The sequence below is a fragment of the Micromonospora sp. NPDC005305 genome (assembly GCF_040607315.1).
GTDB lineage: Bacteria > Actinomycetota > Actinomycetes > Mycobacteriales > Micromonosporaceae > Micromonospora.
The window spans coordinates 55,220-102,939 of record NZ_JBEXGL010000022.1 but is presented as its reverse complement, the minus strand read 5'-3'; the positions used below and the strand labels follow the sequence as shown (position 1 = coordinate 102,939).

Sequence of the window (47,720 nt, the reverse complement as noted above, 5' to 3'; positions counted from 1 at the left end):
AATCAGACCAAAGCCTGACCAGTCCGGGGTATAAATCAATTTGGCACTGGCTTTTCAAGCACCCTGTTGAGTTCTCAAAGAACAACCACACACCATCCGGAACCCCGCACCAGCAGGACCCCGTCCGGGGCAACCTCTCTAACTTACCCGGCCCGACTCTCGCTGTCAACCTCATGCTCGAGGTGATCAACTTGGTTCGGTCCGACCCACGCTGACGCACGCCATATCCGGCGGTCGTTGCTGTCGTGGGTTCCGGCGGACCGGCCGATCGCCGCTTTCGCGGCCACCCGCCCGGCTCCCTGCCGGCTTCCGCACTCTACCCGGTCGGCTTCGCGATCGCAACCCCGTGTTTCTCGGAGTGTCTCGCACCGCCCGGATCCTCAGTCTGGCTCGGCGTCGCCGCCACCAGCCTGGCGCCCGTTCTCGGCCAGTTTGTCCGGCCTCCCGCGTGCAGAGAGAAAGTTACGCGGGAGGCTCCGAGAAGGCAAATCAGTGATCGTCACTGTCCTTGGTGCGGCCGCGGGCGCCCGAGCCGGCAGACGCCCCGCTTCGGGCGGGACCACCGCGGGCTCATCCGTGCCAGAGTGGTCGACATGGATGACGTGTCGCGGTTTCCGGCGGAGACGCTCGCCGAGGAAGCCCTGCTCGGGCTCCTGCTGCCGTTCTGGCAGGTGGTCATCGGCGCCTTCGTGCTCGCCGTCGTCCTGGCGTCGGTGGGACGTCTCGTCCGGCGTGGTCCCTCGCGGATGACCACGGCGCTGCTCGTCACCGCGCTGGCCATCGCCGGCTTCACGGTCGTCGGGGTGCTCCTGGAGGGCTGACGCCGGAGTGCGGGGAGAGGTCAGAGCCGCCGGTTGGCGAGGCTCGGCAGCTCGACACGGATCGCCCGCAGCCGGTCCCGGTCCAGGTCCGTGACGGCCACGCCCGGCCCGTCGGCGACCTGGGTGAGCACGGTCCCCCACGGGTCCACCACCATGCTGCGCCCGAAGCAGGTCCGCCCCGGCTCGTGGTCGCCGGTCTGGCCGGCGGCCGCCACGAAGCACTGGTTCTCGATGGCCCGGGCCCGGAGCAGCACCTCCCAGTGGTCGCGCCCGGTGTGCATCATGAACGCGGCCGGCACCACGAGCAGCTCCGCGCCGCCGTCGACGGCCAGTTGCCGGTAGAGCTCGGGGAACCGGAGGTCGTAGCAGATCGACAGGCCGACCCGGAGGCCCTCGACGTCGACCACGACGGGCTTCTCGCCCGGCGCCACGGTGGCGGACTCGTGATAGGACACGCGGCCGGGAATCTGCACGTCGTACAGGTGGATCTTCCGGTAGCTGGCGGCGAGCGCGCCGTCGCGGTCGAACACCAGCGAGCTGTTCCAGGTGTGCTCGGGGTCCGGCCCGGCCTCGTGGAACGAGCCGGCGATCACCCACATGCCGAGCCGGCGGGCGGCATCGGCGAAGAACCGGCCCACCACCCCGTCGACCGGTTCGGCCGGCGGCATGCCGGCCGCGAGGCCGAGGTAGTCGACGTACTCCGGGAGGACGGCGAGATCCGCGCCGGCCGCCGCGGCCCTGCCCAGCAGGGCCTCCGCGGCGGCGAGGTTCGCGGTCCGGTCCGCACGGCTGTTGAGCTGACAGACGGCGACGCGCATGAGGCTCAGCGTACGGTCGGACGGCGGGCGGCGACAGGGCTCAGATGCTCGCCAGGACGAGCGCGCCGGCGGCGAAGCCGAGCCCGGCCAGTTGCACCGGGCGGAGCCGTTCCCGGTCGACCGCGAGCGCGAGCAGCACGGTGCTCGCCGGATAGAGCGCGGCGATGGCGGCCACCACGCTGAGGTGCCCCCGGCCGGCGGCGGCGAGGAACAGCGCGTTGGCCGCCGAGTCCAGCAGGCCGGCCGCCGCGGCCCAGCGGAGCACCCGCGGTTCGAGCCTCAGGCGTACGCCGGTGCGCAGGGCGAGCGCCAGCCCGAAGGCGATCGAGCTGACCCGTACCGCGGCCACCGGCCACATGCCGGCGCCCTCGTCGGCCTGACCGAGCAGCGCGAAGAAGATCCCGAAGAGCAGCCCGGCGGCGAGCGCCATGCCGATCAGCCGGCCGGACACCCGGCCGGTGGCACCACCCTCCCCGAAGCTGACCAGCGCGATGGCCACGACGGCGAGCCCGGCGCCGCCCAGCGCGAGAGCGCCCGGCGAATGGGCGGTGACCAGCCCGGCGACGATCGGCACGACCGCGGCGGTGATTGCGGTGACCGGGGCCACGACCGCCATCACGCCGCCGGCCAGGGCCTTGTAGAGCAGCATGACGCCGGCCGCCCCGGCCACGCCGGCGAGCAGCCCCCACGCCAGGTCGAGCGGGCCGGGCGTGCCCGGCACGATCAGCACGAGAGCGAGCAGCAGCGGGACGCTGAGCAGTTGCGACACCACGGTCACCGCGATCGGGTCGGCGTGCCGGGACGCCTTGCCGCCGGAGAAGTCGGCCGTGCCGAACGCGACCGCGGAGACCGCCGCGAGCACAATGGGGAACATCAGGCAGTCGTACCACAATATTGACCGTGAAGGATAGTGTGATGACCGACGCCGGAGGGCGGGTGGGCGCGGTGACCTCCGCGGTGGCCCGACAGGTACGCGAGCTGCGGGCCGCCCGCGGCTGGTCCTTCGAGGAGCTGGCCGGCCGCTCCGGGGTGAGCAAGGGCATGCTCGTGCAGATCGAGGGGGCGCGGACCAACCCGAGCGTCGGCACCCTCTGCCGGGTGGCCGACGCGTTCGGCGTCAACATCGCCCGGCTGCTGGAGCCGGCCGAGGAGAGCACCGTACGGGTCTCCCGGGCCGGCGACGCGCCGGTGCTGTGGCGGGGCGAGCACGGTGGCACGGCGCGGCTCCTCAGCGGTCTCGGCGAGCCGGACCTGGTCGAGCTCTGGGACTGGCGGTTGGAGCCCGGTGAGGCGCACCACTCCCCCGACCATCCGCGCGGCACGCGGGAGGTGCTGCACGTGCTGGACGGGACCGTCACGGTCACCGTCGAGGGCGTCGACCACGAGGTACGCGCCGGCGAGACGGTCGAGTTCCACGCCGACCGCGAGCACGGCTACCGCGCCGCGGGCGACGAGCCGGCGCGGCTGGTGATGGTGGCGGTCACCCCGTCGGGCGAGTGGGACCGGCGGACCCGGTCACGCGGACCGCGCCCGAGCTGACCCGGGCGCGGTCGAAGTGGCGGTCAGGCCGACTTCTCCTCGCGGTCCCGGCGGGCACGCCGGCCGTTGAACTCGCGGGGCACGATCGTCGGGTTGACGTTCTCCAGGACGACCTCGCGGGTGATCAGCACCCGGGCGGCGTCGGGGTTGCTCGGCACCTCGTACATCACGGAGAGCAGGACCTCTTCCATGATCGCCCGCAGGCCGCGGGCGCCGGTGCCGCGGAGCATGGCCTGGTCGGCGATGGCCTCCAGCGCGGGCGGCTCGAACTCCAGCTCGACGCCGTCGAGCTCGAAGAGGCGCTGGTATTGGCGGACCAGGGCGTTGCGCGGCTCGGTGAGGATGCGAACCAGCGCGGAGCGGTCGAGACTGCGCACGTTGGTGATCACCGGGAGCCGGCCGATGAACTCGGGGATCAGCCCGAACTTGAGCATGTCCTCCGGCATGACCTGGCTGAAGATGTCGTCGGTCGACCGCTCCGAGACCGACCGGAGCCGGGCGCCGAAGCCGGTGCCGCCGGAGCCCGTGCGGGCCTCGATGATCTGGTCGAGGCCGGCGAAGGCGCCACCGCAGATGAACAGCACGTTGGTGGTGTCGATCTGAATGAACTCCTGGTGCGGGTGCTTGCGCCCGCCCTGCGGCGGCACGTTGGCCACCGCGCCTTCCAGCATCTTCAACAGCGCCTGCTGCACGCCCTCACCGGAGACGTCCCGGGTGATCGACGGGTTCTCCGACTTCCGGGCGATCTTGTCGACCTCGTCGATGTAGATGATCCCGGTCTCGGCGCGCTTGATGTCGTAGTCGGCGGCCTGGATCAGCTTGAGGAGGATGTTCTCCACGTCCTCCCCGACGTAGCCCGCCTCGGTGAGCGCCGTCGCGTCGGCGATCGCGAACGGGACGTTCAGCATCCGGGCCAGCGTCTGCGCCAGGTGGGTCTTGCCACACCCGGTCGGGCCGAGCAGCAGGATGTTGGACTTGGCCAGCTCGACGCCGTCGCTGCCCGAACCCGGGGCGCCGGCCGCCTCGGCCTGGATCCGCTTGTAGTGGTTGTAGACCGCGACGGCAAGCGCCTTCTTGGCCTGCTCCTGGCCGACGACGTAGTTGTCGAGGAACTGGCAGATCTCCATCGGCTTGGGAAGCTCTTCCCACTTCACCTCGCCGGACTCGGCCAGCTCCTCCTCGATGATCTCGTTGCAGAGATCGATGCACTCGTCGCAGATGTAGACCCCGGGGCCTGCAATGAGCTTCTTGACCTGCTTCTGCGACTTGCCACAGAAGGAGCACTTCAGTAGGTCGCCGCCGTCACCGATCCGTGCCACCTACGTTCTCCCTGCACTCGTCGGCCGGTGCGCCGGCCCCTGACCTGCGGGCGCCGCGCGCCCGTCCGTCCCCTCGTCCCACCTCGCCGGTCCGACCCAACGAAGCGGCACAGACCCGACGTTACCCGCTGTCGGAGGTTTCTCCGACCCCCAAATCGGGTGTGTCAGAGGTCGGCCAGGAACGATATCCCGACCGACCTCCGACCGCACACTGCTCAGCTGGCGGCGTGGGACGCCAGCAGACCCTTCTTGCGGCTGGTCAGGATGGTGTCGACCAGCCCGTACTCCTTGGACTCCTCGGCCGTCATGATCTTGTCACGGTCGATGTCCTTGCGGACCTGCTCGATGGGGCGGTTGCAGTGCCGGGACAGCATGTCCTCCAGCTGCGTCCGCATCCGCAGGATCTCCCGGGCCTGGATCTCGATGTCGGACCCCTGCCCGTAGCCGCCCTCGGTGGCCGGCTGGTGGATGATGATCCGGGAGTTGGGCAGCGCCATCCGCTTGCCCGGGGTGCCCGCCGAGAGCAGCACCGCCGCCGCGCTGGCCGCCTGGCCCAGGCAGACGGTCTGGATGTCCGGGCGGACGTACTGCATGGTGTCGTAGATCGCCGTCATGGCGGTGAACGAGCCACCCGGCGAGTTGATGTACATGATGATGTCGCGGTCCGGGTCGGTGCCCTCCAGCGTCAGCAGCTGGGCCATCACGTCGTTGGCCGACGCGTCGTCCACCTGGACGCCGAGGAAGATGATCCGGTCCTCAAAGAGCTTGTTGTACGGGTTGGACTCCTTCATCCCGTACGACGTGCGCTCGACGAACGACGGCAGCACGTAGCGGTTGTGCACGGCCGCGAACTGGGGCGGCAGGCTCAGGTCGGTCATCGTCAGCTCCTCAGCTCAGGGTCCCGGCGCCATCCGGAACCTGGGCGGCCCCGATGATCACCTTGTCGATGAAGCCGTAGTCCATGGCCTCCTGGGCGGTGAACCAGCGGTCGCGGTCCGAGTCCGCCTCGATCTGCGCCTGGCTCTGGCCCGTGTGGTGGGCGACCCGCTCCTGGAACATCCGCTTCGTGTAGAGCATCTGCTCGGCCTGGATCGCGATGTCCGACGCGGTGCCACCGAGGCCACCGGAGGGCTGGTGCATCATGATCCGCGCGTGCGGCAGGGCGTAGCGCTTGCCCTTGGTGCCCGCGCAGAGCAGGAGCTGGCCCATCGACGCGGCCATGCCCATGGCCACGGTCGACACGTCGTTGTCGATGAACTGCATGGTGTCGTAGATCGCCATGCCGGAGTAGACCGAGCCACCCGGCGAGTTGATCCAGAGGTTGATGTCGCGGTCCGGGTCCTCCGCCGCGAGCAGCAGGAGCTGCGCGCAGATGCGGTTGGCGACCTGGTCGGTCACCTCGCTGCCCAGGAAGATGATCCGCTCCTTGAGCAACCGGTTGTAGACCGAGTCGTCGAGGTTGCCAATGGAGTCGCCACCACGGGCCTCGATCGCCCGGAGCGACTTCTTGGGGATGTGCATGTCGGTCATGGCAGCCCTTCGCTCTCCGTACCGTCCTACCCGACACTAACCGCTCAGCCGGGAGGCGTACTCCCGGTCGGGGCACTGTTCGCTCTCAGCGCAGTCACCCTCTGGGCGTACCCAATAAAGGGTTTCGGCCGCCGCCCGGCGCACAGCGCGGGACGGCGGCCGACACCGGATGATCAGTGCTGGTGGTCGTGCTCGGCCTCGTTCTGGGCCCGCAGCGCCTCGAGGGTGACCTCGTTGCCCGCCGAGTCCTTGATCTTGATCTTCTCCATCACGGCGGCGAGCGCCTTGCCCCGGCGGACGTCGCCGAAGACGGCCTGCGCGGCGCCGGAGCGGACCAGCTGGTCGTAGTACTGCTGCGGGGCCATCCCGGCACGCTGGGCGCGGTGGACGATCTCGTGACCGAACTCGTCGTCGGAGACCTGGACGTCCTCGGCGTCGGCCAGCGTGTCCAGCAGAAGCTGGATCTTGACGCCCTCGGTCGCGGCCTCGGTCAGCTCGGTGTCGATCTGCTCCTCGGTCTTCTCCTCCGCGGCGAGGTACTCCTCCAGGGAGGCGCCGATGCGCTCGAGCTGGTCGACCATCGCGGCCTTGCGGCTCTCGACCTCCTCCTTGACGACACCCTCGGGCGCCGGCACCTCGGCGGTGGCGACCATCTGCTCCAGGGCCTTGTCCCGGGCGGCGTAGATCTGCTCGACCTGCTTGCCGCGGCTGACCCGCTCCCGCAGGTCGTTCCGCAGCTCCTCGATCGTGTCGAACTCGCTGGCCAGCTGGGCGAAGTCGTCGTCGAGCTCGGGCAGCTCCTTCTCCTTGACCGTGCGCACGGTCACCGCCACGTCGGCGTCCCGGCCGGCGTAGTCGCCCCCGACCAACTGGGTGGAGAAGGTGGTGCTGTCGCCGGCGGCCAGGCCGACCAGCGCCTCGTCCAGGCCCGGCAGGAGCTGCTTGCTGCCGACCTCGTGCGAGATGTTGCTCGCCTGCCCGCCCGGCACGTCCTCGCCGTCGACGGTCGCGTTCAGGTCGATCTGGACGTAGTCGCCCTCCTGGGCGGCCCGCTCGACGGTCTTCAGCGTGGCGAACCGCTCGCGCAGGCTGTTGACCTGCTCGTCGATCTCGCTGTCGGCGATCTGGACCTCGTCGACGGTGACCTCGATGGTGGCCGGGTCCGGCAGGATGATCTCCGGGCGGACGTCGACCTCGGCGGTGAAGTTCAGCGAGTCACCGTCGTTGAACTCGGTGATCTCGACCTCGGGACGGCCGAGGGTCTTCAGGTCGTGCTCCCGGACGGCGGCCAGGATGTTCTGCGGGATGGCCTCCTGCACCGCCTCGTTGAGGACGGTGCCCCGGCCCACCCGCTGGTCGATCACGGCGGAGGGAACCTTGCCCCGGCGGAAGCCGGGAACCTGGACCTGCTGGCCGATCTCCCGGTACGCCTTCCTGAGGCTCGGCTCGAGCTCGACGAACGGCACCTCGATGGCGAGCCGCACGCGCGTCGGGCTCAGAGTCTCGACGGTGCTCTTCACAGGCGTACTCCTTGAACGGATCTCAGTTGAGTCTGGGCGTGTTTGCGCGCATCGAGTGTAGGCGAGCCGGCCTGCGGCATCGGCAGCGCCTGGGTACCGCCCGGAAAAAGTCGGCGGTTCCCGGACGACCCGGTCGCGAACGACAGTCGGGGTGGCGGGATTTGAACCCACGGCCCCTCGCTCCCAAAGCGAGTGCGCTACCAAGCTGCGCCACACCCCGTGGCGACGACGAGTCTATGCCGTCCGGGCCCACCGGACGGTCACCGGGGCGTGCCACACGCCGACATCGGCGAGGTGGCGCGGTCCCGGGCGGGCCACACGCCCAGAACGGCGAGGTGGCGGGGTCCCGGGCGGTGGGAAGCCGCCACCTCGCCGAACTGGTGGGGAGCTGCGGGGTCTGGGGCGTGCGACGCACCCGGGTACGCACTGCGCGTCCGGTTCCGGGATTCGGTAGGCTGTCGGGCGCGTCCCGCGAGAGCGGGGCGGTCGCGGGCGTAGCTCAATGGCAGAGCTTCAGTCTTCCAAACTGACGGTGCGGGTTCGATTCCCGTCGCCCGCTCCACAGCCCTTCGGCCCAGGTCAGAGGCGGTAACCCCCGATCCTGGGCCGGCCGGCCACTCCCCCGCTTCGATCTTGCGGGCCATCCGTGGGCCACTAGCTGCCCTTGCCGGTCTTCCGTCGAGCCTGCCGGGCGATCCGCCGGTCCATGGCCGAGGCGATCTCGCGGTCCCGCTCGCTGGTCGCGTGCTGGTAGATCAACGCGGCCCGCATGCTCGCGTGACCCATCCGTTGCATCAGCTCCCGAGTGCTCGCCCCGGAGGCAGCGGCGAGCGTGTTTCCGGTGTGCCGCAGATCGTGGAAGTGGAAGCCCGGCAGCCCGACGGCCGCGACCGTCCGCGTCCACTTGACCGCCCGGCCGAAGTTGCCGGAGCGCAACAGCGCGCCCTTGTCGCCGGTGAAGACCAGGGCGTCAGCGTCGGCGGCAGTGAACTCGGTCAGATGCGCCCGCAGGGCATCGACGGCGGCGGCCGGCAGGGCGACGACCCGGACCCCGGCGAGCGACTTGGGCGGCCCGAACTCCAGGTGACTCCGCAACGCGGCCAGCTTGCGGGTGACCCGGACCGTGCCGGTGTCGAGGTCGATGTCCCGGCGGCGCAGCGCAACCAGCTCGCCCCACCGCAGACCGGAGAGCGCCGCGACCACGACGAGCGCCGAGAACCGTGCAGGCATCGCGTTGGCCAGGGCGTAGACCTGGGCGATCGTGGCCGTAGGTCGCTCAGGGGTGTGGTACTGGTCGTAGCCCTTGATCCGGCAGGGGTTCTGCCGAATGATTTCGTCCTCGCGCACCGCCGTGTTGAGGATGGCCCGCAGCAGCGCGTACGCCTTGACCGCCTGGGGCTCCGGCACGCCGGCATCCAAGAGCTTCTTGCGCCAGGCCCGGATCGTCGCCGGCTTGATCCCGCCAAGCATCAGGTGCCCGAGGTACGGCACGACTTGTCGCGCGAACAGGAACTCGTAACCCTGCCGCGTCCTTGGGGCGAGCTTGCGTTCAGCGATCCACCGGTGCCCGTAGGCCGAGAGTTCGATCTCGCCCGCTTCTGGGGCTACCCACTCCCCCCGGATGATCTCCGACTCGACCAGGGTGAGCCACTTCTCCGCGTGCTTTTCAGTGGCGAAGGTGTGCGGCGCAGTCCGGGTCAATCCATCCGGGCCGACGTACCGGGCCTGCCAGCGACCCGACGCCCGCTGACGCACGTTGCCGAAACGACGGCGGCCACCGCGGGCCGGCATCAGGCCACCTCCGCGAACTGTCGCCGCATCTGCGCCCGGCTCATCGGCCCCACGCGGTTGGCCTCGATGTAGGCCGCTACGGCAGCCGGCTCGAACCGAACGAAGCGCCCGACCTTGACGTAGGCGATTCGCCGCTCAGCCACCAGCCGGCGCACAAAGCGAGGTGTCGCGCGGAGGCGAGCAGCCACCTCACCAGCGGTCAGCAGGTCATCCGTCACTGTCGAGGCTCCTTCCACTCGTCCGACTCTGGTCAATTGCCGAAACATCGGGCGGCTCGGCGGCCCGTCTCGCGGCGTCGAGCTGTGCGCGCCATTGGATGCGTTCGGATATTGCGCGCAGGACCCGGTGGCCGAGGGGCGCAACGTCGGGGTCGGTGGGTCGGGCGAGTTCCCACGCGTGGCGCTGCTCCCCACCGGCCGGCGCGGTGTCGGCGTCGATGGTGACGCCGAGCAGGGCCTTGACCCAGTCGCGGCGGTCGGCGCGGTGGTCGGTCAGCCCTGGCCCAAGCGCAGATCCAACGGCGGCAAGACCTCAGGGCGGCAAGGAGGAAGACCATGACCTCACAACTGGACGCCCAAGATGAGCGGTTCCTCGCGAGGGCCATCGAAATTTCACGGCACGCGCTGGAGGACGAGGGAAAGACCCCATTCGGTGCCATCGTCGTCATCTCAGGAGAGATCGTCGGTGAAGGCACCAGCAGCGTTGTCGAGCTGCGGGACCCGACCGCACACGCCGAGGTCATGGCCCTGCGCCACGCTGGCAGGAACCTAGGGCGGCACCTGTTCGAAGACGGAATCATGTACGCCAGCAGCGAGCCCTGCCCCATGTGCCTCATGGCCTGCTACTGGGCACGCATCCCCCGCCTCATCTTCGGAGCCAGCAGCCACGACGTAGCCACCTACGGCTTCGAAGACCTTCAGTTCTACCGCGAGGTCGCCCTGCCAGCCGACCGCCGGTCGCTGCGCGAAGAGGTTGCCGACGGAGCCCTCCGGGACCAGGCCGTCGACGTACTACGCAAGTGGGCCGACATGCTGCCCTCATCGGTCGAGCCCAAGTTCTGACCAGGCGCGCGCTGCCGAGGCGCGCTGCAGACCTCCGCTACCGCCACTGGCGCGGACCGCCGACGGCATCCGGATCTGCCGAAATCAGTGCATCGATTCAAGCCGGCGGCATGGCGACAGGCCGGCGGATGTCGTCACGGTTAGGCTGGTCCCCGGGCCGAGTCTCGGCCGACGGCGGAGGCGAGAGTGCCGCGCTGAAACGGGCTGCGACCGCCGCCACGGCGGCATGTAGTTCGGGGCTTTCTTCCACGGAGAAGTCGAACGGGACGGGGGCCAGCCACTCCTGCGCGTACATCGTGGGGTTTCTGGTGCTGCCGACCAGTACGCATCGGTCGCCGTCTGGCTGGAGGCGGCCCATCGGTGGCCGGATCCAGGGTGCCACCTTCTCCCACGGTGCGTGGAACACCACACGGGTGGGGTACTTCCAGCCGGCGCCCAGGTTTTCCTCGAGCGCGGCAACAGGATCCAGGTCGTCGGGCGGTGTGAAGCCGTGCGGGGTCTGCCGTACGGCCCGGACTCGGTCGATGCGGTACGTGCGGATGGCGTCCGCGCGGTGCGAGTGGCACAGCAGGTACCAGCGGCCGTACCGCACCACGACTGCCCACGGGTCGACCTCGGCGGCCCACTCCTCGCCGCTCTCGCCTCGGTAGGTGACGATGACGCGGCGTCGGTCGGCGACGGCGGCGATCAGGGCGCTTGTCGTGGCGGGGTCGGGGCGGGCCGAATGCCGGTCGGGGGTGGCCGCAGCGTACGCCCGTAGCGCCGCTGCCTGCCGTCCAACGCTTTCAGGGAGTGCCCGGATGACCTTGCTGAGCGCTGAGCCGACCAGGTCGTCGTCGTCTATGGCGTTCGGCTGCCCGTCGAGCACGGCCATGACCAGACCGAGGGCCTGTTCCTGAGTGAAGACGACCGGCGGCAGCCGGGTGCCGCGGCCCAGCCGGTAGCCCCCGTACGGCCCGCGGGACGACTCGACTGGGATGCCGGCCTCGCGAAGGATGCCGACGTAGCGCCGGGCGGCCCGTTCCGTCACGCCGAGGAGCGAGGCGAGTTGGTCGGCAGTTGTGCCGGGACGTGCATGCAGGATGTCGAGCGCGCGTAGGGCCCGGGCGGTGGGGCTCGGACCGGTTGGCACGATGGCCAGAGTACCGGAAGCATATCGTCCGGAATTGCCTCTAGGTTGATCCGATGACTGCAGAACAGATCGTGCTCTTGGGTGGCCTGTGGCTCGATGGGTCGGCGTGGACCGACGTCGCGTCAGAGCTGGAGAAGAGGGGCCGCCACGCGGTGCCGGTGATCCTGCCGGGTCAGGGCGACGGGAACATGTCGGCGACGCTGGCCGACCAGGTGACCGCGGTGCTTGCCGCCGTGGACGCGGGGCTTGGCAGGTCGGTGGTGGTGGGGCACTCCGCAGCCTGCACCCTGGCCTGGATGGCGGCCGACGCGAGGCCCGGGCGGGTCGCGAAGGTGGTGCTGATCGGCGGGTTCCCATCGAGCGACGGGCAGCCGTACGCGGACTTCTTCGAGATCACCGACGGCGTCATGCCGTTCCCGGGTTGGGGCCCGTTTGAAGGCGCGGACGCGGCCGACCTGGACGAGCAGGCGCGGCGGGCGTTCGAGGCGGCCGCGATCCCGGTTCCAGAGGGCGTGGCCAGGGGCGTCGTACAGCTGACGGATGAGCGGCGATTCGACATACCTGTCGTGATGGTGTGCCCCGAGTTCACGCCAGCCCAGGCGCGGGAGTGGATCGCCGCGGGCGAGTTGCCCGAGCTCGCCAGGGCCAAGCACGTCGACTTGGTCGACATCGATTCCGGGCACTGGCCGATGGTGACGCGGCCGACAGAGCTGGCGCGGATCCTGGCTGCGGTCTAGCCGGGCAAGGAGCGCCGCACATGCGGCGCGTCGTGGTCTCCTGCCAGCTCCATGGCGTGGATTCTGCTGGAACGCAGCATCCGGATCTGCCGCGATCCGCGCGCCTGTTGCAGTTGACAGACGTGTGTCGCACATCAGCCGGCGGAGGACAACCGCTGAGGCCCGCGCACTGCCGAATTCCCCTCTTTAGGATCAAGGCGGCCCGCAAGCGGGCCGCGCCGGCTCGGCCCCGGCCTGCTGGCGACCTCCGGCCGGCATCGGCCGGGCCGGCCGGCCACGCTGACGGAGCACAAAGAGCATGAGCGGCTGAGGCCGTGACGATCGCCGTCGAGGTTCCTCACCATCGAGGTGGGGGCGATCGCTGCCGCGCAGCAGAGCTGCTTGCCTCCGAGTCGCGTGGCCGCTGTCCGCGGTTCGATGACGACGAGCGCCAGGGCGTGACCCATCCCCCAGGTGCCCGATCCTCTACGCCACCCCGTCGGCGTCAAGGGCGCTGCGCGTCGGCACGCCGATGGCCTACGGCCACCCTTGACCCCGACGGGGCGCCGCAGTCCTTGGCACCTATCCGGGGGATGGGGGCAGACTGGCGGCTCTCCGCTCGATCTCCCTCACGAAGTCCCGCTTGTCCCTCGTGTAGCGACCAGGGTCAGCGGCATGGCGCGCAGCAAGTTCGCGTTTCAGCCTGACGTATGAGGCCGCGTCTTCCGGGTGCGCGCGGAGGTAATCGCGGAAGGCCATCAGGCGACGCCAGTAGTCGCTGCCCTGCTCAGTGACATGCAGGTGATGCGTGCGGAGACGGGTGAGGTCATCTGGACCTTTGCGGAAGACACGGCGGCTTGGGTCGTCTGCCTCGGACTCAGGCGTGTAGGTGTAGCCGATCTCCTGTAGGCGCTCCACCAGCGCCGGGAAGCCGTTGAAGTCCCGGACAGTGGCGAGGATGTCAATAACCGGCTTTGCCGCCAGGCCAGGCACCGCCGTACTCCCGACGTGCTCTACCGCAAGCAACGAGTCTGCAAGCGTGCGCGTCAGCAGCTCGGCTTCCTCGGCATAGCGCTCGGGCCAGCACGGGTCGTACAGCTGGACCTGAACCCGTGCCGCCCGATACCAGAGTGCGTTGCCCGGCTGCCCGTTCATGTGCGCCTTCCTACCGACCGGGTGCGACATGCGCTGCCCCAGCAGCTTCGGCTGTACAGCCAGCCGTACAGCCAAGACCGCCGGCTGACGCCGACGCTGCCCGACAACGGCAGACGGGCTGACCAGGGGCGCGGCGACCTGACCAGCCATCCGCGATCTTCTTCTAATCCGAAGGCCAGCATGGGCCATCCGTGGGCCAGTAACCGTGGCGCGCAGCGGGCACGAGCGGGCACGAGACGCAACCGGGCCCACCGCCGCCCGCAGGCGTTTCGGACATCGCGACCGCTTGAGCACGCTCTTCCAAACTGACGGTGCGGGTTCGATTCCCGTCGCCCGCTCCACCCACGAAGGCCCAGGCGGACCGCATGATCGCGGCACCTGGGCCGTTCGCTTCTCCCCCATTGTTGGATCTTGCGTGCCATCCGCGTGCCGTTCACCGGCGGCTCTGGACCCCCACCAGAGCTGTTGGGCGGGCTCTGCGGCCCACAGAAGGCCGGTGACGGCAAACCCGGGCAACGTCTTCGTCGGTCAGGACGGCTGGGGGAACCCGGGGGCATCCGGCCGCGTCAGTGCTGGCATGAAGCTGCGTGCCGCGAGTCTCTTCGCTCTGGCCATCCTCGGCGTCGGCCTCGTCGTGGCCGTCGCACCGGCGCAGCCCGCCTGGGCCTGCTCGTGCGCCCTGCGCGCCGACCAGGAGGACGACCGCGCCGAGCTCATCGTCGTCGGCACCGTCACGGAGGTGACGGACAACGGGGTCGAACTCGCGGTCGAGTCCGTCGAGAAGGGCGGCTTCGGGACAGGCGACACGCTCGGGCTGGGCGTGCGCCGCGACGAAGCCAGCTGCGGCTACGACTTCCGCGTCGGCACCCGGTACCGGGTGAATTCGATCGGCAGCACTACCGGACTGTGTACCGGGATCCGCCCGTTGCCGGACACCTCATCCGCGGCCGCAGCGGCCCCGATGTCTGCCGCGGCCCCGCTCGCTCCCGCCGGAACGCCGAGCCGTTGGTGGCCCGCGGCCGGTGCGACGCTCGCCGTCCTGGCCGCCGGAGTGGTGGCAGCGGCCCGGCGGCGTCGTCGTCGACCTGATCATGAAACCGGCTGAGTGGCAGGGCCTCAGCTGTGGTGCAGCCACTCGGTGAGCCGCTCGATGGCCCGGGCGGCGAGGTCCGGCTCGGCCGCCTCCGTCAGCCGGAGCAGTTCGTTCCGCAACTGCGCGGTCAGCTCCAGCTCCAGGGGCGGCGCCTCCCAGCGGTAGTTCCGCACGCTGGCCCGGGCCAGCCCGGTCACGTCGGCGCGGGCACGCTCCGCCAGCCGGGGATCCGGGTCCTTGACGAGCAGCAGCCCGGCCCGCAGCCGCAGCGCCGGCGGGCGGGTGCCGAGCAGCCGGTAGCCGGCACGGCGGAGTTCCAGCCGCTCGTCAACCAGCAACTCCCAGGGCAGCTCGGGCGGGAGCGCGCCGCCGATCGGGCGCAGCGCGGTGGCCGCCTCCCGGACGACTCCGGCGGCGGGGTCGCGCAGCAGGGGCACCACCAGCGCCACCGGCACGGCGCCCAACCGGGCCAGGGCGCGTACGGCGGCGGCACGCAGCCGGGGGTCCGGGTGGGCGAGCAGCGGGTGCAGCAGTGGGGCGTCGCTGTCGGCGCCCACCTCGGCCAGCCCGGCGACCGCGCCGACCCGCGGTGCCCCACCGCTGACCGCCGCCCGGTACGCGGCCGAGGCGTCGACCCCCTCCCGGCGGGCCGCCTCGCGGGCGATGGCGCGGACCAGCTGGTGCCGGTCGTCGAGGAAGGCGGCCACCTCGGCGTGCCGGCCGAGGCGGAGCAGGCCGGTCAGGCCCAACGCCCGTACCTCGGGGTGCCGGTTACCGGCGAGCCGCTGCAGCACGGGCCGGCGGCCGGTCCAGACCGCCTCACGGGCGGCGGCCTCGGCGGCCCGGGCGCGTACGCGGACATCCCGGTCGGCGACGGCGGCGAGCAGGTCGTCCACCCGCAAGCGGCCGTGCGCCAGGTCCAGGTCGAACAGGGCGCGCCGCTGCGCGGCCGGCGCGGGTGCGGGCCACCTCGGCGCGGAGCCGGGCGGGTGCGGCCTGCAACGCGGCGGTGACCTGCTGGGCCGCGAAGCCGCCACGGCTCCGGACGGAGACCAGCGCGGTGGCCGCGACGGCGGCCGGCAGGTGTGCGGCCGGCTCGTCGGCGAGCAGCAGCGCCAGGCCGGCGCGGGCCGTGTCGCGCACCGGCCGCGCCCAGTCGGCGGTGCGCAGCACCAGGAACGGGGTCAGCTCCGGCACGGGCCGGGACAGCAGCACGCGCACCGCCCGCTCCCGGACCCGGCCGTCGGGGTGGCTGGCCGCGACCGCGACGGCCACCGGACCGACCGTGGGGCGGGTGAGCGCCGCAGCCAGCCGGTCGACCTCCGGCGATCGGTACGGTGCCCGCCACGGGTTCCGCCGGACGTGCTCGTCGAGCCGGGTCAGCAGCCGGGGCCGCCCGGCCAGGAGGCGCAGGGCCGCTCGCGCGGCGTCCGCATCGCCACCGGCGTCCACCATGGACAGGGCGGCCAGGAGGCGCCGCAGGTCGTCGTCGTCCCCGCCGACGGCTGCGGTGACCGCCGGCGGCACCGCCCCGGCCTCGCTGCGTGCTTCGATCATCGAGTCATGGTGGTCGGTCCGGGCCGGGCGCCGCACCTGGGTTTCCGCGCTGCCCACCGCGGAACGAGGCGGCGCGGGCTGCGTACGATGCGGGGCCGGACATCCCCTCGTCGGGTGGAGGTAGCGACGGATGTCAGGCCAGCAGGACGGTTTCGCCCTCGGCGTGGACCTCGGCACCTCGAACACCGTGGCCGTGTTGCGCTGGCCGGACGGGCGTACCCGCCCGTTGCTGGTGGAGGGTCAGCCGATCCTGCCGTCCGGTGTGTACGCCGACACCGACGGGCGCCTGCACGTCGGGCGGGACGCGCTGCGGCTGGCCCACGCCGACCCCGACCGGTACGAGCCGAACCCGAAGCGCCGCGTCGACGAGCCGGAGGTGCTGCTCGGCGACCGCCGGCACACGCCGGCCGAGCTGCTCGGCGCGGTGCTGCGCGCGGTGGGTGAGGCGGCCGTCGGCGCGCTCGGTTTCCTGCCGCCCGCCGTGGTCACCTGCCCGGCCACCTGGGACGCGGACCGGCGGCAGGTGCTGGCCGAGGCGCTCGCGCTGGCCGGCTGGCCGTCGGCGGCCGAGCACACCCTGTCCGGCCCCATCCCGCCCGGGACCCGGCTGCTGCGCGAGCCGGTCGCGGCGGCGCGCTACTACACCGAGGTGCTGCGCCGGCCGGTGCCGGTCGGCGAGTCGGTGGCCGTCTTCGACTTCGGCGGCGGGACGCTGGACGTCGCCGTGGTCCGCAACGAGGGCGCGGACCCGTGGGGTGACTCCGGCTTCACGGTGATCTCCTGCGGGGGTCTGGACGACCTGGGCGGGCTGGACCTGGACGCCGCCCTGCTCGCGCTGGTCGGTGAGCGGGTCGCCGCCACGCATCCCGGGCAGTGGGCGCGGCTGCGCGAGCCGGCCGACACCACGCAGTGGCGGGAGCGGCTGCAGTTCGTCGAGCACGTCCGGGGCGCCAAGGAGATGCTGTCCCGCACCACGGCGGCGCCGGTGGCGGTGCCGGGGGTCCCGGCCGCCGTGTCGTTGACCCGCGCCGAACTGGAGGGTGTGGCCACCCCGCTGCTGCGGCGGGCGGTCGCCGAGACCCGGCGGGTGATCGGCGCGGCCGGGCTGACCCCGGAGCGGCTCGCCGGGCTGTTCCTGGTGGGCGGCTCGTCCCGGATCCCGCTGGTGGCACGGCTGCTCCACGCCGAGCTGGGCATCGCACCGACCGTGCTGGAGCAGCCCGAGCTGCCCGTCGCCGAGGGCGCGCTGACCGACCTGCCGCTGCGGCGCGACCGCTCGGCCGCCCCGCCGCTGCCGCTGGCCCCGGTCGGTGCGGCCCCCGCCGGTCGGCCGGCCGCGGCCACCCCGGACGCCGGCCCGGCCGGCACCCTCCTCGACGCCGGCACGCCGCCGCTGCCCGCCGCGGACCGACCGACCGCGGCCGACATGTCGCTCACCGTGGCGGACCAGCCGGACGGCACCACCGTCGCCGCCGGACCGCACGGCACGGCCGTCGCCCCGCACTCACCCGCCCCGGGTACGCCGGCCCCTGCCCTGCCGCCGTACGGGTCGCCTGCGGGCGTACCCCGGCAGGGGCCCGGGATCCCGCACCAGCCGGGCGGGTGGCCGGGCTGGCCCGGCGTACCCGGGAACGGGACGCCCGGGTCGGTGGCCGCGTCGGCCGGCGGGGGCCGGCGGCGACGGGCCCTGTGGATCTCGGTCGGGGCGGTGGCCGCCCTGGCCGGGGTGGTCACGGCGACCGTCCTCTACCTCACCCGGGACCGCCACCCGGAGCTGGACTTCCAGGCGTTCGGCAAGGGCATCCGGGTCGCGGGTGCCAGCGAGCGGCCGGCGGAGATGTTCACGGCGGTCGCGGGCGACCGGGCCTACCTGGCCTATCCGCGCGAGGACGACCGGCTGGCGGTGGTGGCCGTCGAGGCGGGCACCGGCAAGAAGCTCTGGACCGGGGAGAGCGCCACCACGTCCGATCAGTGGGCCGGAGTGGTCGCGCTGCCCGGCGCGGTGGCGCTGCTCGCGGACGCCGCCGGCAGCAGCACCCCGCGCCAGCTCGAGGTGCTCGACGGCGGGTCCGGCAAGCCGCGCTGGCAGCACACCGTGCACGGGGACGACCAGATGTTCGTCGGCAGGGACGTGGTGGCGCTCACCGACCGCGAACGGAAGCGGCTCGTCGGGCTCAAACTGAGCAGCGGCGACGAGAAGTGGTCGCTGAACGACCTCACCGACGAGTACGGCAACAGCCGCACCAGCGTGCACCCGGTGACCAGCGACGAGGCGGTGTCCGGCCCCGGGTACGGCGACGGTTCGCCCCGCGACCCGGAGCAGAGCCCGGTCGAGCAACTCGTGCAGGTGAGCGCGGACAGGTCGGTCCGGCTCATCGACCTCGGCTCCGGCGGTGAGGTCCGCCGCTGGAAGGCCGTGGCCGAGCCGGACGACCTGGTCGCCGCCCACGAGGACCGGCTCTACGTGGCGGGCGACGACGGGCGGCTGCTCGCCTACGACCTGGGGAAGCAGGCGCAGCCGAGCGTGCTCTACCGGGCCGAGGACGACGACCGGCGGGCCAAGGCGCTGGCACCGTGCGGGGAGCACCGGGCCTGCCTGCTGGAGGTGACCGGTTCCGACGACGAGACCGCCGTGGTGGTCGCCGCGCAGGAGGGGCAGGGCGTCAAGCGGTGGGCGGCGCCGGGGATGACCCAGCTCGTGCCAGTGGGCGAGCGGGTGCTGGCCCGGCGGATCTACCCGGAGCCGGCGGCGACGCTCTTCGCGGCGGACGGGACGCGGGTGCTCGACGCCGAGGACGGGGTGGCCGTCCGGGTGGACGCCGGCAACCTGCTGCTCTTCGCCGACCCGCTGGGCAGCTCGGTGGACGACCGCAGCGTGGCCGGGGTGGGCGCCGGGTCGGGCAGGGTGGTCCAGCTCGGCGAGCTGAAGGACGTCCGGGGCGACTCCTGCTCGTGGAACACCGAGGTCGTCGCCTGCGGCTCCGAGCAGGACTTCGTGCTCCACCGCTTCGTCACGGAGTAGCGCCCAGGTCGCGGAAGACCGCCAGCGCCGCCGGGTCCTCGATGGTCGGCGGCACCGGCTCGTCCCGCCCCTCGACCAGCCCGCGCATGGTCCGGCGGAGGATCTTGCCGGAGCGGGTCTTGGGCAGCGCCGGCACCACGGTCACCCGGCGGAACGCGGCCACCGGCCCGATCCGCTGCCGGACCAGGGCCACCAGCTCACCGGCGAGCGCGTCCGGGTCCGCACCGGCGCCGGCCTTGAGCACCACGTACCCGCTGGGCACCTGCCCCTTGAGCGGGTCGGCCACGCCGATCACCGCGCACTCGGCGACCGCCGGGTGCGCCGCCAGCACCTCCTCCATGGCCCCGGTGGAGAGCCGGTGCCCGGCCACGTTGATCACGTCGTCGGTGCGGCCCATCACGTAGAGGTAGCCGTCCTCGTCGAACCGGCCACCGTCGCCCGTCAGGTAGTAGCCGGGGAAGGCGGTCAGGTAGGAGCGGACGTAGCGCTCGTCGTCGCCCCACAGGGTGGGCAGGCAGCCGGGCGGCAGGGGCAGCCGGATGACGATCGAGCCGTCGGTGCCCGCCGGGACCTCCCGGCCGCCGCCGTCGACCACCCGGACGTCGTACCCGGGAACGGGTACCGAGGGGGAGCCGGGCTTGATCGGCAGCGGCTCCAGGCCGCGCGGGTTGGCCGCGATCGGCCAGCCGGTCTCGGTCTGCCACCAGTTGTCCACCACGGGCACGCCGAGCCGCTCCCCCGCCCACGCCCAGGTGTCCGGGTCGAGCCGCTCACCGGCCAGGAACAGGGTGCGCAGGCTGCTCAGGTCGTACCCGGCCAGGAGCGCGCCGTCCGGGTCCTGCCGGCGGATCGCCCGGATCGCGGTGGGCGCGGTGAACAGGGCGGCCACCCGGTGCTGGGCGACCACCCGCCAGAACGCCCCGGCGTCCGGGGTGCCGACCGGCTTGCCCTCGTAGAGCACCGTGGTCGCGCCGGTGAGCAGCGGCGCGTACACGATGTAGGAGTGGCCGACCACCCAGCCCACGTCGGAGGCGGCCCAGAAGACGTCGCCCGGCTCGATGCCGTAGACGTTCCGCATCGACCAGCGCAGCGCCACGGCGTGCCCGCCGTTGTCCCGGACCACGCCCTTGGGCCGACCGGTGGTGCCGGAGGTGTAGAGGACGTAGAGCGGGTCGGTGGCGGCCACCGGCACGCACTCCACCGGCTCGGCGCCGGCCATCGCCTCGTCCCAGGTCAGGTCGCGGCCGGCGACCAGCGGAGCGGGCTCCTGGGGGCGCTGCACGATCACGCAGTGCGCCGGGGCGTGGGTCGCCTCGTCCAGCGCGGCGGCGAGGATCGGGTGGTAGGGAACCACCCGGTCCACCTCGATGCCGCAGGAGGTGGCGACCACCACGGTCGGCCGCGCGTCGTCGATCCGGACGGCCAGCTCGTGGGCGGCGAAGCCGCCGAAGACCACCGAGTGGACCGCGCCGATCCGGGCGCAGGCCAGCATGGCGATCACCGCCTCCGGCACCATGGCCAGGTAGAGCAGCACCCGGTCGCCCCGGCCGACGCCGAGCCGGCGCAGCGCACCGGCGAACCGGGCGGTCTCGGCGAGCAGCTCGGCGTAGGTGAGGGTGCGGACCGTGCCGGTGACCGGGCTGTCGTGGATCACCGCGGGCTGGTCGCCCCGGCCGGCGGCCACGTGCCGGTCGAGGGCGTTGTGGCAGGTGTTCAGCTCCCCGTCCGGGAACCACCGGAACAGCGGTGCGGCGCTGTCGTCGAGGATCCGCTCCGGCGCCCGGTGCCAGTCGAGGTCCGCCGCGGCCTCCCGCCAGAAGCCGGCCGGGTCGGCGATGCTCCGCTCGTACGCTGATCGATACGCGCCCATCCCGTCATGCTGGCCGCGCGCCCGGGCCGGCGCAACGGCCCATCGGGTCGGCGCGCCGGAAGGGCGCCCCGGCTCGGTGAACGGCCCGGCCCGCCGATGGGGTCCCCGTTTCCGCCCGGCCCGGCAGGGGTACGGCTGGCACATGGAGACGAACACGAAGGCGTACCTGGTGGGCGGTCCCCGGGACGGCAGCAGCCAGGACGCGGGTGACCAGGCCCTGTTGGAGATCGAGATCGACGGCATGATCCACCGCTACATCCGCACCACGAAGCAGCACGACGGCGGCAGCGTCTACAACTACGACGGGATGGTGGCCCCGGGCGGCGGCGAGCCGGGCGTCGAGGACCCGGCGGCGCGGGTCGCCTCACCGAAGGCCGACGCCGAGGGGCAGTGACCGCTCAGCCCACCGGGCGACGGATGAACCGCGCCCGGCCGGGTAATGCGAGCGCCGTCCTGGTGGAGTGACGACCGGCGTCGCGGCGTTCCGCGACCGGGCGCGCGGGCGGGCGGCGGACAGCCGCCCCGCCCGCGGCCACGGCGGGTCAGTTGCCGGTCACCCAGTTCCAGGCGGAGACCACCCACTCGGTCTGCTGGAGGTAGGCCACCCCCACGCCGGCCAGGAAGAGGGCGGTCACCAGGTGGGCGCCGCGGGCGCTGCGCCGCACCCGGCCGAGCTGCCGCTCCAGGACCAGCCGGCCGAGCAGGCGGGCCAGGGCGAACAGGCCGGTCGCGGTGAACAGGCTGAGCACGAAGGTGAGCAGCGGGGCGGTCAGGTCGCCCCGGCCGGAGATCGCCCAGACGCCCCAGCAGACGAAGGCGAACAGCGCGCCGGCCGCGCTCCACTCCCCGCCCTTGCGGAGCTGGGCGACATGCCAGCCCATCGGCCGGCGAGGGGCCGAATCGGCCGTCCAGTCGTTCGCGTCGACGGCGGGGAACGGCTCGGTCCGGGGCGTACGGGACTGGCCGACCGCCGCGACGCCGCGCCGGAACGCGTCCCGCTGCTGGGGCACCACGGCGGGCTGCGGCGGCACCTCGACCGTCCGCTCGGCCCACGGCTGTGTCTGGTCCGCCATCTCGTGTCCTCCCCCTCGACCGACGCCGGCCACGGTTCCGAGGGTAGCGAGCCGGCAAATAGGGTGCCGACCGCGAACGTGATGGGTTAGACACACCCGATGACGGACGCGCTGGTTCCCCGGGCCGATGACTTCGACGAGATCTCCGCGCTGCTGGCGCTGGCCTTCCACGGCGGCTTCGACCCCGAGCTGGTGGAGGTCGAGCGCGGGGTCTTCGAACCGGACCGGTCGCTGCTGGTCCGCGACCGCGGGACCGCCGTCGCACACGCGGCCGCGTTCAGCCGCGAGCTGGCCGTGCCCGGGGCCAGCGTGCCGGCCGCGCACGTGACCATGGTCTCGGTCGCGCCGACCCACCGCCGGCGCGGGCTGCTCACCGGGCTGATGCGCCGGCAGCTCCGGGAGATCCGCGACGCCGGCCGGGAGCCGCTCGCGGTCCTGTGGGCCAGCGAGGGCCGGATCTACCCCCGGTTCGGCTACGGCCTGGCCGCGCAGCGGCTCGTCCTGGCCGGCGACACCGCCGGGCTGCGCCTGCCGGACCCGACGCCCGACGAGGGCACCCTCCGCCTGGACCTCCCGGCGCCGCACCGGGCCGAGCTGGCCCTGCTGTACGAGCGGGTGCGCGCCGACCGCCCCGGCTGGTCGCGCCGGGACGAGCGCTGGTGGGACTACGTGCTGGCCGACGTGAAGGGGCTGCGGGGCGGCGCCACCGAGCGCCGGGTGCTGCTGCACGAGGGGCCGGACGGCCTCGACGGGTACGCGCTCTACCGGACGAAGGAGGAGTGGGCCGACGCCGGTCCGCGCGCCGAGGTCCAGGTCGGCGAGGTGGTGGCCGCGCGGCCGGAGGCGTACCTGGCGCTGTGGCAGTTGCTGCTCTCCATCGACCTGACCCGCCGGGTGTCCTTCCCGATCGCCGCCGTGGACGAGCCGCTGTTCCGGCTGGTGGACGAGCCGCGGCAGCTCGGCGCCCGGCTCGCCGACGCCCTCTGGGTCCGCGTCGTGGACGTGCCGGCCGCGCTGGCCGCCCGCCGGTACGCCACCGACGTCGACGTCGTGGTCGAGGTCACCGACGACCTGCTGCCGGAGAACAGCGGCCGGTGGCGGCTGGTCGGCGGCCCGTCCGGGGCGGAGTGCGCGGCCACCTCGGCTCCGGCCGGGCTGGCCTGCGACGTCCGCGCCCTCGGCGAGCTCTACCTGGGCGGCGCCGGCCTGGCCGCGCTCACCGCCGCCGGCCGGGTGCGGGAACTCGTCCCGGGAACGGCGGCGGCGACGGCCCCCGCGCTCGGCTGGCACCGCGCCCCCGCTCCCATGGAGGTTTTCTGACTTCCGGCACCTGCCGCGTGCTGCGCCCCGCCCGGTACGGTCGGGTGATGGGTGATGCGGAGCGCCGCCGGCGGCGGCTGCGGCACCACGGCGACGCCGGGACGCCGGACGCCGAGGGTGCGAGCGCGAGCACGGCCGGGGTGCACGACGGCGACGGCTCCGGGCCACCGCGCGGCGGCAGACGCGCCGAGCCGGACGACGGCTCCAGGTCGCCGCGCGGCCCCAGACGCGCCGAGCCGGAGTCGTCGGACGACGGCTCCAGGTCGCCGCGCGGCGCCAGACGCGCCGAGCTGGAGTCGTCGGACCGGGGCCGGCGGGCGGGGCCGCCCGGCGAGGAGGGCGAGCGGGGGCTGCGCGGCCTGGTCGGCTCGGGTTCCTCGCAGGTGAGCGTGACGGCCGCCCTGCGGGCGCGGGACGCCGCCCGGCCGAGCGACGAGGACCTGGCCGAGGCCGAGGCCCGGGTGATGATCGTCCGGCGCAACTGGGTGCCCCGCGAGGAACTCCCCCGCACCGGGCGGTGACGGGCGCGACCCGGCGGCCGCCGCCCGTCAAACAACGCGTCAGGCGGGCAGGTCGGGAAGCTCGCGGCTCTGCTCGTAGTCGGCGACCTGGGCGATCCGGCGGGCGTGCCGCGGGTTGCCGGAGAACGCGGTGGTGAGGAACGCCTCGACCAGGGCGGTGGCCTCGTCCAGGGCGTGCTGCCGGGCGCCGACCGCGATGATGTTCGCGTCGTTGTGCTCGCGGGCCAGCTGGGCGGTGTCGATGTTCCAGGCGAGCGCCGCCCGAACCCCGGTGATCTTGTTGGCGGCGATCTGCTCGCCGTTGCCGGATCCGCCGATGACGACCCCGAGGCTGCCCGGGTCGCTCACCACGCGCTCCCCGGTGTGCAGGCAGAAGGCCGGGTAGTCGTCATCCGGGTCGTAGGCGTGCGGGCCGACGTCGACCACCTCGTACCCCTGCTTGGCCAGGTGGTTGGCGAGGTGCACCTTCAGCTCGAAGCCGGCGTGATCGGATCCCAGGTAGACGCGCATACCGCGCAGTCTGACAGGCCCGCCCCCGTGCCGGCGCGCGGGCGGCGGCACGGAGGCGGATTCGTCACACGGCTCAGCGCGGCAGTTCGGCGACGACCAGCCCGGCCCGCGCCTTCGGGGTGAACCAGGTGCTCTTGCGCGGCATCTTCTCGCGGGCCAGGTTCACCGCGACGAAGTCGTCCACGGTCACCGGCGCCACGAGGACGGCCAGTTCGGCCCGGCCCGCGTCGACCTCGCCGGTGAGCCAGCTCGCCGGGTAGTCGCCGCCCACGTAGGTGATCCGCTTGTCGCCCGGGTCGAGGCCGAGCGCGTCGCGCAGCACGAGCCGCTCCACCAGGGCGTGGTCGAGGTTCTCCAGCCGGCCGCCGCCGACGTGCGGCAGGCGCACCGCGTACCCCTGGCCGGCGAGGTGGAGGTGCACGGCGCCGCCGGTCGCCGGGACGCCGACCGGGCCGGCGACCGGGGTGATCTCCGCGCCGGCGGCCCGGAGCCGGTCGAGCAGCTCGTCCGGGGTGGTGGTCAGCTCGCTGACCAGCCGGTTGTAGGGCTGGATGGCGACCGAGGCCGGCGTGGTGATCACCGACAGGAAGCGCGGGAAGCCGCCGGTCTGCGCGGCCAGGCTGCGGTGGTTGCCGTCGGCGACCACCAGCTCGCCGCCGCCCGCCAGGGCGGTCAGCTCGTCCTGCGCCGGGCCCGGGCCGACCAGCCAGATGGCGTGCGTGCGGCCGGCCTGGTCCACGTCGGTGGCGGCGGGGACGCCGGCCGACTCGGTCGCCGCCGTGAGCGCCGCGTGCAGCTCGTCGCCGCGACCGGTCTGGAGCAGGAGTACGGGTGAGAGCAGGTGACCCAGCGCCTCGGCCAGGGCGACCCGCTCCCGCACCTTGGCGATGAACACGTCCTCGTTGCGGATCACCAGGCCCGGCTCGTCGGCCCGGGTGGAGATCTGGTCGGTGTCGACCATGGCGAACAGCCCGTACGCGCTCTCCTCGCCCGGCGCGCTGATCCGGTAGAGGACCACGACGTGCTCGGCCGGCGTGTAGCTGCCGTCCGCCTTGGCCTCGGCGAGGCGGGCCACCGCGTCGGGGAGCGCGTCGAGGAAGGACTTCCCGAGGCTTCCCGGCGCCCGGTGGGGCATCTCGATGCCCAGGGCACTGTGCGGATTCGCCTCGACGATGGCGGTGATCTCCGCGTCGTCGGCGAACTCGTCGTAGTTCTGCGCGCCGGTGCCGCCAGTGGTGATCCAGGCCCGGGTGATCGGATGCACGACCGTCATGCCCGCTGACGCTACCCGCGCCGCCGGAACCGCCGGTGCCGGACCCGCACGCCGTCCACCAGATGAAAGGCGGGGCCCCTTGTTAACGCCTCAGGTAGAGCAGGGGCCCCTTCTTAACACCTCTCAGGCGGTGCACTCGGTGCCGGCACTGCGATGGCGGCCGGCGCCGGGTGCCGAGGCGGCAGCCGCGGTGAGACGTACCGTCGTGGCCCCGACCGGCACCGGGCGACCGGCGGGGGTGCCCGTCCGGACCGGGCCGGGCGTACCGGCCGGGCCCGGACCTGCGCCGGCGGGTGGGGTCATCCGGGACGTGGCAACCACCCGGGCCACGCCGACAACGATCGGCGGAGCCAGCAGGTCCACCAGCTCGGCGGGCAGGGACGGCCGGACATCCGGCCAGTCGCCCTCGGCCACGGACCAGTACGTGGCACCGGGGACTTCGGTCTCCGTCACCGGCGCGTCGTCGGACATGCGGCGGTGCTTACCCATGGGAACGCCTCCAGGAGCTGCCGGGGTGCGACCGGGACGGCCGCCGGCTGAACACCCGGTGAAACGAGCCCCGCGCCGCCCGGGTGACGGTGGGCGGCGCGGGGCCAGGGGTGTTAAGAGGGGGCCCCTGCTCTACCGGAGGCGTTAAGAAGGGGCCCTTCCTTGCGGCTCAGTCGAAGACCGGGCCGACCTCCCGGGTGCGCTTCAGCTCGTAGAAGCCGGGCGTGCCGGCCACCAGCAGGACGCCGTCCCAGAGCCGGCCGGCCGCCTCGCCCTTCGGCGCCGGGGTGATCACCGGGCCGAAGAAGGCGACCTGGCGGCCGTCGGGGCCCGGGGCGTGGATCACCGGGGTGCCCACGTCGGTGCCGACCGGCCGCATGCCCGCCTCGTGGCTGGCCCGCAGGGCCTCGTCGTACTCGGTCGACTCGGCGGCGTCGGCGAGCGCCGGGTCCAGGCCGACGTCGGTGAGGGCGCCGGCCAGCATCTCCCGGCCCAGCTCCTCCTTGCCGAGGTGGATCCGGGTGCCCATCGCGGTGTAGAGCCTGCCCAGCGTCTCCCCGCCGTGCGCCTGCTCGACGGCGATGCAGACCCGCACCGGGCCCCAGCCCTTCTTCATCAGGTCCTGGTACTGCTCCGGCAGGTCCCGACCCTCGTTGAGCACGGACAGGCTCATCACGTGGAACCGGATGTCCACGTCCCGGACCTGCTCGACCTCCAGCAGCCAGCGCGAGGTGATCCACGCCCACGGGCACAGCGGGTCGAACCACATGTCCACGGCGACACGTTCGGTCACGGTGTCATCCCTTCACGACTCCACGCGCCGGAGCTCCGGCGCCTTCCCCTCCGATCCTCACCCCCCGCGGCATCGGCCGGTAGCGGAATGAGAGCGTGACCTCGGCCACCGAAGCGTGTCCGTGCATGGAAGACTCGGTTTCGGACCGGCCGTCACGAGCGGGCCGGGGAGGCCGGTGCCGCAGGGCGCGGCGAGACGAGTGGGATGGAGACGAACAGTGCCGGGAGTCCGCAACCTGACCCAGGTCGAGGCCACCGAGCGGGCCCGCCTGCTCGACGTCACCGGGTATGACATCAACCTTGACCTGTCGACCGCGGTGCAGGCCGACGGCCGCACGTTCCGGTCGGTGACCGAGGTCCGGTTCCGCTGTGTCGAGCCGGGAGCGAGCACCTTCATCGAGACGGCCGCCGAGTCGGTGCGGTCGGCGACGTTGAACGGCACGCCGGTCGACCTCTCCGGCTGGTCCGCGGAAAACGGTCTCACACTCACGGGCCTGGCGGCCGACAACGTCCTCGTGGTCGACGCCGACTTCGGCTACTCCAACAGCGGGCAGGGCCTGCACCGCACGGTCGACCCGGAGGACGGCGAGACCTACCTCTACAGCCAGTTCGAGACGGCCGACGCGCAGAAGGTGTTCGCGTGCTTCGACCAGCCCGACCTGAAGAGCGTCTACACCTGGCACGCGACGGTCCCGGAGCACTGGCGGGTGGTGTCGAACATGCCGGTGGAGCGCGAGGAGCCGGCCGGTGAGGCGCTCAAGACCGTCCACTTCGCCGAGTCGGCGCGGATGAGCACCTACATCACGGCGCTGTGCGCCGGCCCGTACCACGAGGTGCGGGACAGCCACGACGGCATCGACCTGGGCGTCTACTGCCGGGCCTCGATGGCGCAGTACCTGGACGCGGACGACCTGTTCCTCATCACCAAGCAGGGCTTCGACTTCTTCCACGAGAAGTTCCAGGTGCGCTACCCGCTGCCCAAGTACGACCAGCTCTGGGTGCCGGACTTCAACGCCGGCGCCATGGAGAACTTCGGCTGCGTCACGCACGCCGAGTCGCACTACATCTTCCGCTCGCAGGTCACCGACTTCGAGTACGAGCAGCGGGCCAACACGATCCTGCACGAGCTGGCCCACATGTGGTTCGGTGACCTGGTCACCATGCGCTGGTGGAACGACCTGTGGTTGAACGAGTCGTTCGCCGAGTGGGCCAGCCACTGGTGCAACACCCACGCCACCCGCTTCTCCGACGCCTGGACGACCTTCCTGTCCATCCGGAAGAACTGGGGCTACCGGCAGGACCAGCTCTCCTCCACCCACCCGGTCTACTGCGAGATGCCGGACCTGGAGGCGGTCGAGGTCAACTTCGACGGCATCACCTACGCCAAGGGCGCCAGCGTGCTCAAGCAGCTCGTCGCGTACGTGGGCGAGGAGCCGTTCGTGGCCGGCCTGCGGGCCTACTTCGGCAAGCACGCCTGGGGCAACGCCACCTTCGACGACCTGCTCTCCGAGCTGGAGACGGCCTCGGGCCGGGAGCTGCGCAAGTTCGCCGCCCAGTGGCTGGAGACCGCGCAGGTCAACACCCTGCGGCCCGAGGTGGCCATCGGCGCCGACGGCGCGTACGAGCAGGTGCTGGTGCGGCAGGAGGCGCCGGCCGGGCACCCGACGCTGCGGACCCACCGCATCGGGGTGGGCCTCTACGATCTGACCGACGGGCGGCTGGTCCGCCGGGAGCGGGTCGAGGTCGACGTGACCGGCGAGCTGACCGAGCTGTCCGTGCTGCACGGCAAGCCCGCCGCCGACGTGCTGCTGCTCAACGACGACGACCTGACCTACACCAAGCTGCGGCTGGACGAGCGGTCGATGGCCACCGTGGTGCAGCACATCGCCGGCTTCGACTCGTCCCTGGCCCGGGCGCTCTGCTGGACCGCCGCCTGGGACATGACCCGCGACGCCGAGCTGTCGGCCCGCGACTACGTGGCGCTGGTGCTGGCCGGGCTGCCGGCGGAGACCGACATCAACCTGGTCACCGCCACCCTGCGTCAGGCGACCACCGCGCTCACCTTCTACGCCGACCCGGCCTGGGCGCCGACCGGCTGGGCCGACCTGGCCCGGACCGCCCGCACCGCGCTCACCGCGGCCGAGCCGGGCAGCGGCTTCCAGCTCGCCTGGGCCCGGGCGTACGCCTCCGCGGCCCGCTCCGGCGAGGACCTGGCCACGCTGCGCGGCTGGCTGAACGGCGGCGAGGTGCCGGCCGGGCTGACCGTGGACACCGAGCTGCGCTGGACCGTCCTCCAGTCGCTGGTGGCCAACGGCGCGGCCGGGGCCGCCGAGGTGGAGGCCGAGCTGGCCCGCGACCGGACCGCCAGCGGCGAGCGGGAGGCCGCCTACGCGCACGCGCTGGTGCCGACCGCCGAGAACAAGGCGGCGGTGTGGGCGCAGCTCACCGGCCCCGAGGCGCTGCCGAACTGGCGCAACCGGGCGCTGCTGCAGGGCTTCACCCACCCGGCGCAGGTGGAGCTCACCGCGCCGTACCGGGAGAAGTACTTCGCCACGGTGGCGCAGGTGTGGGCGCAGCGGGACAGCGAGCCGGCGCAGGAGTTCGTCCAGCTCGCCTACCCGGCGTACCTGGTCGAGGACGACACGGTGGCCGCCACCGACGCGTGGCTGGCCCAGGAGGGTCAGCCGGCCCCGCTGCGCCGCCTGGTGGCCGAGGGCCGCGACGGCGTGGCCCGGGCCCTCAAGGCCCGCGCCCGGGACGCCCAGACCGCCTGATCCGCCGGCGGGTGGCCCGGGGAGCGCCCGGGCCACCCACCGGCGGACACGAGAAAGCCCGGCCCGCGTTTCGCGGGCCGGGCTTCGTCGTGTGCGGGTGGGCTCAGCCCTTGCCGGCGTGGCTGGCGAGCTGGTCGAGGCCCTGGATGACGCCGCCGGCCAGGTCGCCGCCGCCAAAGGAGGCCACCATGGAGAGCGCGGCCAGCTTGGCGTACGTGTCCGGGATGCGCTTGCGCGCGTAGCGGCCGGTGACGATCTCCAGCTGCCGCTGGTTGGGCGACACGGCGATCAGCACCGACCGGTCCGGCTCGGCGAGCTGGCGGTGCAGCCGCTCGGCGTGCTCCCGGATCGGCTCGTCGAGGCCGCCCACGTAGACCGAGAAGACCAGGCCGGTGCCCTGGTCGGCCAGGCGGAGCGCCTCGTCGATGCGGAGCAGCTGACGGGTCGAGAACGGCCCGTCCAGGACCTCGGGCGGGCTACCGGTCCCCGCCGCGGCCTGCTTCTCACCAACGGTCACTTGCGCCTCCGGTTCCACCGGCCGGTGCCTCCCGGCCGGCCTGCTCCTGCTTGCGGCTGGTCAGCGCCGGCGCCTGCGCCCCGGCGGCCAGTGCGGTGCCGGCCGAGTCGGCCAGCTGCTCCGGACGGCCCAGGAACCAGACCGGAGTGAAGTCGAAGGGCCGGCCCGGCCGGTAGCGCTTCGCGCCGCCACCGCCGCCGCCGCGACTGCCGGCGGCCGCCAGTCCGGCGATCACCAGCACGGCGGCCGCCGGGATGCCGACGAAGACCAGCAACGTCTCGGTAACAGACAATCCCAACGCCCCCAGGCGGAAAGAGAGACCAGGAATGTTCCGGGTCGGGTGGACGGTCATGACGACGCGCGCCCGACTCCGCTTGTGCTGTTCACGTTAGCGGAGTCGACGGCCCGCCAGATTGCGGGGTGCTGATCCCACCCGCCACAGCCGTGCTCCAGTTGCGCGGCAGTGCCTATCAATGTCGCGTCGTCGCCGTAGCGGCCGGTGAGCAGCACGCCGACCGGCATCCCGTCGCCGGTGCGGCCCACCGGCAGCGAAACGGACGGGTCGCCGGTGACGTTGAAGATGGCGCAGTACGGCGAAAACCGCCGCTGCCGGTCGAAATCCTCGGCCGGAGCGAGGCTCGCGAACGCACCGACCGGCGCCTGCGGCGCGGCGAGGGTCGGGCAGAGCAGCAGGTCGCAGCCGGCGGTACGGCGCACGCCACGGCGTACCTGCGCCTGGAGTTCGCCGAGCGCGGCCATCAGCGGGCCGGCGCCGACGGCCGTGCCCCGGGCCCGCAGGAACCGGGTCAGCGGCAGCAGGTCGCTCTCCCGTTCGGACGGCACGGGGGCGAGCGCCAGCACGTACCAGACGGTCTCGAAGAGCGGCCACGCGTCGGGGCCGAGCGGCGCGGGGACGTCGACCACCTCGTGGCCGGCCTCGGTGAGCAGCGCGGCGGCCCGGTCGACGGCGGCCACGCAGTCCGGGTGGACCGGCTCGTCGGCGAGCATCGGGGCGGTGAACCGGCCGATCCGCAGCCGGCCCGGCGCGGCGGCCCGGGCGGCGCCCAGGTAGCCGCCGGTGGGCGGGGCCGGCGGCAGGTAGGGCTCGCCGGGCACCGGTTGGGCCAGGACGTCCAGCAGCGCGGCCACGTCGGTCACGGTGCGGCCGAGCGGGCCGCTGATGGGCAGCCCGAAGGCACCGAAGCCGAGCGGGCCGCCGGAGACCAGGCCCCGGCTGGGCTTGTAGCCGACCAGGCCGCAGAGCGCCGCCGGGATGCGCAGGGAGCCGCCGCCGTCGGAGCCCTGCGCCACCGGGACGAGCCCACCGGCCACGGCGGCCGCCGCCCCGCCGCTGGACCCGCCCGCCGTGTACGCGAGGCCCCACGGGTTGCGGGCCGGCGGCGCGACGAGGCCCTCGGAGTAGAGCGAGCAGCCCAGCTCGGACGTGGTGGTCTTGCCGAGGCTGACCAGCCCGGCGGCGGCCATGAACCGGACCACGTCGGCGTCGACGGGTGGCACGAAGTCGGCGAAGGCCACCGAGCCGAAGGTGGTGCGGACCCCGGCCGTGAGCGTGAGGTCCTTGATGGCGGTCGGCACCCCGTGCAGCGGGCCGCGCCGGTCGGCCGGCACCGCGTCGGCGGCAGCCGCCGCCGCCCGGGCGCGGTCCGGGGTGACGGTGACGAACGCGCCGAGGGTGTCACCGAGGGCGTCCACCCGGCGCAGGTGGTGCTCGACCAGCTCCACGCTGGACACCTCGCCGCGGCGGATCGCGGCGGCCTGCTCCAGCGCGGTCAGGTCGTGCGGCTCGGGCATGCCCCCATCCTGCCTGGTCACCGCGGCCCTCGCACTCATCACCCGCCGCGCGCCGGCCGGCGGCGGTCAGCCGTGCAGGAAGCGTAGGGCGTTGCGGGAGAGCAGCTTGTCGCGCTGGTCGGCGGTGAGGAAGTCGGCCTTGCGGACCACCTGGCCGACCGGGCGCTCCCCCAGCGGGTACGGGTAGTCGCTGCCGACCAGCACCCGGTCCTCGCCCATCGTGTCGACCAGCAGCCGCAGCGCGGCCGGTTCGAAGACGACGGAGTCGACGCTGAACCGGTCGACGTAGGCGCTCGGCGGGGCGCTGGACGCGCCGCGGACCAGGTCGCCGCGGCGGTGCCAGGCGTTGTCGGCGCGGCCCAGCCAGAACGGGAAGCTGCCGCCGCCGTGCGCGAAGCAGATCCGCAGCGACTCGGGCACCCGGTCGAAGACCCCGCCGAGGATCAGCGCCAGCACCGACAGGTGCGTCTCGGCCGGCATCCCGGTCAGCCAGCGGGCCATCCACCGGTCCAGCCGGGGCCCACCCGGCATGTCCCACGGGTGCACGAAGACCGGCGCGCCCACCTCGGCGCAGTGGGTCAGGAACTGCACGATGCCGGCGTCGTCGAGGTCGCGGTCGCCGACGTGGTTGCCGATCTCCACCCCGGCGTGCCCGGCGGCCAGGCAGCGGTCCAGTTCGGCGCAGGCGGCGTCCGGGTCCTGCAACGGCACCTGGCAGAACGGCACCAGGCGGTCGCCGCCGGCCGCGGTGACCGCCAGGGTGAGGTCGTTGAAGATCCGGGCCACCTTCACGGCCTGGTCGGCCGGGCGGTCGTAGCTGAAGAAGACCGGGGTGGGCGAGACGACCTGCACGTCGACGCCGTCGGCGGCCATGTCGGCAAGCCGCGTCTCCGCGTCCCAGCACTCCGCGCCGACCGGCCGGAACTCCGTCTCCCCCACCATGATCATGGCGGCGCGCTCGGAGTCCACCCGGAGCCAGGGCCAGCCGGACCCGCCGCACGCCGCCGCGAGGTCCGGCCACCCCTTGGGTACGACGTGCGTGTGCACGTCGACGACGCGTGGACGCATCAGCCCTTGCCCGGGTGCAGCGCGCCGCAGTTGGTGCAGGTGCGGGCCTTCTCGTCGCCGTAGAACGCCGCGAAGACCGGCGGCAGGTCGGCGGCGATGTCGCGGACCTGGAGCTCCACCTCGTGCACCTGATGGCTGCACTCGGTGCAGTACCACTGGAACTTCTCCAGCGTGCCCTCCTCGCGGACCCGCTCGATCACCATGCCGATGGAGCCGGCCTCGGGGCGCTGCGGCGAGTGCGGGGTGTTGCGCGGCAGCATCCACATCTGACCCTCGCGCACGTGCACCGTACGCGGGCCCTCGGGCAGCATGAGGTTGATGTGCATGTTGCCCTTGACCTGGTAGAAGAACTCCTCGTACGGGTCGACGTGGAAGTCGGTCCGCTGGTTCGGGCCGCCGACCACCATGACGATGAAGTCGTCGCTGCCCGGCAGCATCTCCTTGTTGCCGACCGGCGGCTTGAGCAGGTGCTGGTTCTCCCCGATCCAGCCGGAGAAGCTGAACGGCTCGGCGATCTCACTCATGACGGACCTCCCGACGGAAGTAGGGCCACGGCCTGCATCTCGATGAGCAGGTGCGGGTGCGGAAGCTGGTGCACGGCCACCGTGGTCCGGGTCGGCCCGGTGGCGTCGAAGAACTCCGCCCACACCTCGTTGTAGCCACCGAAGTCGTTCATGTTGACCAGGTAGCTGGTGACCTGCACCAGGTCGGCCAGGTCGGCGCCGACCGAGCGGAGCAGGTCGCGGATGTTCCCGATCACCGCCCGGGTCTGCGCCCGGATGTCGAGATCGGTGGTGCCGAACTCGTCCACCGCCACACCGGCGAAGGTGTTGTCCGGCCGGCGCGACGACGTGCCGGAGACGAAGACGAAGCCGCCGGCGACCTTGACGTGCGGGAAGGCGCCGCGCGGCACGGCCTTCCCGGCCACCACCCTGGCCGTCACGCCGTGGCCCGCAGGGAGGCGGTGCCGAGCTTCTCCACGACGGCCCGGACGTGCGCGCCGGGGCGCAGCGGCACGGCGGCGGTGGCCGCGCCGGCCAGGAAGACCCAGCCCTCGCGGAGCCGGACGCCGTGCCGGCCAGCCAGGCGGATGCCCTCGTCCAGCGCGCGGCGCGGGTCGCCGAGGATCGCGGCGGTCGAGCCGACCTGGGCCACCCGACCGTCGATCTCCAGCAGCACGCCGAGGTTGTCCAGCCCGTCCGGCACCGGCGACCAGGGCCCGACCACGAACGCGGCGGCCGAGGTGTTGTCGGCCACGACGTCCGGCAGGGAGAAGGTGAAGTTGGCGTACCGAGAGTCGATCAGTTCCAGCGCCGGGGCGACCGCGCGGACCGCCTCGGTGAACGCGCCGACCGGCTCGCCGGGCTCGGGGAGGCGGTCCAGCAGGAACGCCACCTCCGGCTCGACCCGGGGGTGGATGAAGCCCGCCACGTCGACGCTGCCGCCGTCGGGCACCCGCATGGCGTCGGTGAGCCGGCCCCAGATCACCTCGTCGACGCCGACCTGGGCCATCTTCGCCTTGCTGGTCAGGCCCATCTTCAGCCCGACCAGCCGCTCACCCCGGTCGAGGCGGCGCTGCAGCAGCGCGGCCTGCACGGCGTACGCGGCGTCCACGTCGAGGCCGGTCTCGGCGGCGAGCTGCGGGATGGCGGTGGCCGTGTCGGCGGCCGCGCCCAGCTTCTCGGCGATCCCCGCGATGTCCGGTCCGATCATGAGTGGTTCTCCTTGCCGGCCAGGTCCAGTGCCACGTCCACGATCATGTCCTCCTGGCCGCCGACCATGCGGCGCCGGCCCAGCTCGACCAGGATCGAGCGGACGTCCACCCCGTACTTCGCGAAGGCCCGCTCGGCGTGGCGGAGGAAGCTGGAGTAGACCCCCGCGTACCCGAGGGAGAGCGTCTCCCGGTCGACCTGGACCGGCCGGTCCTGCAACGGGCGGACCAGGTCGTCGGCCGCGTCCATCAGCGCGAACACGTCGCAGCCGTGCTTCCAGCCGTGCAGCTCGGCGACCGCGACGAAGACCTCCAGCGGGGCGTTGCCGGCGCCCGCGCCCATGCCGGCCAGCGACGCGTCCACCCGGACGGTCCGGCCGTGCGGGGCGTCCGCGCCGGCCGGCCCGGGGCCGGGGATGCGGCCGTGCTCGACGGCCAGCACGCTGTTGGCCACGCCCAGGGACAGGTTGTGGTGGGCGTGGATGCCGATCTGCGTCTCCGGGTCGAGCACCTGCCGGTACGCGTCGACCCGCGCGGCCACGTCGGGCATCAGCAGCCGGCCACCGGAGTCGGTGACGTAGACGCAGTGCGCCCCGTACGACTCCATGAGCTTGGCCTGGGCGGCCAGCCCGGCCGGGTCGTTCATGTGCGACATCATGAGGAACCCGGAGACGTCCATGCCGTTCTCACGGGCCCAGGAGATGTGCTGGGCGGAGATGTCCGCCTCGGTGCAGTGGGTGGCGATCCGCACGCTGGTGACGCCGAGCGCCTTGGCCGCCTTCAGGTCGGCGATGGTGCCGATGCCGGGCAGCAGCAGGGTGGTGAGCCGCGCGCTGGTCAGCACCTCGGCGGCGGCGGCGATCCAGTCGGCGTCGCCGGCCGCGCCGTGGCCGTAGTTGACGCTGGAGCCGGCCAGGCCGTCGCCGTGCGCCACCTCGATGGCGGCCACCCCGGCCGCGTCGAGCGCGGCGGCGATCGTCCGCACCTGGTCCACGGTGTACCGGTGGGCGATGGCGTGCATGCCGTCGCGCAGCGTCACGTCCTGGATGTAGAGGTCGGTCATCGCGCGTCCACCTTCCGCAGCGTGACCAGCCGCTCCGCGGTGCGCAGCGCGGCCGAGGTCATGATGTCCAGGTTCCCGGCGTACGCGGGCAGGTAGTGCCCCGCGCCGGAGACCTCCAGGAAGACCGACACCTGGAGCCCGGTGAAGTGCCGGCCCAGCACCGGCGCGTACGTGTCCACCCGGTCGAACTGCACGTCCTGCTTGAGCCGGTAGCCCGGGACGTACTCCTGCACCGACTTCACCATGTCGGCGACCGAGGCGGCGATCGCGGCCCGGTCGGCGTCGGCGTCCGGGCAGAGGCAGTAGACGGTGTCCCGCATGAGCAGCGGCGGGTCGGCCGGGTTCAGCACGATGATGGCCTTGCCGCGCTCGGCGCCGCCGACCACCTCGATGGCCCGGGCCGTGGTCTCGGTGAACTCGTCGATGTTGGCCCGGGTGCCCGGCCCGGCCGACTTCGAGGCGATCGACGCGACGATCTCCCCGTACGCGACCGGGGTGACCCGGCCGACCGCGTGCACGATCGGCACGGTGGCCTGCCCGCCGCAGGTCACCATGTTCACGTTGGGCTCGCGCAGGTGCTCGTCGAGGTTGACCGGCGGCACCACGTACGGGCCGATCGCGGCCGGCGTCAGGTCGACGACGGTCCGGCCGTGCGCCCGCAGGACCGCGTCGTGGCGCCGGTGCGCGCCGGCCGAGGTGGCGTCGAAGACCAGCTCGACGTCGGCGAACTCCGGCATGGCGACCAGGCCGTCCACGCCCTCGGCGGTGGTCGCCACGCCGAGCCGGCGGGCCCGGGCGAGACCGTCGGAGGCCGGGTCGATGCCGGCCATCGCGACCATGCGGAGGCTGTCACTCAGCCGCAACACCTTGATCATCAGGTCGGTGCCGATGTTGCCCGACCCGAGCACCGCCACGCCGACGCTCATGAGGCCTCCTTGGAGAAACAGGTCCGCACCGAGCCGAGCCCGGAGATCCGTGCCTCGTACGCCGCGCCCGGCCTCACGGGCACCATCGGGCCGAGCGCCCCGGAGAGCACCACGTCCCCGGCCTTCAGCGGGTCACCGGCGCGGGCCATGGTGCCGGCCAGCCACTCCAGGGCGTGCAGCGGATTGCCGAGGCAGGCCGCCCCGGCGCCGACCGAGACCGGCTCGCCGGCGTGCTCCAGCACCATGCCGCAGAGCCGCAGGTCCACGTCGGCCAGCCGGCGGGGCGCCGTGCCGAGCACGAACAGCCCGCTGGAGGCGTTGTCCGCCACCGTGTCCACGATGGAGATGTCCCAGCCGGCGATCCGGGAGTCGACGATCTCGATGGCCGGCAGCACGTGATCGACGGCCCGGATCAGGTCGACGGTGGTGACCCGCTCGTCACGCAGGTCGGCGCCGAGCACGAAGGCGATCTCCGCCTCCACCCGGGGCTGGAGCAGCCGGCTCATCGGCACCTCGACGCCGTCGCCGACGGCCATGTCGTCGAAGAGCACCCCGAAGTCGGGCTGGAAGACGCCGAAGTTCTCCTGCACGGCGCGGGAGGTGAGGCCGATCTTCGCGCCCACCCGGCGGTGGCCCTTGCCGAGCCGCTGCCGGGTGTAGACCTGCTGCACCTGGTAGGCCGCCTCGATGTCGCCCTCCGGCAGCAGCCGCCCGCGCAGCGGCGGGCACGGCTTCTCCTCCTGCCGGGCCACGGCCAGTTCCCGGTTGGCGGCTTCGATGTCGACGGTCATGCCGGCTCCTCGCTGCGTTCGCTTGAGACGCCGGCCATTCTGCCCGTCCCGCGCACTCATGTGAGGTCCACGCAGACGTTGGTGAGTTCGGAGTAGAAGTCGAGCGAGTGCACCCCGCCCTCCCGGCCGATGCCCGACGCCTTCACCCCGCCGAACGGGGTGCGCAGGTCGCGCAGGAACCAGGTGTTCACCCAGACGATGCCGGCGTCCAGCCGGGCGCCGGCCCGGTGCGCCCGGCCCACGTCCCGGGTCCAGACCGTCGCCGCCAGGCCGTAGTCGGTGCCGTTGGCCAGGGTGTACGCCTCGTCCTCGTCGTCGAACGGCGCCACGTGCACCACCGGGCCGAAGATCTCCTCGGTGTTGGTGCGGGCATCCGGGCCCAGCCCGGTGAGCACGGTCGGCTGCACGTACGCGCCGCCGTCGCGGGCGTCGCCGAAGCGCGGCGTCCCGCCCCCGGCGCGCACCTCGGCGCCCTCGGTGCGGGCCAGCTCGTAGTGGCCGAGCACCTTGTCCCGGTGGCCGTGCGAGATCAGCGGCATGTTCGCCGTGGCCTCGTCGGCCGGCCACCCGTACGCCAGCTCGTCGGCGCGCTTGGCCAGCCGGGCGGTGAACTCCTCGAAGACCGGCCGCTGCACGTAGATCCGCTCGGTGCAGAGGCAGACCTGGCCGCCGTTGGTGAAGCTGGACCGGACCGAGCCGGCGACCGCCGCGTCCAGGTCGGCGTCGGCGAAGACCAGGCCGGCGTTCTTGCCGCCCAGCTCGAAGCTGACCGCCTTCACGCCGTCGGCGGCGGCCCGCATGATGGCGCTGCCGGTGGCCGACTCCCCGGTGAAGGTGATCGCGTCGACGCCCGGGTGCCGGGTGAGGTGCTCGCCGGCCGAGCCGGGGCCGAAGCCGTGCACCAGGTTGAACACGCCCTCGGGCACGCCCGCCGCGGCCATCACCTCGGCGAGCAGGGTGGCCGACGCCGGCGTCTCCTCGCTGGGCTTGACCACCACGGCGTTGCCGCAGGCCAGGGCCGGGGCGACCTTCCAGGTGAGCAGGAGCAGCGGCAGGTTCCACGGCACGATGATCGCGACCACGCCGACCGGCTTGCGGACCGCGTAGTTCAGCGCCCGGCCGCCGGTCGGGGTGACCGTGGTGAACGACTCGGTCGGCGCGGTCGCCACGATCTCGGCGAACGCCCGGAAGTTGGCCGCCCCGCGCGGGATGTCGAGCGTGCGGGCCTGGGAGATGGCCTTGCCGGTGTCGGCGACCTCGGCGGCGACCAGGTCGTCGAAGCGGCGTTCCAGTTCGTCGGCGACCCGGCGGAGCACCTCGGCGCGCTCCCGCTCCCCCATCCGGCCCCACGGGCCGCGCAGCGCCGCCCGGGCGGCGGTCACCGCGTCGTCCACGACGGACTCGCCCGCCTCGACCACCTCGAAGACCGGCTCACCGGTGACCGGGCTGCGCTTGGTGAACCGCGAGCCGGCGTCCACGAAGGACCCGCCGACGAAGTTGCGCAGCAGGCCGGGGCCGTCCGGCGCGTGCCCGGCCATCAGCCGGGGATCCCAGAGGGTCATCCTCGCCTCCCTCGGCCGAGCGCCACCGCCGCGCCGGCCAGCGCCGCCACCGCGCCGGCGGCCACCGCCCCCACCACTCCGTACTGGCGGCGCACCCGGCGGCGCACCTCGGCGTACGGGGTGGTGGAGAACGAGACCAACTCGTACTGCGAGACGTAGCGGCCGGGCAGGGCACGCTCCAGCGCGTGCTCGATCTTCTTGCGGGTCTGGAACAACGGAGAGGCGACCTTGTCCCGCATCTCCACGAAGTTGGTCAGCGCCATCCGGGCGATCGCCTCGGCGTTGGCCTGCCGGCGGTGCTGGAACAGCGGCAGCGCCGACGCCCACTGGTCGCCGCACTCGTCCAGGCAGCGGTCCAGTTCGACCACGTCCTCGAAGGCGCAGTTGGCGCCCTGGCCGTAGAACGGCACGATGGCGTGCGCCGCGTCGCCGAGCAGGCCGACCCTGCCGGCCACCTGCCACGGCGTGCAGCGGACCGTGCCGAGCACCCCGACCGGGTTGTGCTGGTAGTCGTCGACCAGATTCGGGGCGAGCGGGACCAGGTCCGGGTAGTGGGTGGCGAAGTACGTCTCGATGGCGGCCGGGCTGCCCAGCGAGGCGAAGCTCTGCGTGCCGTGGGTCGGCCAGAACAGCGTGCAGGTGAAGGAGCGGTCCGGGTTGGGCAGCGCGATCATCATCGAGGTGCCGCGCGGCCAGATGTGCAGCGCGCCCGGGTCCAGGGCGAACTCGCCGCCGATCGGCGGGATGGTGAGTTCCTTGTAGCCGTAGTCGAGGAAGTCGAGGCTCTCGCTCACCGCCCCGTACGCCAGCAGTTGCCCGCGCACGGCGGAGCCGGCGCCGTCTGCGCCGAGCACCACCGACGCGGACTCGCCGACCTTGCCCTGCGGCGTCTCGAAGGTCATCTCGCCGGTGACCGGGTCGAGCCCGACGAGCCGGTGGTCGAAGGCGATCCGCACGCCGGGCAGCGCGCTGGCGGCGTCGAGCAGCGCGTTGTTCAGCGCGCCCCGGCTGATCGAGTTGATCGCCCGGTCGCCGGAGACGCTGTACGACTGGAACTGCGGCTCGCCCTCCACCGGGTGGATCATCCGGCCGCGCATCGGCAGCGCGTCGGTCATCACCTGGTGGTCCAGGCCGATCCGGCGCAGCGCGTCCAGGCCGCGCTCGGAGAGCGCCAGGTTGATCGAGCGGCCCCGCTCGACCGTCCCGGTGCGCGGGTCCGGCCGCCGCTCGTAGAGGGCGACCGGGTAGCCGCGCCGGGCCAGGAAGCAGGCCAGCAGGCAGCCGGCCAGCCCGGCACCGACGACGGCGATCTCCTCGCGTTCCGTACTCATCGGGTGGCCTCCACGGTCGCGGCCAGCGCGTCGGCGACCCGCCAGCAGTCGTGGTACGTCGAGTAGAGCGGCACCGGCGCGAACCGCACGATGTCGGGCTCCCGGGCGTCGGCGATCACGCCGTGCTCGTGCCGCAGCCGCTTGGTCAGCTCGTTGGCGCTGCCCCCGCCGATCCGCACGGAGAGCTGGCAGCCCCGGCGGGCCGGGTCGCGCGGGGTGACCACGGTCAACGGCCGGTCGGTGGTCACCTCGTCGAGCAGCCGCTCCAGGTAGCCGGTGAGCCGGAGGCTGCGTTCGCGCAGCGCGGGCATGCCGACCGAGTCGAACAGCTCCAGCGAGGTGCGCACCGGGCCCATCGCGAAGATCGGCGGGTTGGAGATCTGCCACGCCTCGACGGTGGCCGGCGGCCGGGACACCGGCGTCATCTCGAACCGGGTGGTCGCGTCGGTGCTCCACCAGCCCTCGAAGCGCGGCAGCGCGGGATCGCCGAGATGCCGCTCGTGGACGAAGACGCCGCCCAGGGCGCCGGGCCCGGAGTTCAGGTACTTGTAGGAGCACCAGGCGGCGAAGTCGACGTCCCAGTCATGCAGGGCGAGGGGCACGTTGCCGGCGGCGTGCGCCAGGTCCCAGCCGACGAGCGCGCCGGCGGCCCGCCCGGCGGCGGTGATCGCCGGGATGTCCATCAGCTCGCCGGTCAGGTAGTTGACCCCGCCGAGCAGCAGCAGCGCCACGGTGTGCCCCTCGGCGGCCAGGAAGTCCAGGACGTCCTGCGTCCGCAGGGTGTCCTCGCCGGGGCGCGGCCTGAGGCGGACGACGGCGGTGTCCGGGTCGAGGCCGTGGAACCGGGCCTGGCTGCGCACCGCGTAGCTGTCCGAGGGGAAGGCGGTGTCCTCGATGACGATCCGGGTCCGCTCCCCGGCCGGCCGGTAGAAGCTCACCATCAGCAGGTGCAGGTTGACCGTGAGGGAGTTCATCACCACGGTCTCCGCGGGCCGGGCGCCGACCAGTCGCGCGGCCGGCGCGGTCAGGACCTCGTGGTACGGCAGCCAGGGCCGCTCCGCCTCCAGGTGCCCCTCCACGCCCAGCCGGCGCCAGGCGTCCAGGTCGGCGAGGAGTTCCTCCCGGGTGGCCCGCGGCTGCAGGCCCAGCGAGTTGCCCGCCAGGTACGCCACCTCGGGGTAGCGCCCGCCCTCGGCCGGCGGCACGAGGAACAGGTGCCGGTGGCCGGGGTCGGCGGCGTCGAGCGTCCGGGCTTCGGCTTCGGCACCGCCGAAGCCCGGCGACTCGGTGTCAATGTTCGGCACGATTCCTCCGGTCACATCGCGGTCCGGGCCGACCACAGCTCCGGGAAGACCACCCGGGCCATGCTCCGCTGCAACCAGGCCAGCCCGGCGGAGCCGCCGCTGCCGACCTTGGCGCCCATCGAGCGCTGCACCGCCTTGATGTGGTGCCAGCGCCAGTCGCCGAACCCTTCGGCCACCTCGCTCAGCGCCTCGCCGAGCAGGCGCAGGTGGTTGTCGGGGCCACCGTCGGCGTAGATCCGCACCCAGGCCGCCTCGACGGCGGGGTGCGACTCGTGCTCGGCCGCCACGTCCCGCTCCAGCAGCTCGGCGGGCAGCTCGAAGCCGCGCCGGGCGAGCAGCGCCATCACGTCGTCCCAGAGGCTCGGCGTGGCCAGCGCGGCGGTCAGCTCGGCGTGCACCTCGGTCTGCCGGCGGAACGGGCGGATCAGCGCCGGGTCGCGCAGGCCGAGCAGGAACTCCAGCTGCCGGTACATGGCGGACTGGAAGCCGGAGCCCTCGCCGAGCCGGTCGCGGAAGCGGTTGAAGTCGGCCGGGGTCATCCACCGCAGCCCCTGCCAGGCGGCGTTGAGCCCCTCCAGGTGCAGGGCGGCCCGGCGCAGCGGGGGCAGCGCGTCCCAGATCCGGTTGGCCCGCAGCTCGCGCTGGGCGTGCCGCAGCTCGTGGCAGGTCAGCTTGAAGTACAGCTCCATGATCTGGCTGACCATCAAAAAGGACATCTCGCCCGGGTCGTCGCTGAGCGGCTGCTGGAGCTGGTGCAGCGTGCTCGCGTGCACGTACGCGTCGTAGGGCACCCGGTCGGCGAACTCCAGGGTGGGTTTGCCACCGTTGCGCGCCGCCCGGGCCGCCCGCTGCTGCGGGCTGGCCGGCCGCACCGCCGTCGTCTGTTCCACCGTCATCTCCCTCCGTACGCCGGGGTAGACGACATGATGCCGCTGGTTGATCCGCAGATGGAATGCCTGTTCGACGGCGCTACGGTGGTGTCACCTGTCGCGTCGAAGGCGTCTTCGGCCTTCGACTTCACGGAAGAAAGGTCACCGCGTGGACGACATGGACTGGGCGCTGCTGCGCGAGCTCCAGGCCGACGCCCGGCTCTCGTACAGCGAGCTGTCCCGCCGGGTGCACCTGTCCCCGCCCGCCGTGGCCGAGCGGGTGCGGCGGCTGGAGGAGTCCGGGGTGATCACGGGCTACCACGCGCACGTGGACCTGACCCGGGCCGGCCGTACCGTGCTCGCGCTGATCCGGATGTCCTGCTACGGGTCCCGGTGCATCCTCAACGACCCCACCGTGGCGGACTGGCCGGAGATCATGGAGATCCACCGGATCACCGGCGACGCGTGCAGCATGCTCAAGGTGGCCGCGGGCACGATGGGCGAGTTCGAGGGCGTCATCGACCGGCTCGCCCCGTACGGCCAGCCGTCCAGCACCATGGTGCTCTCCACCCCGCTGGACTGGCACCCGGTCACCCCGCTCCCGCCGCCCGGCCCGTCCCCTACCGGCCGGCGCCGCTGATCCGCCCCGGGTTTGCCCCCACGTCAGCGGGAATGCAGCCCGCGCTGCCCGTCAGCAGGATTCCGGTGCGCCGCACCGGAAGGGGGGAATCATGCGAGGGCTCCTGTCACACCGCGCGCTCTGGGCCGTTCTGGGCCTGCTCGGCCTGGTCGCGGCGTTCGTCCTGACCACCGCCTCACCGGCCCGCGCCGGGGAGAACGTCTTCGTCGAGGTCACGCCGAACAGCGTCCAGGCCGGCTCCCGGGTGAGCATCCGGGCCAGCTGCGACGGCAACAACGACCGGCAGGCCCAGGTCACCTCGGACGCCTTCGGGCGGGTGATGCTCCGGCCGGACAACGGCTTCCTCACCGGGGCGGTCACCGTTCCCGGCAACAAGGCGCCCGGCGACTACCCGGTCAACCTGGACTGCTCCAACGGGAAGACCGCCTCCACCATGCTCACCGTCCTGAACATGGCGCAGCCGAGCAAGGGCCCGGCCACCGGCGGCGGGGGCACGGCGGGCGGCCGGGGCGCCGGCTCGCTGCTGCTGGTCGGCGGCCTGGTCGTGGTGGCCGTGGTCGCCGGGGTGGGCGCCCGCCGCAAGACCGGTAGCCGCTTCTGACGAGGTGCGTCCATGGCCCGCTCACCGCGCCGCCACGATCGCACGTCCCGGGTCGGGGCCGGCCTGCGCCTGGTGTCCCGCGCCTCGCGCCGGTTCGCCCACGCCGCCGGCCACGCCTTCTCGGCCAGCGTCACCACGGCGGACCCGCAGGCCCGCCCGGTGCCGCCGGCACGGCAGGCCCAGGCCGCCGGCCGCTGGCGGTACGCCGCCCAGCGCGGCCCCGGCGCCCCGGTGCTGGTCGTCGCGGCGCTCATGGCGCTGATCGTGGCGATGCTCGGGGTGGAACGGCTCACCGGGATCAGCGTGCTGCCGGAGCAGCTCACCGCGGGGCTGCGCCCACCGCCGAAGAAGTTCCCGGTGCTGTCCGGCAGCCCGCCCACGGACCTGACGATCGGCAAGATCGACCTGCGGGCGCCGGTGCACCGGGTCGGCATCGCCCCGGACGGCAGCATCGCGGTGCCGGACGTCGGCCGGGCCGGCGAGGTCGGCTGGTACGACCAGGGACCGACCCCCGGCCAGTACGGCCCGGCGGTCATCGTCGGGCACGTCGACACCACCACCGGGCCGGCGGTCTTCCACGACCTCAAGGACCTCGACGACGGCGACCGGATCGAGGTGACCCGGCAGGACCACTCGGTGGCCGTGTTCGAGGTGACCTCGATCGAGCGGTACGGCAAGGAGCAGTTGCCCGTGCGGGACGTCTACGGCGACTTCAGCCGGCCCAACCTGCGGCTGATCACCTGCGGCGGCCGCTGGGTCGGCGGCGAGACCGGGTACGCGGACAACCTCGTGGTCTACGCCTCGCTGGTGAAGGCGCGGTGAGCGCCGCTCAGGCCGCCTCGGGCTCCGGCTCGCGCAGGTCGAGCCAGTCCGCCCAGCGCGGGTCGGGCGCCCGGTGGCCGAGCACCCGCCAGGCCGTGCCCTTCGGGGCCGCCGGCAGGTTGTGCAGCCGCCAGCCCAGCTCGGCCGGCGTCTTGTCGCCCTTGGTGTGGTTGCAGCGGGCGCAGGCGGCGACCACGTTCTCCCAGGCGTGCCGGCCGCCCCGGCTGCGCGGGAAGACGTGGTCGATGGTCTCCGCCGGGCCGCGGCAGTAGGCGCAGCGCCAGCCGTCCCGGGCGAAGATCGCCCGCCGGGAGAGCCCGACGTGGGTGCGGTAGGGGACCCGGACGTAGCGGGTCAGCCGGACCACCGAGGGGACCGGGAGCGCGTTGCGCGCGCTGTGCAGGATGCCCTCGCCGTCGGCCACGCAGACGGCCTTGGCGGAGAGCACGAGGATCGCCGCGCGACGCACCGACACGACACACAGGGGCTCGTAGGTGGCGTTGAGAACGAGTGCACCCGAGCCCGCCGCGGGTCGTATGTCAGGCATCGCGCTCACCCTCCCGGTCCAGCCGCTCCGGCCACCATGGCGCCGGGCGCGCCCCGCGGGCAGCGGGGAACGACACCGACGCCGGCCGGATCACCGACGTCCGTTGCGCCAATAGTCCCTGATCGCGCCCCGGATTGCACGCACTAATCCGGGGTACCCTCGTGAAGCTTTTTCCGCCCGTGCCAGGATGACCGGTTCCGCCCCGCATGATCGGTTGACCGTCCCTCGGGCGGGAGCCGGGCGGGTCGCCAGCAGGCGTCCAGCGGCGTTGCGGTACGAAAGCAGGGTGAGTCCCGCCAACCTGCTGCTCCACGCGCTGTCCGCCGTCGAGCCGAGTCCGTCCCCGTCCCCGTCCGTCGACTGCCGCACCGACCCCTGGTGCAAGAACGTCTGGGACATCACCGGCTCAGCCTGGTTCGCCGAGGGCAGCTACTGGATCGTCCTGAAGCCGCTGCGGATCGTGCTGATCCTGCTGCTGGCCGTGGCCGCCCGGTGGGCCCTGCACCGCACCATCAACCGGCTGGTCCGGACCACCACCGAGAGCGCGGTGCCCACCATGCTCCGCCCGCTGCGCGAGCGGATCCCCAGCGCCACGCTCGACCCGGAGCAGTTCGTGCCGGAGCGGCGGCGGCAGCGCGCCGAGGCGATCGGCTCGGTGCTGCGCAGCATGGTCACCGCGTTCATCTTCGGCATCGCCCTGCTCATGGTGCTCAAGGAGTTCAGCTTCGACCTGGCCCCGCTGCTGGCCAGCGCCGGCATCGCCGGCGTGGCCCTCGGCTTCGGCGCGCAGAGCCTGGTCAAGGACCTGATCGCCGGCCTGTTCATGCTCATCGAGGATCAGTACGGCGTCGGCGACACCGTCGACCTGGGCGAGGCGACCGGCGTGGTGGAGGCGGTGGGCCTGCGGGTCACCACGGTCCGGGACGGCCGCGGCGTGCTCTGGTACATCCGCAACGGCGAGATCGTCCGGGTGGGCAACAAGAGCCAGGGCTGGGCGCTGGTCGTGGTCGACCTTCCGATCGGCTTCGCCGGCACCGAGGAGGCCACCGCGGTGCTGCGTACGGCGGCCGCCTCCGTCGCGCTGGACCCGGAGCTGTCGCCACAGATCGTCGAGGAGCCGGAGGTGCTCGGCGTCGAGCAGATGACGGTCGACGGCGCGGTGATCCGTACGGTGGTGAAGACCACCGCCGACGGGCAGTTCGCGGTCGGCCGCGAGTTGCGCCGCCGGCTCGCCGAGGCACTGGAGAACTCGGGCATCACGGCCCGGATCGCGGCGGCCCGGCTCTATCCCGGCCTGCCGACCCGCGCTCCGAGCGGCGGCGAGACGGGCACCGGCGGGGCCACCTGACCCGCGTCGCCGGTCGGCTCGACGGGCCCGACGATTTTCGGGGGTCGCGCACCCCGCGGCCCCTCGGGTATCGTCCGTTCGTTCAGTCGGAGATGTGACGATCAATCCGTTCGCCCTAGCCAGTTGTCAGACGATCGGGCAGAATCCGGTGAACATGCTCCCCAAGGGAGCGTGCTGGTGTCCTCGCTGATCCGTAGATCTGACGACGGTTTCCCGGTCGGACCATCACGAGTGGTCGACCCGGAAACGATGGAGGCGACGGTGTCCGACGAGCGACCCGCCCAGGAGGGGCCGGCCACCTTCCGCGACGTGTTCAGCCTCGCGGAGTTCCGCGTCCTCTTCACGGCAAGCGCTCTGTCCTGGATTGGCGACTACGTCGCGAAGGCCGCGGTAACCGTCCTCGTCTACCGGCAGACCGACTCGGTGGCGCTCTCCGCCGCCGCGTTCGCGGCCAGCTACCTGCCCTGGCTGGTCGGCGGCCCGCTGCTCTCCGCGCTCGCCGAGCGCTACCGGTACCGGCAGGTCATGGTGGCCTGCGACGTGGTCCGGATGTTCCTCATGGTGCTGGTCGCCCTGCCCGGGGTGCCGCCCTGGGCGGTCCTCGCCCTGATCTTCGCCGCCACGCTGGCCAACCCGCCGAGCCAGGCCGCCCGGTCCGCGCTGATGCCCCAGATCCTCGCGGGCGACCGGCTGGTGGTCGGCCTGTCGGTGTCGGTGAGCAGCGGACAGGCCGCCCAGGTGCTCGGCTACCTGCTGGGCGCGGCGGTGGCCGCGGTCAACCCGGCCGCCGCGCTGCTGATCAACGCGGCCACCTTCGGCGTCTCCGCGGCGCTGGTCCGTTTCGGCCTGCGGGACCGGCCGCCGACCATGACCGAGGCGCACCGCAGCCACCTGCTGCGGGAGACCGCGGAGGGGTTCCGGCTCGTCTTCGGCCGCCCGGTGCTGCGTGCCATCGCCGTGCTGGTGTTCAGCGCGATGGTCTTCTCGATCGTCCCCGAGGGGCTCGCCGCGGCCTGGGCCAACGAGCGCGCCGGGGACGGCATGGACACCGGCACGGCCCAGGCGGTCATCATGGCCGCCAACCCGGTCGGGTACGTGCTCGGTGGGCTCGC

48 protein-coding genes, 2 tRNA genes and 1 pseudogene (1 of these 51 cut by a window edge) are annotated in these 47,720 nt (G+C 73.0%); 17 read left to right on the top strand and 34 right to left on the bottom strand.

Going from position 1 to position 47,720, the window contains the following annotated elements; translation table 11 throughout:
• Together ABZS80_RS27630 and ABZS80_RS27625 are read left to right on the top strand one after the other, a co-directional pair.
• The coding region (locus ABZS80_RS27630) for a hypothetical protein (RefSeq protein WP_355060307.1) at positions 1-215 on the top strand (215 nt) is incomplete at its 5' end.
• A gap of 378 nt (positions 216-593) precedes the next feature.
• A complete protein-coding gene (locus ABZS80_RS27625; protein WP_355060305.1) occupies positions 594-821 on the top strand; it encodes a hypothetical protein in 228 nt (75 codons plus the stop codon).
• 20 nt (positions 822-841) lie between these two features.
• Here ABZS80_RS27625 and ABZS80_RS27620 read toward each other — a convergent pair whose 3' ends face one another.
• Positions 842-1,639: a carbon-nitrogen hydrolase family protein gene (locus tag ABZS80_RS27620; protein ID WP_355060303.1), complete on the bottom strand. Its 798-nt coding sequence runs from the start codon at positions 1,637-1,639 to the stop codon at positions 842-844.
• A 40-nt stretch (positions 1,640-1,679) separates the two neighbouring features.
• Positions 1,680-2,513 (bottom strand): DMT family transporter, encoded by an 834-nt coding sequence (locus ABZS80_RS27615; protein WP_355060301.1) that lies wholly within the window; start codon positions 2,511-2,513, stop codon positions 1,680-1,682.
• A 41-nt stretch (positions 2,514-2,554) separates the two neighbouring features.
• On the opposite strand from ABZS80_RS27615, the gene ABZS80_RS27610 reads away from it, so the two are divergent.
• Entirely contained in the window at positions 2,555-3,178 is a 624-nt protein-coding gene (locus ABZS80_RS27610) for an XRE family transcriptional regulator (RefSeq protein WP_355060299.1), read from the top strand.
• Between the two features lie 23 nt (positions 3,179-3,201).
• Here ABZS80_RS27610 and clpX read toward each other — a convergent pair whose 3' ends face one another.
• From clpX to ABZS80_RS27585, 5 genes are all read right to left on the bottom strand, one after another.
• Complete coding sequence (gene clpX, locus ABZS80_RS27605) at positions 3,202-4,497, bottom strand: ATP-dependent Clp protease ATP-binding subunit ClpX (RefSeq protein WP_355060297.1); 1,296 nt, start codon at positions 4,495-4,497, stop codon at positions 3,202-3,204.
• Between the two features lie 215 nt (positions 4,498-4,712).
• On the bottom strand, positions 4,713-5,375 hold the full coding sequence (locus tag ABZS80_RS27600) for an ATP-dependent Clp protease proteolytic subunit (protein ID WP_091269636.1): 663 nt from the start codon (positions 5,373-5,375) through the stop codon (positions 4,713-4,715).
• 10 nt (positions 5,376-5,385) lie between these two features.
• Positions 5,386-6,027, bottom strand: coding sequence for an ATP-dependent Clp protease proteolytic subunit (locus ABZS80_RS27595; RefSeq protein WP_088960728.1), 642 nt, complete (start codon positions 6,025-6,027; stop codon positions 5,386-5,388).
• Positions 6,028-6,200: 173 nt separating this feature from the next.
• The gene (gene tig / locus ABZS80_RS27590) at positions 6,201-7,547 is read right to left on the bottom strand and encodes a trigger factor (protein ID WP_355060295.1); all 1,347 of its coding nucleotides are present in this window, start codon (positions 7,545-7,547) and stop codon (positions 6,201-6,203) included.
• A gap of 146 nt (positions 7,548-7,693) precedes the next feature.
• Positions 7,694-7,767, bottom strand: a tRNA-Pro gene (locus ABZS80_RS27585).
• 268 nt (positions 7,768-8,035) lie between these two features.
• Between ABZS80_RS27585 and ABZS80_RS27580 the strand changes: the two genes are divergently transcribed.
• Positions 8,036-8,109: transfer RNA gene (locus ABZS80_RS27580), tRNA-Gly, on the top strand.
• A 92-nt stretch (positions 8,110-8,201) separates the two neighbouring features.
• Here ABZS80_RS27580 and ABZS80_RS27575 read toward each other — a convergent pair.
• Complete coding sequence (locus ABZS80_RS27575; protein ID WP_355060293.1) at positions 8,202-9,338, bottom strand: tyrosine-type recombinase/integrase; 1,137 nt, start codon at positions 9,336-9,338, stop codon at positions 8,202-8,204.
• Positions 9,338-9,556 carry a helix-turn-helix domain-containing protein gene (locus ABZS80_RS27570; RefSeq protein WP_355060291.1) on the bottom strand — a complete coding sequence of 73 codons (219 nt, stop codon included), beginning with the start codon at positions 9,554-9,556 and terminating at the stop codon, positions 9,338-9,340. The genes ABZS80_RS27575 and ABZS80_RS27570 overlap by 1 nt, the downstream gene beginning before the upstream one ends.
• Positions 9,557-9,892: 336 nt before the next feature.
• Here ABZS80_RS27570 and ABZS80_RS27565 point away from each other — a divergent pair, with 336 nt between their 5' ends.
• A complete protein-coding gene (locus tag ABZS80_RS27565) occupies positions 9,893-10,399 on the top strand; it encodes a nucleoside deaminase (protein WP_355060289.1) in 507 nt (168 codons plus the stop codon).
• Positions 10,400-10,496: 97 nt separating this feature from the next.
• Here the strand turns inward: ABZS80_RS27565 and ABZS80_RS27560 are convergent, their stop codons facing one another.
• Positions 10,497-11,531, bottom strand: a complete 1,035-nt coding sequence (locus ABZS80_RS27560) for a WYL domain-containing protein (RefSeq protein WP_355060287.1) — start codon at positions 11,529-11,531, stop codon at positions 10,497-10,499.
• A gap of 53 nt (positions 11,532-11,584) precedes the next feature.
• Between ABZS80_RS27560 and ABZS80_RS27555 the strand changes: the two genes are divergently transcribed.
• Entirely contained in the window at positions 11,585-12,268 is a 684-nt protein-coding gene (locus ABZS80_RS27555) for an alpha/beta hydrolase (protein ID WP_355060285.1), read from the top strand.
• 561 nt (positions 12,269-12,829) lie between these two features.
• Here ABZS80_RS27555 and ABZS80_RS27550 read toward each other — a convergent pair.
• Complete coding sequence (locus tag ABZS80_RS27550) at positions 12,830-13,552, bottom strand: GrpB family protein (protein ID WP_355060283.1); 723 nt, start codon at positions 13,550-13,552, stop codon at positions 12,830-12,832.
• A gap of 427 nt (positions 13,553-13,979) precedes the next feature.
• Between ABZS80_RS27550 and ABZS80_RS27545 the strand changes: the two genes are divergently transcribed.
• Positions 13,980-14,507 carry a hypothetical protein gene (locus ABZS80_RS27545; RefSeq protein WP_355060328.1) on the top strand — a complete coding sequence of 176 codons (528 nt, stop codon included), beginning with the start codon at positions 13,980-13,982 and terminating at the stop codon, positions 14,505-14,507.
• A gap of 11 nt (positions 14,508-14,518) precedes the next feature.
• Here ABZS80_RS27545 and ABZS80_RS27540 read toward each other — a convergent pair whose 3' ends face one another.
• Complete coding sequence (locus tag ABZS80_RS27540; protein WP_355060326.1) at positions 14,519-15,391, bottom strand: HEAT repeat domain-containing protein; 873 nt, start codon at positions 15,389-15,391, stop codon at positions 14,519-14,521.
• Entirely contained in the window at positions 15,315-16,052 is a 738-nt protein-coding gene (locus ABZS80_RS27535) for a hypothetical protein (RefSeq protein WP_355060281.1), read from the bottom strand. The genes ABZS80_RS27540 and ABZS80_RS27535 overlap by 77 nt, the downstream gene beginning before the upstream one ends.
• A 130-nt stretch (positions 16,053-16,182) precedes the next feature.
• On the opposite strand from ABZS80_RS27535, the gene ABZS80_RS27530 reads away from it, so the two are divergent.
• Entirely contained in the window at positions 16,183-19,074 is a 2,892-nt protein-coding gene (locus ABZS80_RS27530) for an Hsp70 family protein (RefSeq protein WP_355060279.1), read from the top strand.
• On the opposite strand, the gene ABZS80_RS27525 is transcribed toward ABZS80_RS27530, so the two are convergent.
• Complete coding sequence (locus ABZS80_RS27525) at positions 19,064-20,944, bottom strand: propionyl-CoA synthetase (protein WP_355060278.1); 1,881 nt, start codon at positions 20,942-20,944, stop codon at positions 19,064-19,066. The genes ABZS80_RS27530 and ABZS80_RS27525 overlap by 11 nt on opposite strands.
• Before the next feature lie 142 nt (positions 20,945-21,086).
• On the opposite strand from ABZS80_RS27525, the gene ABZS80_RS27520 reads away from it, so the two are divergent.
• Positions 21,087-21,338, top strand: a complete 252-nt coding sequence (locus ABZS80_RS27520) for a hypothetical protein (protein ID WP_355060276.1) — start codon at positions 21,087-21,089, stop codon at positions 21,336-21,338.
• 148 nt (positions 21,339-21,486) lie between these two features.
• Here ABZS80_RS27520 and ABZS80_RS27515 read toward each other — a convergent pair whose 3' ends face one another.
• A complete protein-coding gene (locus ABZS80_RS27515) occupies positions 21,487-22,017 on the bottom strand; it encodes a hypothetical protein (RefSeq protein WP_355060275.1) in 531 nt (176 codons plus the stop codon).
• Between the two features lie 99 nt (positions 22,018-22,116).
• Between ABZS80_RS27515 and ABZS80_RS27510 the strand changes: the two genes are divergently transcribed.
• A complete protein-coding gene (locus ABZS80_RS27510) occupies positions 22,117-23,337 on the top strand; it encodes a GNAT family N-acetyltransferase (RefSeq protein ID WP_355060273.1) in 1,221 nt (406 codons plus the stop codon).
• 305 nt (positions 23,338-23,642) lie between these two features.
• Positions 23,643-23,858 (top strand): annotated as a pseudogene (locus tag ABZS80_RS27505) (hypothetical protein); the annotation flags it as partial.
• A 39-nt stretch (positions 23,859-23,897) separates the two neighbouring features.
• Here the strand turns inward: ABZS80_RS27505 and ABZS80_RS27500 are convergent.
• The 4 genes from ABZS80_RS27500 to ABZS80_RS27485 all read right to left on the bottom strand — a co-directional run bounded on the left by ABZS80_RS27500 (position 23,898) and on the right by ABZS80_RS27485 (position 26,923).
• Positions 23,898-24,368, bottom strand: a complete 471-nt coding sequence (locus ABZS80_RS27500; protein ID WP_355060271.1) for a ribose-5-phosphate isomerase — start codon at positions 24,366-24,368, stop codon at positions 23,898-23,900.
• Positions 24,369-24,441: 73 nt separating this feature from the next.
• A complete protein-coding gene (locus tag ABZS80_RS27495; RefSeq protein WP_355060269.1) occupies positions 24,442-25,641 on the bottom strand; it encodes a DUF1015 family protein in 1,200 nt (399 codons plus the stop codon).
• A gap of 123 nt (positions 25,642-25,764) precedes the next feature.
• Positions 25,765-26,112 (bottom strand): hypothetical protein, encoded by a 348-nt coding sequence (locus ABZS80_RS27490; RefSeq protein WP_355060267.1) that lies wholly within the window; start codon positions 26,110-26,112, stop codon positions 25,765-25,767.
• Between the two features lie 187 nt (positions 26,113-26,299).
• Positions 26,300-26,923: a DsbA family protein gene (locus ABZS80_RS27485; RefSeq protein ID WP_151461778.1), complete on the bottom strand. Its 624-nt coding sequence runs from the start codon at positions 26,921-26,923 to the stop codon at positions 26,300-26,302.
• Positions 26,924-27,140: 217 nt separating this feature from the next.
• Here ABZS80_RS27485 and pepN point away from each other — a divergent pair, with 217 nt between their 5' ends.
• Positions 27,141-29,696 (top strand): aminopeptidase N, encoded by a 2,556-nt coding sequence (gene pepN / locus ABZS80_RS27480; RefSeq protein WP_355060265.1) that lies wholly within the window; start codon positions 27,141-27,143, stop codon positions 29,694-29,696.
• A 103-nt stretch (positions 29,697-29,799) separates the two neighbouring features.
• Here pepN and ABZS80_RS27475 read toward each other — a convergent pair whose 3' ends face one another.
• The 14 genes from ABZS80_RS27475 to ABZS80_RS27410 form a co-directional block, all read right to left on the bottom strand.
• Entirely contained in the window at positions 29,800-30,213 is a 414-nt protein-coding gene (locus tag ABZS80_RS27475; RefSeq protein ID WP_355060263.1) for a DUF5130 family protein, read from the bottom strand.
• A complete protein-coding gene (locus ABZS80_RS27470) occupies positions 30,200-30,487 on the bottom strand; it encodes a hypothetical protein (RefSeq protein WP_107076375.1) in 288 nt (95 codons plus the stop codon). The genes ABZS80_RS27475 and ABZS80_RS27470 overlap by 14 nt, the downstream gene beginning before the upstream one ends.
• Positions 30,488-30,561: 74 nt before the next feature.
• Positions 30,562-32,025 carry an amidase gene (locus ABZS80_RS27465; protein ID WP_355060261.1) on the bottom strand — a complete coding sequence of 488 codons (1,464 nt, stop codon included), beginning with the start codon at positions 32,023-32,025 and terminating at the stop codon, positions 30,562-30,564.
• A 66-nt stretch (positions 32,026-32,091) separates the two neighbouring features.
• On the bottom strand, positions 32,092-33,093 hold the full coding sequence (locus ABZS80_RS27460; RefSeq protein ID WP_355060260.1) for an amidohydrolase family protein: 1,002 nt from the start codon (positions 33,091-33,093) through the stop codon (positions 32,092-32,094).
• On the bottom strand, positions 33,093-33,617 hold the full coding sequence (locus tag ABZS80_RS27455) for a 3-hydroxyanthranilate 3,4-dioxygenase (RefSeq protein ID WP_151461783.1): 525 nt from the start codon (positions 33,615-33,617) through the stop codon (positions 33,093-33,095). Before ABZS80_RS27455 ends, ABZS80_RS27460 begins: the two co-directional genes overlap by 1 nt.
• Positions 33,614-34,036: a RidA family protein gene (locus ABZS80_RS27450; protein ID WP_355060258.1), complete on the bottom strand. Its 423-nt coding sequence runs from the start codon at positions 34,034-34,036 to the stop codon at positions 33,614-33,616. The genes ABZS80_RS27455 and ABZS80_RS27450 overlap by 4 nt, the downstream gene beginning before the upstream one ends.
• Positions 34,033-34,806 carry a fumarylacetoacetate hydrolase family protein gene (locus tag ABZS80_RS27445; protein WP_355060256.1) on the bottom strand — a complete coding sequence of 258 codons (774 nt, stop codon included), beginning with the start codon at positions 34,804-34,806 and terminating at the stop codon, positions 34,033-34,035. The genes ABZS80_RS27450 and ABZS80_RS27445 overlap by 4 nt, the downstream gene beginning before the upstream one ends.
• Positions 34,803-35,867: a 4-hydroxy-2-oxovalerate aldolase gene (gene dmpG / locus ABZS80_RS27440; RefSeq protein WP_355060254.1), complete on the bottom strand. Its 1,065-nt coding sequence runs from the start codon at positions 35,865-35,867 to the stop codon at positions 34,803-34,805. Before dmpG ends, ABZS80_RS27445 begins: the two co-directional genes overlap by 4 nt.
• Positions 35,864-36,793 (bottom strand): acetaldehyde dehydrogenase (acetylating), encoded by a 930-nt coding sequence (locus tag ABZS80_RS27435; RefSeq protein WP_355060252.1) that lies wholly within the window; start codon positions 36,791-36,793, stop codon positions 35,864-35,866. Before ABZS80_RS27435 ends, dmpG begins: the two co-directional genes overlap by 4 nt.
• On the bottom strand, positions 36,790-37,584 hold the full coding sequence (locus tag ABZS80_RS27430; protein WP_355060250.1) for a fumarylacetoacetate hydrolase family protein: 795 nt from the start codon (positions 37,582-37,584) through the stop codon (positions 36,790-36,792). Before ABZS80_RS27430 ends, ABZS80_RS27435 begins: the two co-directional genes overlap by 4 nt.
• A 56-nt stretch (positions 37,585-37,640) precedes the next feature.
• Complete coding sequence (locus tag ABZS80_RS27425) at positions 37,641-39,122, bottom strand: 2-hydroxymuconic semialdehyde dehydrogenase (protein WP_355060323.1); 1,482 nt, start codon at positions 39,120-39,122, stop codon at positions 37,641-37,643.
• A 20-nt stretch (positions 39,123-39,142) separates the two neighbouring features.
• Positions 39,143-40,477: an NAD(P)/FAD-dependent oxidoreductase gene (locus tag ABZS80_RS27420; RefSeq protein ID WP_355060248.1), complete on the bottom strand. Its 1,335-nt coding sequence runs from the start codon at positions 40,475-40,477 to the stop codon at positions 39,143-39,145.
• Positions 40,474-41,772, bottom strand: a complete 1,299-nt coding sequence (gene kynU, locus ABZS80_RS27415; RefSeq protein ID WP_355060321.1) for a kynureninase — start codon at positions 41,770-41,772, stop codon at positions 40,474-40,476. The genes ABZS80_RS27420 and kynU overlap by 4 nt, the downstream gene beginning before the upstream one ends.
• A gap of 20 nt (positions 41,773-41,792) precedes the next feature.
• Positions 41,793-42,677, bottom strand: a complete 885-nt coding sequence (locus ABZS80_RS27410) for a tryptophan 2,3-dioxygenase family protein (RefSeq protein WP_355060246.1) — start codon at positions 42,675-42,677, stop codon at positions 41,793-41,795.
• A gap of 142 nt (positions 42,678-42,819) precedes the next feature.
• Here ABZS80_RS27410 and ABZS80_RS27405 point away from each other — a divergent pair, with 142 nt between their 5' ends.
• From ABZS80_RS27405 to ABZS80_RS27395, 3 genes are all read left to right on the top strand, one after another.
• Positions 42,820-43,290, top strand: a complete 471-nt coding sequence (locus ABZS80_RS27405; RefSeq protein ID WP_355060244.1) for an Lrp/AsnC family transcriptional regulator — start codon at positions 42,820-42,822, stop codon at positions 43,288-43,290.
• A 91-nt stretch (positions 43,291-43,381) separates the two neighbouring features.
• Entirely contained in the window at positions 43,382-43,891 is a 510-nt protein-coding gene (locus ABZS80_RS27400; protein ID WP_355060242.1) for a hypothetical protein, read from the top strand.
• A gap of 12 nt (positions 43,892-43,903) precedes the next feature.
• Positions 43,904-44,713 (top strand): class F sortase, encoded by an 810-nt coding sequence (locus tag ABZS80_RS27395; protein ID WP_355060240.1) that lies wholly within the window; start codon positions 43,904-43,906, stop codon positions 44,711-44,713.
• Positions 44,714-44,720: 7 nt separating this feature from the next.
• On the opposite strand, the gene ABZS80_RS27390 is transcribed toward ABZS80_RS27395, so the two are convergent.
• Positions 44,721-45,260 carry an HNH endonuclease gene (locus ABZS80_RS27390; protein WP_355060238.1) on the bottom strand — a complete coding sequence of 180 codons (540 nt, stop codon included), beginning with the start codon at positions 45,258-45,260 and terminating at the stop codon, positions 44,721-44,723.
• A 301-nt stretch (positions 45,261-45,561) separates the two neighbouring features.
• On the opposite strand from ABZS80_RS27390, the gene ABZS80_RS27385 reads away from it, so the two are divergent.
• Positions 45,562-46,608 carry a mechanosensitive ion channel domain-containing protein gene (locus tag ABZS80_RS27385; RefSeq protein ID WP_355060319.1) on the top strand — a complete coding sequence of 349 codons (1,047 nt, stop codon included), beginning with the start codon at positions 45,562-45,564 and terminating at the stop codon, positions 46,606-46,608.
• Positions 46,609-46,857: 249 nt separating this feature from the next.
• On the top strand, positions 46,858-47,720 hold the 5' portion of the coding sequence (locus tag ABZS80_RS27380) for an MFS transporter (RefSeq protein WP_355060236.1). It continues 523 nt past the right edge of the window; the window shows 863 of its 1,386 coding nt (coding positions 1-863); it begins with the start codon at positions 46,858-46,860; its stop codon lies off the right edge, out of view.

Coding starts and splice junctions, on each gene's coding strand:
- ABZS80_RS27625 (WP_355060305.1), top strand. CDS start 594: ATGGATGACGTGTCGCGGTTTCCGGCGGAGACGCTCGCCGAGGAAGCC.
- ABZS80_RS27620 (WP_355060303.1), bottom strand. CDS start 1,639: ATGCGCGTCGCCGTCTGTCAGCTCAACAGCCGTGCGGACCGGACCGCG.
- ABZS80_RS27615 (WP_355060301.1), bottom strand. CDS start 2,513: ATGTTCCCCATTGTGCTCGCGGCGGTCTCCGCGGTCGCGTTCGGCACG.
- ABZS80_RS27610 (WP_355060299.1), top strand. CDS start 2,555: ATGACCGACGCCGGAGGGCGGGTGGGCGCGGTGACCTCCGCGGTGGCC.
- ABZS80_RS27600 (WP_091269636.1), bottom strand. CDS start 5,375: ATGACCGACCTGAGCCTGCCGCCCCAGTTCGCGGCCGTGCACAACCGC.
- ABZS80_RS27595 (WP_088960728.1), bottom strand. CDS start 6,027: ATGACCGACATGCACATCCCCAAGAAGTCGCTCCGGGCGATCGAGGCC.
- ABZS80_RS27575 (WP_355060293.1), bottom strand. CDS start 9,338: ATGCCGGCCCGCGGTGGCCGCCGTCGTTTCGGCAACGTGCGTCAGCGG.
- ABZS80_RS27565 (WP_355060289.1), top strand. CDS start 9,893: ATGACCTCACAACTGGACGCCCAAGATGAGCGGTTCCTCGCGAGGGCC.
- ABZS80_RS27555 (WP_355060285.1), top strand. CDS start 11,585: ATGACTGCAGAACAGATCGTGCTCTTGGGTGGCCTGTGGCTCGATGGG.
- ABZS80_RS27550 (WP_355060283.1), bottom strand. CDS start 13,552: ATGGCTGGTCAGGTCGCCGCGCCCCTGGTCAGCCCGTCTGCCGTTGTC.
- ABZS80_RS27545 (WP_355060328.1), top strand. CDS start 13,980: ATGAAGCTGCGTGCCGCGAGTCTCTTCGCTCTGGCCATCCTCGGCGTC.
- ABZS80_RS27535 (WP_355060281.1), bottom strand. CDS start 16,052: ATGATCGAAGCACGCAGCGAGGCCGGGGCGGTGCCGCCGGCGGTCACC.
- ABZS80_RS27530 (WP_355060279.1), top strand. CDS start 16,183: ATGTCAGGCCAGCAGGACGGTTTCGCCCTCGGCGTGGACCTCGGCACC.
- ABZS80_RS27525 (WP_355060278.1), bottom strand. CDS start 20,944: ATGGGCGCGTATCGATCAGCGTACGAGCGGAGCATCGCCGACCCGGCC.
- ABZS80_RS27520 (WP_355060276.1), top strand. CDS start 21,087: ATGGAGACGAACACGAAGGCGTACCTGGTGGGCGGTCCCCGGGACGGC.
- ABZS80_RS27515 (WP_355060275.1), bottom strand. CDS start 22,017: ATGGCGGACCAGACACAGCCGTGGGCCGAGCGGACGGTCGAGGTGCCG.
- ABZS80_RS27510 (WP_355060273.1), top strand. CDS start 22,117: ATGACGGACGCGCTGGTTCCCCGGGCCGATGACTTCGACGAGATCTCC.
- ABZS80_RS27500 (WP_355060271.1), bottom strand. CDS start 24,368: ATGCGCGTCTACCTGGGATCCGATCACGCCGGCTTCGAGCTGAAGGTG.
- ABZS80_RS27495 (WP_355060269.1), bottom strand. CDS start 25,641: ATGACGGTCGTGCATCCGATCACCCGGGCCTGGATCACCACTGGCGGC.
- ABZS80_RS27490 (WP_355060267.1), bottom strand. CDS start 26,112: ATGTCCGACGACGCGCCGGTGACGGAGACCGAAGTCCCCGGTGCCACG.
- ABZS80_RS27465 (WP_355060261.1), bottom strand. CDS start 32,025: ATGCCCGAGCCGCACGACCTGACCGCGCTGGAGCAGGCCGCCGCGATC.
- ABZS80_RS27460 (WP_355060260.1), bottom strand. CDS start 33,093: ATGCGTCCACGCGTCGTCGACGTGCACACGCACGTCGTACCCAAGGGG.
- ABZS80_RS27455 (WP_151461783.1), bottom strand. CDS start 33,617: ATGAGTGAGATCGCCGAGCCGTTCAGCTTCTCCGGCTGGATCGGGGAG.
- ABZS80_RS27445 (WP_355060256.1), bottom strand. CDS start 34,806: ATGATCGGACCGGACATCGCGGGGATCGCCGAGAAGCTGGGCGCGGCC.
- dmpG (WP_355060254.1), bottom strand. CDS start 35,867: ATGACCGACCTCTACATCCAGGACGTGACGCTGCGCGACGGCATGCAC.
- ABZS80_RS27435 (WP_355060252.1), bottom strand. CDS start 36,793: ATGAGCGTCGGCGTGGCGGTGCTCGGGTCGGGCAACATCGGCACCGAC.
- ABZS80_RS27430 (WP_355060250.1), bottom strand. CDS start 37,584: ATGACCGTCGACATCGAAGCCGCCAACCGGGAACTGGCCGTGGCCCGG.
- ABZS80_RS27425 (WP_355060323.1), bottom strand. CDS start 39,122: ATGGCCGGGCACGCGCCGGACGGCCCCGGCCTGCTGCGCAACTTCGTC.
- ABZS80_RS27420 (WP_355060248.1), bottom strand. CDS start 40,477: ATGAGTACGGAACGCGAGGAGATCGCCGTCGTCGGTGCCGGGCTGGCC.
- ABZS80_RS27410 (WP_355060246.1), bottom strand. CDS start 42,677: ATGACGGTGGAACAGACGACGGCGGTGCGGCCGGCCAGCCCGCAGCAG.
- ABZS80_RS27400 (WP_355060242.1), top strand. CDS start 43,382: ATGCGAGGGCTCCTGTCACACCGCGCGCTCTGGGCCGTTCTGGGCCTG.
- ABZS80_RS27395 (WP_355060240.1), top strand. CDS start 43,904: ATGGCCCGCTCACCGCGCCGCCACGATCGCACGTCCCGGGTCGGGGCC.
- ABZS80_RS27390 (WP_355060238.1), bottom strand. CDS start 45,260: ATGCCTGACATACGACCCGCGGCGGGCTCGGGTGCACTCGTTCTCAAC.